This is a genomic window from Micromonospora sp. URMC 103, from assembly GCF_051386435.1.
GTDB lineage: Bacteria > Actinomycetota > Actinomycetes > Mycobacteriales > Micromonosporaceae > Micromonospora.
The window spans coordinates 1-57671 of record NZ_JBPQTR010000005.1 but is presented as its reverse complement, the minus strand read 5'-3'; the positions used below and the strand labels follow the sequence as shown (position 1 = coordinate 57671).

Annotated in this window: 42 protein-coding genes, 1 tRNA gene, 3 rRNA genes, 2 pseudogenes and 1 riboswitch (1 of these 49 running past the window's edge); of the genes and pseudogenes, 14 read left to right on the top strand and 34 right to left on the bottom strand. The window is 72.0% G+C overall.

Annotated elements, in window-relative coordinates; genetic code table 11:
- The 3 genes from hflX to ACSNOA_RS13640 all read right to left on the bottom strand — a co-directional run.
- Window positions 1–559 carry the beginning of a GTPase HflX gene (hflX, locus tag ACSNOA_RS13650; protein WP_436658446.1) on the bottom strand. 590 nt of this gene lie to the left of the window's left edge, so the window shows 559 of its 1149 coding nt (coding positions 1–559); it begins with the start codon at window positions 557–559; its stop codon lies beyond the left edge, outside the window.
- 136 nt (window positions 560–695) lie between these two features.
- Entirely contained in the window at window positions 696–1448 is a 753-nt protein-coding gene (locus ACSNOA_RS13645; protein ID WP_436658445.1) for a dienelactone hydrolase family protein, read from the bottom strand.
- 116 nt (window positions 1449–1564) lie between these two features.
- Window positions 1565–2404, bottom strand: coding sequence for a bifunctional 5,10-methylenetetrahydrofolate dehydrogenase/5,10-methenyltetrahydrofolate cyclohydrolase (locus tag ACSNOA_RS13640; RefSeq protein ID WP_436658444.1), 840 nt, complete (start codon window positions 2402–2404; stop codon window positions 1565–1567).
- A gap of 22 nt (window positions 2405–2426) precedes the next feature.
- A riboswitch (ZMP/ZTP riboswitch) is annotated at window positions 2427–2506 on the bottom strand.
- A 163-nt stretch (window positions 2507–2669) separates the two neighbouring features.
- Between ACSNOA_RS13640 and ACSNOA_RS13635 the strand changes: the two genes are divergently transcribed.
- The 6 genes from ACSNOA_RS13635 (at window position 2670) to ACSNOA_RS13610 (ending at window position 10568) form a co-directional block, all read left to right on the top strand.
- Window positions 2670–3965, top strand: a complete 1296-nt coding sequence (locus ACSNOA_RS13635; protein ID WP_436658443.1) for a glycosyltransferase — start codon at window positions 2670–2672, stop codon at window positions 3963–3965.
- Window positions 3966–4066: 101 nt separating this feature from the next.
- The gene (locus tag ACSNOA_RS13630) at window positions 4067–4861 is read left to right on the top strand and encodes an alpha/beta fold hydrolase (RefSeq protein ID WP_436658442.1); all 795 of its coding nucleotides are present in this window, start codon (window positions 4067–4069) and stop codon (window positions 4859–4861) included.
- Between the two features lie 8 nt (window positions 4862–4869).
- A complete protein-coding gene (locus ACSNOA_RS13625) occupies window positions 4870–7323 on the top strand; it encodes a SpoIIE family protein phosphatase (protein ID WP_436658441.1) in 2454 nt (817 codons plus the stop codon).
- The gene (locus ACSNOA_RS13620) at window positions 7320–7667 is read left to right on the top strand and encodes an STAS domain-containing protein (protein WP_436658440.1); all 348 of its coding nucleotides are present in this window, start codon (window positions 7320–7322) and stop codon (window positions 7665–7667) included. The genes ACSNOA_RS13625 and ACSNOA_RS13620 overlap by 4 nt, the downstream gene beginning before the upstream one ends.
- An 87-nt stretch (window positions 7668–7754) precedes the next feature.
- Window positions 7755–8588 carry an aminopeptidase gene (locus tag ACSNOA_RS13615; protein ID WP_436658439.1) on the top strand — a complete coding sequence of 278 codons (834 nt, stop codon included), beginning with the start codon at window positions 7755–7757 and terminating at the stop codon, window positions 8586–8588.
- A 132-nt stretch (window positions 8589–8720) separates the two neighbouring features.
- The gene (locus ACSNOA_RS13610; RefSeq protein WP_436658438.1) at window positions 8721–10568 is read left to right on the top strand and encodes a glycoside hydrolase family 15 protein; all 1848 of its coding nucleotides are present in this window, start codon (window positions 8721–8723) and stop codon (window positions 10566–10568) included.
- Window positions 10569–10708: 140 nt separating this feature from the next.
- On the opposite strand, the gene ACSNOA_RS13605 is transcribed toward ACSNOA_RS13610, so the two are convergent.
- Window positions 10709–11089: a hypothetical protein gene (locus ACSNOA_RS13605; protein ID WP_436658437.1), complete on the bottom strand. Its 381-nt coding sequence runs from the start codon at window positions 11087–11089 to the stop codon at window positions 10709–10711.
- 11 nt (window positions 11090–11100) lie between these two features.
- On the opposite strand from ACSNOA_RS13605, the gene ACSNOA_RS13600 reads away from it, so the two are divergent.
- The 3 genes and pseudogenes from ACSNOA_RS13600 to ACSNOA_RS13590 form a co-directional block, all read left to right on the top strand.
- Complete coding sequence (locus ACSNOA_RS13600; protein WP_436658436.1) at window positions 11101–11517, top strand: hypothetical protein; 417 nt, start codon at window positions 11101–11103, stop codon at window positions 11515–11517.
- Window positions 11518–11763: 246 nt separating this feature from the next.
- The gene (locus tag ACSNOA_RS13595) at window positions 11764–14265 is read left to right on the top strand and encodes a S8 family serine peptidase (protein WP_436658435.1); all 2502 of its coding nucleotides are present in this window, start codon (window positions 11764–11766) and stop codon (window positions 14263–14265) included.
- A 4-nt stretch (window positions 14266–14269) separates the two neighbouring features.
- Window positions 14270–14793 (top strand): annotated as a pseudogene (locus tag ACSNOA_RS13590) (tyrosine-type recombinase/integrase); the annotation flags it as partial.
- 285 nt (window positions 14794–15078) lie between these two features.
- On the opposite strand, the gene ACSNOA_RS13585 reads toward ACSNOA_RS13590, so the two are convergent.
- Together ACSNOA_RS13585 and ACSNOA_RS13580 are read right to left on the bottom strand one after the other, a co-directional pair.
- The gene (locus ACSNOA_RS13585; protein ID WP_436658434.1) at window positions 15079–15474 is read right to left on the bottom strand and encodes a hypothetical protein; all 396 of its coding nucleotides are present in this window, start codon (window positions 15472–15474) and stop codon (window positions 15079–15081) included.
- A gap of 1332 nt (window positions 15475–16806) precedes the next feature.
- The gene (locus tag ACSNOA_RS13580; RefSeq protein WP_436658433.1) at window positions 16807–17301 is read right to left on the bottom strand and encodes a GNAT family N-acetyltransferase; all 495 of its coding nucleotides are present in this window, start codon (window positions 17299–17301) and stop codon (window positions 16807–16809) included.
- A gap of 874 nt (window positions 17302–18175) precedes the next feature.
- Here ACSNOA_RS13580 and ACSNOA_RS13575 point away from each other — a divergent pair.
- Window positions 18176–18427: pseudogene (locus ACSNOA_RS13575) on the top strand (site-specific integrase); the annotation flags it as partial.
- 75 nt (window positions 18428–18502) lie between these two features.
- On the opposite strand, the gene ACSNOA_RS13570 reads toward ACSNOA_RS13575, so the two are convergent.
- From ACSNOA_RS13570 to ald, 9 genes are all read right to left on the bottom strand, one after another.
- Window positions 18503–18576 (bottom strand) — tRNA-Pro (locus ACSNOA_RS13570).
- Window positions 18577–18855: 279 nt separating this feature from the next.
- Window positions 18856–20259, bottom strand: coding sequence for a ribosome biogenesis GTPase Der (gene der, locus ACSNOA_RS13565; RefSeq protein WP_436658432.1), 1404 nt, complete (start codon window positions 20257–20259; stop codon window positions 18856–18858).
- The gene (gene cmk / locus ACSNOA_RS13560; RefSeq protein WP_436658431.1) at window positions 20256–20936 is read right to left on the bottom strand and encodes a (d)CMP kinase; all 681 of its coding nucleotides are present in this window, start codon (window positions 20934–20936) and stop codon (window positions 20256–20258) included. Before cmk ends, der begins: the two co-directional genes overlap by 4 nt.
- Window positions 20937–21125: 189 nt before the next feature.
- A complete protein-coding gene (locus ACSNOA_RS13555) occupies window positions 21126–21890 on the bottom strand; it encodes a pseudouridine synthase (protein WP_436658430.1) in 765 nt (254 codons plus the stop codon).
- On the bottom strand, window positions 21877–22860 hold the full coding sequence (gene scpB / locus ACSNOA_RS13550) for an SMC-Scp complex subunit ScpB (protein ID WP_436658428.1): 984 nt from the start codon (window positions 22858–22860) through the stop codon (window positions 21877–21879). Before scpB ends, ACSNOA_RS13555 begins: the two co-directional genes overlap by 14 nt.
- A 5-nt stretch (window positions 22861–22865) precedes the next feature.
- Window positions 22866–23873, bottom strand: coding sequence for a segregation and condensation protein A (locus tag ACSNOA_RS13545; protein ID WP_436658427.1), 1008 nt, complete (start codon window positions 23871–23873; stop codon window positions 22866–22868).
- A gap of 41 nt (window positions 23874–23914) precedes the next feature.
- Entirely contained in the window at window positions 23915–24838 is a 924-nt protein-coding gene (locus tag ACSNOA_RS13540) for a ParA family protein (protein ID WP_132352669.1), read from the bottom strand.
- Window positions 24839–25055: 217 nt separating this feature from the next.
- On the bottom strand, window positions 25056–26048 hold the full coding sequence (locus ACSNOA_RS13535; protein ID WP_436662286.1) for a site-specific tyrosine recombinase XerD: 993 nt from the start codon (window positions 26046–26048) through the stop codon (window positions 25056–25058).
- 9 nt (window positions 26049–26057) lie between these two features.
- Window positions 26058–27173, bottom strand: a complete 1116-nt coding sequence (ald, locus tag ACSNOA_RS13530) for an alanine dehydrogenase (protein ID WP_436658426.1) — start codon at window positions 27171–27173, stop codon at window positions 26058–26060.
- 227 nt (window positions 27174–27400) lie between these two features.
- Between ald and ACSNOA_RS13525 the strand changes: the two genes are divergently transcribed.
- The gene (locus tag ACSNOA_RS13525; protein ID WP_436662284.1) at window positions 27401–27733 is read left to right on the top strand and encodes a TM2 domain-containing protein; all 333 of its coding nucleotides are present in this window, start codon (window positions 27401–27403) and stop codon (window positions 27731–27733) included.
- A gap of 66 nt (window positions 27734–27799) precedes the next feature.
- On the opposite strand, the gene ACSNOA_RS13520 is transcribed toward ACSNOA_RS13525, so the two are convergent.
- The 9 genes from ACSNOA_RS13520 to recN form a co-directional block, all read right to left on the bottom strand.
- Entirely contained in the window at window positions 27800–28405 is a 606-nt protein-coding gene (locus tag ACSNOA_RS13520; RefSeq protein ID WP_436658425.1) for an NUDIX domain-containing protein, read from the bottom strand.
- Complete coding sequence (locus tag ACSNOA_RS13515) at window positions 28402–30141, bottom strand: CTP synthase (RefSeq protein WP_436658424.1); 1740 nt, start codon at window positions 30139–30141, stop codon at window positions 28402–28404. The genes ACSNOA_RS13520 and ACSNOA_RS13515 overlap by 4 nt, the downstream gene beginning before the upstream one ends.
- A gap of 160 nt (window positions 30142–30301) precedes the next feature.
- Window positions 30302–32761 (bottom strand): hypothetical protein, encoded by a 2460-nt coding sequence (locus ACSNOA_RS13510; RefSeq protein WP_436658423.1) that lies wholly within the window; start codon window positions 32759–32761, stop codon window positions 30302–30304.
- On the bottom strand, window positions 32761–33930 hold the full coding sequence (locus ACSNOA_RS13505; RefSeq protein WP_436658422.1) for a glycosyltransferase family 4 protein: 1170 nt from the start codon (window positions 33928–33930) through the stop codon (window positions 32761–32763). Before ACSNOA_RS13505 ends, ACSNOA_RS13510 begins: the two co-directional genes overlap by 1 nt.
- Window positions 33927–35621, bottom strand: a complete 1695-nt coding sequence (gene murJ, locus ACSNOA_RS13500) for a murein biosynthesis integral membrane protein MurJ (protein ID WP_436658421.1) — start codon at window positions 35619–35621, stop codon at window positions 33927–33929. The genes ACSNOA_RS13505 and murJ overlap by 4 nt, the downstream gene beginning before the upstream one ends.
- Before the next feature lies 1 nt (window position 35622).
- Window positions 35623–36489: a hypothetical protein gene (locus ACSNOA_RS13495; protein WP_436658420.1), complete on the bottom strand. Its 867-nt coding sequence runs from the start codon at window positions 36487–36489 to the stop codon at window positions 35623–35625.
- Between the two features lie 49 nt (window positions 36490–36538).
- On the bottom strand, window positions 36539–37477 hold the full coding sequence (locus ACSNOA_RS13490) for a copper transporter (protein WP_436658419.1): 939 nt from the start codon (window positions 37475–37477) through the stop codon (window positions 36539–36541).
- Window positions 37478–37504: 27 nt separating this feature from the next.
- A complete protein-coding gene (gene steA / locus ACSNOA_RS13485; protein WP_436658418.1) occupies window positions 37505–38683 on the bottom strand; it encodes a putative cytokinetic ring protein SteA in 1179 nt (392 codons plus the stop codon).
- A 119-nt stretch (window positions 38684–38802) separates the two neighbouring features.
- Window positions 38803–40560 (bottom strand): DNA repair protein RecN, encoded by a 1758-nt coding sequence (gene recN, locus ACSNOA_RS13480; RefSeq protein ID WP_436658417.1) that lies wholly within the window; start codon window positions 40558–40560, stop codon window positions 38803–38805.
- A 91-nt stretch (window positions 40561–40651) separates the two neighbouring features.
- Between recN and ACSNOA_RS13475 the strand changes: the two genes are divergently transcribed.
- Window positions 40652–41638, top strand: a complete 987-nt coding sequence (locus tag ACSNOA_RS13475) for a helix-turn-helix domain-containing protein (protein ID WP_436658416.1) — start codon at window positions 40652–40654, stop codon at window positions 41636–41638.
- A 51-nt stretch (window positions 41639–41689) separates the two neighbouring features.
- Here ACSNOA_RS13475 and ACSNOA_RS13470 read toward each other — a convergent pair whose 3' ends face one another.
- From ACSNOA_RS13470 to ACSNOA_RS13450, 5 genes are all read right to left on the bottom strand, one after another.
- Window positions 41690–45460, bottom strand: coding sequence for a S8 family serine peptidase (locus ACSNOA_RS13470; protein ID WP_436658415.1), 3771 nt, complete (start codon window positions 45458–45460; stop codon window positions 41690–41692).
- A gap of 302 nt (window positions 45461–45762) precedes the next feature.
- On the bottom strand, window positions 45763–46647 hold the full coding sequence (locus ACSNOA_RS13465; protein WP_436658414.1) for an NAD kinase: 885 nt from the start codon (window positions 46645–46647) through the stop codon (window positions 45763–45765).
- Window positions 46648–46738: 91 nt separating this feature from the next.
- Window positions 46739–47593, bottom strand: coding sequence for a TlyA family RNA methyltransferase (locus ACSNOA_RS13460; RefSeq protein WP_436658413.1), 855 nt, complete (start codon window positions 47591–47593; stop codon window positions 46739–46741).
- A gap of 13 nt (window positions 47594–47606) precedes the next feature.
- Window positions 47607–47912, bottom strand: a complete 306-nt coding sequence (locus ACSNOA_RS13455) for a hypothetical protein (protein WP_436658412.1) — start codon at window positions 47910–47912, stop codon at window positions 47607–47609.
- A gap of 52 nt (window positions 47913–47964) precedes the next feature.
- On the bottom strand, window positions 47965–48702 hold the full coding sequence (locus tag ACSNOA_RS13450) for a phasin family protein (protein WP_436658410.1): 738 nt from the start codon (window positions 48700–48702) through the stop codon (window positions 47965–47967).
- Window positions 48703–48816: 114 nt separating this feature from the next.
- On the opposite strand from ACSNOA_RS13450, the gene ACSNOA_RS13445 reads away from it, so the two are divergent.
- Window positions 48817–49155, top strand: coding sequence for an alkyl sulfatase C-terminal domain-containing protein (locus ACSNOA_RS13445; RefSeq protein ID WP_436658409.1), 339 nt, complete (start codon window positions 48817–48819; stop codon window positions 49153–49155).
- Between the two features lie 81 nt (window positions 49156–49236).
- Here ACSNOA_RS13445 and ACSNOA_RS13440 read toward each other — a convergent pair whose 3' ends face one another.
- Together ACSNOA_RS13440 and ACSNOA_RS13435 are read right to left on the bottom strand one after the other, a co-directional pair.
- Window positions 49237–50256 (bottom strand): HAD-IIA family hydrolase, encoded by a 1020-nt coding sequence (locus tag ACSNOA_RS13440; protein ID WP_436658408.1) that lies wholly within the window; start codon window positions 50254–50256, stop codon window positions 49237–49239.
- Window positions 50253–51209 (bottom strand): tetratricopeptide repeat protein, encoded by a 957-nt coding sequence (locus ACSNOA_RS13435; RefSeq protein ID WP_436662283.1) that lies wholly within the window; start codon window positions 51207–51209, stop codon window positions 50253–50255. The genes ACSNOA_RS13440 and ACSNOA_RS13435 overlap by 4 nt, the downstream gene beginning before the upstream one ends.
- On the opposite strand from ACSNOA_RS13435, the gene ACSNOA_RS13430 reads away from it, so the two are divergent.
- Entirely contained in the window at window positions 51114–52847 is a 1734-nt protein-coding gene (locus ACSNOA_RS13430) for a hypothetical protein (protein ID WP_436662460.1), read from the top strand. The genes ACSNOA_RS13435 and ACSNOA_RS13430 overlap by 96 nt on opposite strands.
- A gap of 90 nt (window positions 52848–52937) precedes the next feature.
- On the opposite strand, the gene rrf is transcribed toward ACSNOA_RS13430, so the two are convergent.
- The 3 genes from rrf to ACSNOA_RS13415 form a co-directional block, all read right to left on the bottom strand.
- A 5S ribosomal RNA gene (rrf, locus tag ACSNOA_RS13425) occupies window positions 52938–53054 on the bottom strand.
- Between the two features lie 89 nt (window positions 53055–53143).
- A 23S ribosomal RNA gene (locus ACSNOA_RS13420) occupies window positions 53144–56256 on the bottom strand.
- A gap of 374 nt (window positions 56257–56630) precedes the next feature.
- Window positions 56631–57671 (bottom strand): 16S ribosomal RNA (locus tag ACSNOA_RS13415); the annotation flags it as partial.

Genomic DNA, 57671 nt, shown 5'->3' with positions numbered 1-57671 from the left:
GGCGGCGCTGGGTCTCCAACCGCATCTCACCCGGTCCGCGCACACCCATGCCGGCGCCGCCGGCCGTACGGCCACCACCCACCCGCGACAGCGACCGGCCGTCGCCGCGCAGCCGCGGCAGCTGGTACGCGATCTGCGCCAGCTCCACCTGCAACCGGCCCTCGCCGGTTCGGGCGTGTTCGGCGAAGATGTCCAGGATCAGCGCCGTACGGTCCACGACGCGCACGCCGACCCGTTCCTCCAGGTTGCGGACCTGCCCGGGCGACAGCTCGCCGTCGGCGATCACAAGGTCGGCCCGGGTGCGCTCCGCGAGCGCCGCCAACTCGTCGACCTTGCCGGAGCCGAGGAAGGTGGCGGGATCGGGCTTCGGACGGTTCTGCACGACCTCGTCGGCCACGGCGAGGCCGTCGGTGTCGGCCAGGCGGCGCAGCTCCGCGAGGGACATCGCGGTGCCCGAGGCGGCGTCCCCGCCCTCTTCCTCGTGCACCCCGACCAGCAGCGCCGTGGGCCGCCGCCCCGGCCTGCCCACCTCGCTGCCCAACAACCACGATCCGGCCATTCGCCACCTCACCTCGTGAGCACGCCGACACCGGCGAACTACCCCGGTACGCCGTCCCCATGCCGGGCGGTGTGCCGGTGGCGTGTCGCGGGGCGCCCGCCGTCGGCTGGCGGACGCCCACCGGCCGGCGGCGGAGTCAGCGGCCGAACGTGCGGTCGAGCAGGTCGAACAGGGCCGCCCAGTGCCGCTCGGTGGCCCGCTCGTCGTACTCGGCGGTGTCGGCCATGGTGAAGCCGTGCGTCGCTCCCTCGTACACCTCCGACCGGTAGCGCACCCCGGCGTCGTCGAGGGTCCGCTCCAGCGTGGCGATCTGCTCGGCGGTCATCGACCGGTCCTGGTCGGCGTGGGCGAAGTACAGCTCACCGGTGACCGAGCCGACGCCCCGGTGCGGGCTGTCCGGCGCGTCGGTCACGACGCGGCCCGCGTGGAAGCTCGCCAGGGCGGCGATCCGGTCCGGGTACGCCTCGATGGCCCGCAGCGCGTTCATCCCGCCCATGCAGTAGCCGACGACGGCGACGGGCCCGGGCGCCACGTCGTCGCGGGCGGCCAGGAAGTCCAGGTACGCCATGGCGTCCCGGGCGACCACCTCGCCGGTGAGCGCCGCCACGTACGGGCCGACCTTCTCGAAGATGGCACCACGCTGCTGCGGGTCGGCGAGCAGGGAGAGGTCGATCAGCGGCGACCGGCCGGCCCGGTAGAACAGGTTCGGCACCAGCACCACGTAGCCCCGCTCGGCGATCCGCTCGGCCATCTCGGCCAGCCGGGGCCGCAGCCCGAACGCGTCCATGAACACCAGCACGGCCGGGAACGGCCCGTCCTCGTCCGGCCGGACGAGGTACGCGTCCGCCACCCCGTCGCTGGTCTCGACGTCCACCGTCGTCGTCCGCACCGCAGCCTCCTCGCACGCCATCGGCGATCCGCCGACGACGCTACCCCGCATTCCGTTGCCCAGGACAACGAGTCCGCCCTCCCATGGGCCCGGCGGCCACGGGGGGCCGGGTGGGGTCAGGCGTGGGCTTCGGCGGCGTCGACGGTCTGGGACAGCAGCACGGCGATCGTCATGGGGCCCACCCCACCGGGCACCGGGGTGATGAGGCTCGCCCGCGCGGCCGCCGCCTCGAACTCGACGTCGCCCACGTTGCCCGGGTTGTAACCGGCGTCGACGACCACCGCGCCCGGCTTGATCCACTCGCCGCGGACCAGCTCGGGCCGCCCCACGGCGGCCACCACCACGTCGGCCTCGGCGACGTGCGACGCGAGGTCGATCGTGCGGGAGTGGCAGTACGTGACCGTGGCGTCCCGGGCCAGCAGCAGCATCCCGGCCGGCTTGCCGAGGATGGCGCTACGCCCCACGACGACCGCCCGCCGCCCGCGCAGCGGCACCTCGTAGGCGTCCAGCAGGCGCATGATGCCCGCCGGCGTGCACGAGACGAAGCCCGGCTCGCCGAACGCCATCGCGGCGAACGACCCACCCGTCACCCCGTCGACGTCCTTGTCGACGGCGATCGCCTCGAACGCGGCCCGCTCGTCGATCTGCGCCGGCGTCGGATGCTGCAACAGGATGCCGTCCACCTGCCGGTCGTCGGACAGGTCCCGCAACACCCGTACGAGCTGCTCGGTGGTGGTCTCCGACGGCAGGTCGACGCGGCGCGACTCGATCCCCACCGCCGCGCAGCGGTTGACCTTCATCCGCACGTACGTGTGGGAGGCGGGGTCGTCCCCCACCAGCACCGTCGCCAGGCAGGGCCGGCGCCTGTGGGCACGCGCGAACGCCGCGGCGCGGCCCGCCGTGTCATCGAGCAGCTGACGGGAGAGGGTCTGCCCGTCCATCAACGTCGCGGTCACGTCCGGCTCCTCACCTCGAGGCGAGGAGCACCCAGGCGGACGATGCTCCAGCTGTCAGCGCTCCCCGGTGGTCACCCACCCTCGCCAGTCGCGCAGCTCGCAGGCTACCAATCGGGCCCGGCGCCGGCCAGGCGGCCGTCCCCGCGCCGGCTGGCCGCCGACATGACGCACGTCACGTGAACGGGCACGCCGGAGCGTACGTGTCGACGGTGCCTGGCCGGTCCGCGCCGGGATCGACAGCTTCGAAAGCGCGAAGGAGACCCGGATGGCGAGGGTGGTTGCCGCGGCGATTCCCTTTCAGGGACACGTGAGCCCGGTCCTCACGGTGGCGGCGGACCTGGTCCGGCGTGGTCACGACGTGGTCGTCTACACCGGATCCCGGTTCGCGGGACGCGCGCGGGCGACCGGGGCGCGGTTCCGGGCACTGCCGCCGGAGATCGACCTCGACGACCGCGAGTTGGACACCCACTTCCCGCTGCGGGCCACGCTGCCACCGGGGCCGGCCCAGCTCTCGTTCGACTTCACCAACATCTTCCTCGGCCACCTGCCCGAGCAGGTGCGGGGCCTGCGGGAGCTGCTCGCCGACTTTCCCGCGGACGTGGTGATCGGTGACCTCGGCTTCCTGTCGATCCCGGTGCTCGACCTCTCCGCCGCGCCGCCGGAACGCCCGACGCTTGTGACGCTGGGCGCCATCCCCCTGTTGATCCAGGACGGCCCGACGTCCGGTGCCGGCGACCTCCCGTCGCCCGATGCGGAGACGACCGCCTCCGGCCCGGCGCTGGACGCCGAGGCGCTCACCATCTTCGCCGAGCTGCCGACCTTCGCCGAGGCGACGTTCGCGTCGTTGGGCGTCACGCTGTCCGATCCTCTCTTCGAGGCACCCGTGCGCCGCACGGACCACTATCTGCAGCTCACCGTGCCCGGCTTCGAGTACCCCCGCCGCGCCCTTCCGCCGAACCTCCGGTTCGTCGGTACGCTGCCCCCGGCCGCCGGCGGTGACCACGAGGAGCCGGAATGGTGGCCCGAACTGTCCGCCGGCCGGCCGGTCGTGGTCGTCACCCAGGGGACCGTCGCCAACGGCGACCTCGACGAACTCGTCGTCCCCACGGTGCGTGCGCTCGCCGACCTCGACGTCCTCGTGGTGGCCGCCACCGCCCGGGAGGACGGACCGGACCGGGTACGGCGGGCACTGACCGAGGTGCCGGACAACGTGCGGCTGGCCGGCTTCGTACCCTTCGACCGGCTGCTGCCGCACGCTGACGTGCTGGTGACCAACGGCGGTTACGGCGGCGTGCAGACCGCCCTGTACCACGGAGTCCCGCTGGTGGTCGCCGGCGCCAGCGAGGACAAGCCGGAGGTGGCCGCCCGCGTCGAGTGGAGCGGCACCGGCGTCGACCTGCACACCGGCACGCCCACGGTGGCCGACCTCCGCGCCGCCGTGCGGCGCGTGCTGGAGGATCCCGGCTACCGCTCCCGGGCCGAGGTCCTGGCGAAGGAGATCAGCCAGTACGACCCGTTCCAGGCGATCGCCGACATCGTGGCGGAGGCCGCGCCCAGCTGACGGCGCGACGCGCCCCCGTGGTCGAGGCGCCCGCTCCGGCCCCGACCTCTGACATCGCCCCGCGTGGCCGCGCACCCGGTACGGCGGTAGTGTCAGCGATCGTGAACGCGCTGAAGCGGAACAACGTCGTGGTGACCGGGGCCACCGGCGGCCGCACCCTGGTCTTCGCCCACGGCTTCGGCTGCGACCAGAACATGTGGCGGTTCGTCGCCCCGGAGTTCGCCGCCGAGCACCGGGTGGTGCTCTTCGACCACGTCGGCGCCGGCGGCTCCGACCTGTCGGCCTACCGGCCGCAGCGGTACGCGTCCCTGCACGGCTACGCCGAGGACGTCCTGGAGATCCTGGCGGAGCTGGACGCGTCCGACGTCGTCTTCGTCGGCCACTCGGTCAGCGCGATGATCGGCGTGCTCGCCGCGGTCGCTGAGCCCGACCGCTTCTCCGGCCTGGTGCTGGTGGGCCCGTCCCCCCGCTACGTCGACGACGAGGGCTACCGCGGCGGTTTCAGCCGAGCCGACATCGACGAGCTGCTCGAATCGCTGGACAGCAACTACCTCGGCTGGTCGGCCGCGATGGCGCCGGTCATCATGGGCAACCCGGAGCGCCCGGAGCTCGGGACCGAGCTGACCAACAGCTTCTGCCGGACCGATCCGGCGATCGCCCGGCACTTCGCCCGGGTCACCTTCCTGTCCGACAACCGTTCGGACCTGCCCAAGGTCCCGGTGCCGAGCCTGGTCCTCCAGTGCAGCGACGACGTCATCGCGCCGTACGAGGTCGGCGAGTACGTCCACCGTCAGCTTCCGAACAGCACGTTCGTGCTGCTGAACGCCACCGGGCACTGCCCCAACCTGAGCGCCCCGGAGGAGACCGTCCGGGCTGTTCGGGAATTCCTGAAATAACGTCGAAGGTGGATCAACCGGCCGAGCCCCTGGGTCCGCTGCTGGCCGAGAGCGCCGAGGACCTCTACGAGAACGCGCCCTGCGGCTACCTCTCCGTGCTGCCCGACGGGGTCGTGGCACGGGTGAACCAGACCTTCCTCGACTGGACCGGCCGGCGCCGTGAGGATCTCCTCGGCCGCCGCGTACAGGAGCTCTACGGGGTCGGTAGCCGGATCTTCCACGAGACCCACCTGCGGCCGCTGCTGCACATGCAGGGCGAGGTGCGCGAGGTGGCCATGGAGTTCCGCCGGGCCGACGGCACCCGGTTCGACGCGCTGGTCAACGCCGTCCTGCGACGCAACCCGGAGACCGGCTCGACGGTGCTGCGGATGACCGTCTTCGACGCCACCGACCGGCGTGCCTACGAGCGGGAGCTGCTCGCCGAACGCCGACGCGCGGAGCGCACCACGGCGCGGATCCGGGTGCTGCAGGAGATGGTCGCCCAATGCGCCACCATCGAACGGGCCGCCGAACTCGTCGCCCCCATCGTCGCCGCGGGCACGGCGGCGTTCGAGGCCGTCACGACGACCATCTGGCTGCTGGACGCGGAGAGATCCGCGCTGACCGGCGCCGGAACGGGTCCCGACGACGCGTCCATCGCCCTCGACGGTCCCGCGCCCGAGGCCCGGGCGGCCCGCAGCGGCGACCTGGTCGGGCCCGCTCCCGGAGAGACCGCGGATCGGGTGTCCGCCCCCCTGGTCGCCGACGACCAGGTGCTCGGTGTGGTGTCGTTCGGCTTCGCGGCGGCCCGCCGGTTCGACGCCGACGAGATCGAGTTGATGCGCACCCTCGGCCGGCAGGCCGGGCAGGCGCTGGAACGGGCGCGGCTGTACGAGGAGACGACCCGGCGGGCCTGGCAGTCGGCGTTCCTCGCCCGCCTCGGCCGGGACCTGGACGAGCCGGTGGGTGCCGCGGACCGCGCCCGCCGCCTGGTGACGCTCCTGGTGCCCGAGCTGGCCGAGTACGCCCAGGTCGACCTCGCCCATGACGAGGGATCCGGATGGCGGGCGGGCGCCGCTCCGTACGCCGCCGCGGCCGACCCGGTCAGCGCGGCCGGGCCGGGCGGCCCCTGGCCGCTGACCGGCCCGGTCCGGGACACCCTCGAAGCGGTACGCCGCTCGGGTGAGGCCCGCCCGGTGCCGCTTGCGGCGCCGGACGGACGGGGGGCGGTCGGCCTGCCCCTGCGCGCCCGCGGCGCGGTGATCGGCACCCTGCTGCTCGCCGGCGACCCGGCGACGCCGGGCCGGACCGATCCGGACTTCCTGCTCGACCTCGCCGACCGGGCCGGCCTCGCACTGGACAACGCCCGTCTCGCCGAGCAGGACCGGGAGGTGGCGCGGACGTTGCAGCGCAGCCTCCTGGCCGGCGAGCGGCCGACCGACACCCGCTTCCACGTCGCCACCGTCTACCGTCCCGCGGTGGAGACCCTGGAGGTCGGCGGCGACTGGTACGACACCTTCCTCACCGCGAGCGGGAGCGTCGGGGTCGTCGTCGGCGACGTGGTGGGACGCGGCGTACGGGCGGCCAGCGCGATGGGCCAGCTCCGCAGCGCCGTACGTGCACTGGCCAAGGCGCAGTGCAGCCCGGCCACGGTGCTGCAGCACATGGACGACTTCGTCGCCACGCTGGAGGCCGGCCAGATGACCACCCTCGCCTACGCCGAGCTCGCGCTGGACACCGGCCGGCTGCGCTACGCCTGTGCCGGACACCCGCCGCCGCTGCTGCTGTCGCCGGACACCTCGCCGAGCTACCTGTGGGAGGGCCGTTCCGGCCCGCTCGGCACGCGCGCGGCCAGCCGGGGGCGGCGCGAGGCCGAGCTGACCGTGCCGCGTGGCTCCCGCCTGCTGCTCTACACCGACGGTCTCGTGGAGCGGCGCGGTGAGCGGATCGACCAGGGCCTGAACCGGCTGGCGGAGGCGTTGAGCGGCCGCTGGGCGACTCCGCTGGCGTCGCTGGCCGAGCAGGTCAGCGACGCCATGTTGACCGGTGAGGGCGGCCACGACGACATGTGCCTGCTGGCCCTGGCCTTCGACGGCGCACCCCGGTTCCACTCCGACGTGCCCGCCGAGGTCGCCTCGCTCCGGCCACTGCGTGCCGAGCTGGACGGCTGGCTCGCGAGCTGTGCGGTGCCCGAGGCCGAGCGGTACGGCGTCGTGCTGGCCTGTTCCGAGGCGGTGGCCAACGCGATCGAGCATGCCTACCGCGGTGACCCGGCCCGGCGCGTCCACGTCAGCGCGACGATCGACGGCAGGGCCGTGGAGCTGCGGGTCAGCGACTCGGGCCAGTGGCGGACACCACGAGTCAGCGCTGACCGGGGACGAGGGATGGCCCTGATGGGACGGCTGATGGACGACCTCGTCGTCGATCGCGGCGAGGGGACCACGGTGTTGATGCGACGCCAGTTCGGAAGGACGGCGCGATGACCGCCGGGGACCGGGTCACGGTGAGCGTGGAGCGCGGCTGCGAGGTCGTGCGGCTCCACGGCGACGTCGATCACGTCAACGCCGATCAGATGGAGCGGGAGGTTCTCTCCACCACCCGCGCCGCCGCGGGAGTGGTGGTCGACCTGACCCCGGTGACCTTCCTCGACAGCGCCGGGTTGCGCTGCCTGGACCGGGTGGTGGCCGCCTTCGTCAAACGGCAGGCGCAGGTGATGGTGGTCGCCCCGGACGACGGCGTGGTCCGTTTCACCCTGGACCTGATCGGTTTCCTGCCCGAACTGCTCGCCTCGACGGTGGATGAGGCGCTGGCCGAGCTGGACTGCTGAGCACACCGGCGGCTCCGGCGCCGGTCCCGGCCTGCTGCACATTCTGCAGGCACCCGCGCTTCCGGCTCATGTGTCACGATCTTGGCCATGCGTCTGCCATTCGGCCTGCTCGTCGCGTCCGTCGTGGCGGGTCTGCTCTCGGTCGGGGCGGCGCTGCTCGCCATGCGAGCCGCATCGTTGAAGTTCGGGCTCGTCATGCTGCTCGCACTGCTTGGTTACGTCCTGCTGGATCGGGGTGTCCGCCGCGTGAGGTGGGCCGTCGCCGCCGGTATCGGGCTACTCGCCCTGGTGGCGGCGGTGAGACTGCTCTGGCACCAGGAGCAGGTCGACGAAGTGGGCTGGCTGTCGTACGGAGGGGTAGCAGAGACCGCCGTGCTGGCGCGTGTGCGGGAGATGGTCGACCGGGAGAGGACCGCCGCGCTGGGTCTGGCGCTCGGCGTTCTCTGTCTCGCGGTCGGCGCGTTGGCGCTACCGTCGCGCGGCAGGCGGCGGGGCGTGGCGACCACAGTCCTCGCGCTGCTGCTACTCGCCTGGTTCGGGTCGAGGACCGTGCGGGAGTTCGGCCGTTATCCGCTGCTCGACCTGCTCGCGACGGTGTGGCCGGCGCTGCTCGCCGCCCTCGTGGCCATGGGGTCACTCGCGCTGTCGGGGTGGCGGGCCGACCGGCGTTGGCTGCTCCCGGTGGGGTTGTTCCTGCTGTCACTCGGAGCGGCTCGCGCTTACTTCGATCTCGTTGCGCAGTGGTCAGGTTGGTGGCACATGGCCAAGCCTCCCGGCGACGCCTTCCTGGAGCCAGGAGTGAGCGTGAGCATGCCGACGGACGGCTCCCTTCAGGTGTCGTGGGCCATGGAGTCGGCAATCGCGCTCGCCGGTGCGGGACTGGTCGCCGTCGGCGCGTTGCGCGGTTCCCGGGGTCGATGATCAGTTGAACCGTTCTGGGCCAGTCGAGGCACGCCGGGGCGCGCGAGCGAGTGGCCGGCCGCGAATCAGTCTAAACTCGGCATTTCGTCCCTTAGGTTACTGCGCAGGAGGCTGTCGAGACCGGGAGGCGACGTGGAGAGCTATCCGGCGATCGAGGATCACGGGCTCATCGGTGACCTGCAGACCGCCGCGCTCGTGACGTGCGACGGAACGATCGACTGGTTCTGCGCGCCGCGCTTCGACTCGCCGAGCATCTTCGCCGCCCTGCTGGACCGCGAGCGCGGCGGCTACTTCCGCATCGCCCCGCACGAGGTCCGGTACGTCACCAAGCAGCTCTACCTGCCGGGCACACCGATCCTCATCACCCGGTTCATCAGCGCGGACGGCGTGGCCGAGGTGATGGACTTCATGCCCGTCACCGGCGATCTCGTCACCGACTCGCACCGCCTGGTCCGCATTATCAACATGGTGCGGGGCAGCATGCGGTTCCGGGTGGAGTGCCGACCCCGGTTCGACTACGCCCGCGAGAGCCACGAGCTGGAGCGACACCACAACGGTTACCTGTTCCGCAGCCCGTCGGCGACGCTCACCTTCAACCCGGTCGACCCCGTACGGCAGCTGTGGGCCCATACCGGGGACGTCCGCCTGGAGGACGGCGACCTCATCGCGTACGGCACGCTCAACCAGGGCGACACCGGCGGCGTGGTCCTGGAGACTGCCGGCACGGAGCCACGGATCATCCCGCCGGCAGAGGTCGAGGGGATGTTCGAGTGGACCCGGGACTACTGGCGACGCTGGGTCGAGCGCTCCCGCTACACCGGGCGGTGGCGGGAGATGGTCGAACGCTCGGCCATCACACTGAAGCTCATGACGTACGCGCCGACCGGCGCGATGATCGCCGCCCCGACGGCCGCGCTGCCCGAGCTGGTCGGCGGCACCCGCAACTGGGACTACCGCTACACCTGGGTACGCGACACGTCGTTCTCGGTGCACGCGCTGCTCGGCCTCGGCTTCACCGAGGAGGTCAGCCGGTACATGAACTGGCTGGACGAGCGGATCCGCGAGGCCGGCGACCACCAGGACCCGCTGAAGATCATGTATCGGGTGGACGGCTCGTCCGACCTGCACGAGGAGATTCTCGACCACCTGGAGGGCTACCGCGGCTCCCGACCGGTGCGGATCGGCAACGGCGCCGCCGACCAGCTCCAACTCGACATCCACGGCGAGGCCCTCGACGCCATGCATCTCGCCGACGAGCAGGGCATCCGCGTCTCGCACCAGGTGTGGAAGAGCACCGTCCGGCTCGTCGACTGGCTCTGCCACCACTGGGACCAGGCCGACGCCGGCATCTGGGAGAGCCGCCACCACCCCCGCAACTACACGTTCGGCCGGGTGATGTCCTGGGTCGCGCTGGACCGCGCCATCCGCCTGGCCAGCCGCACCGGCCGCCCTGGCGACACCGTTCAATGGGCGGAGCAACGCAACCGGATCTACAACCAGGTCATGGCCCGCGGGTACAACCGGGAACGCGGCACCTTCGTGCAGGCGTACGACGAGAACATGCTGGACGCGGCGCTGCTCTCCATGCCGGCGGTCGGCTTCGTAACGCCGAGCGACCCCCTCTGGCAGTCCACGTTGAACGCGATCGAGAGCGAGTTGGTCTCCGACAGCCTGGTCCACCGGTACGACCCGGTCCACTCCCCCGACGGCCTTCCCGGGCACGAGGGCACCTTCAACATGTGCACGTTCTGGTACGTCGAGGCGTTGGCCCGCTCCGGTCGCCTGGACGACGCCCGGCTCACCCTCGAGAAGATGTTCACGTTCAGCAACCATCTCGGCCTGTACGCCGAGGAGATCGCCGCGACCGGTGAGCAGATCGGCAACTACCCGCAGGCGTTCAGCCACCTGTCTCTGATCAACTCGGCGCTGGCGCTGAACAACCTGCTCGACGTCGAGGCCGCCGCCCGGCGCCGCCGGTAGAGGGCCTCGGCCCGGCACGCGCTCGTTCGTCATTTCCGCTGCCGGCACGACCCTCGACCGGCACCACGTGCTTCGGGCCTTCTGCCTGGTGGTCGCCGAAGCCGGCGCTGATCAGCGACTGAGGTGTCGCCGATGGGTGATCACCCGGAAATCTTGACCCAGCGGGCGGCTGCCTCGAAGGTGTCCGCCGGGGAGGCGTTGAAGGCGATCGCTGCGCCGGGAGCATGCCGACGTACCAGGTTGACCACGCGTTCGAACAGTTCGATCTGATTGCGCACACCGCCACCGACGACGACGCATTCCCAAGGACGTGCGCACAGGGCCGCAGTGACGACAGCCTCTACGTCGTCGCTCCCGTCGAGACCGAACAAACAGAACTCGGCCCCGACGCCGTGTTCGACGAAGCGGGTTCGTCCGACTTCGATGCCGTCTGCTACCGGCTTGGGATCCCACGGCCCGGGCACTCGATACGGATCCAGTCCGATCACGAGCACGCGGGGTGTCAGGGCCCGTGCGTCCACCGCTGAAGACTATGTCACGGGAGGCCGCCGGGACACTCCTGCTGCTGGCCAGCAGCGGCTGGCTGATCGCCCGTGGTGACATCGGCATCGGCGGTCTCGCCATGGCGTACGGGTACATGGCGCGCCCAGCCAAGGTGCCGTGCGACTGGATGAGCCGGCAACGCGAGGCGGGCGAGGCGACGGAGCGGGTCCGGCGGATCGGCACCCTGCTCGATGAGCCGGAAGAGGTTGCCGCCTCCCAGCGGCCGGGCACATCGACCGTCCAGCTCCCTGACCTCGTGATCGCCTGCACCCGGCGATCGATGTTCGTGATCGTCCGACCGCTGTACACATGGAACCCAGGCTCGACACCGACCCGGTTTCGGCCGGGACCGTCGCTCATCCGGCCCCGCGAGCAGCCCCTGGCCTGGCCCATAACAGTTAGGTAAATCGATGTATACCGTCGCTCAAACCGCTTCTGGCGGATGGCTGTTGCCCTCTTGACGAGGCACTTCCGCCGCAGTCTAATTGATGATCATGTAGGGGGGGCCACGCGTGGGAGAGTTGCAGTTCGCCGTTCCGACGTGGCAGTTTTCCCTATTTTGTCTCGATCAGCGCGTGTAGATCGTGGGGCTGGAACGCGACGGGCCGCCCCGGTCCGTGAGAGATATCGGCCCATCGGGAAGGAGCTGAAGATGAGCATGAGGTCCACGAGTCGGCGGCAGTTCCTGCGGCGGCTGGGAGGCACCCTTGCCGCCGGAGCAGGCATCGTGTTTTTTCCGGCCGGGTTCGCCTCGGCATCGTCCAAAAACGGTTCGACGGGCGGCGGGCCGGCGTACCCGGGAGACCCTGGCTTCGTCGCCAGGAGCCCAGGGGAACTAGATGCCGCCAAAGCCAGTTGGGAAACGCCGGAATATGGTTACTACACCGGCCATAATCCTTCTACTCCCGGCACAGCGGTCAATGCTCCCTGGCAGCTCGTCGCGGTAAACGCGTCCACCGCCTACGCCCTGGGGTACTTCGGGCAGGGCGTCACGCTGGGCATGATGGATTCGGGCTACCGGGCGACCCACGAAGCATTCCAGACCGGGCTGATCGTTCCGGTGAGAGCGGAGGGCGTCTACGGCACGTCCGGCTTCGGTTATCGAAACGCAGCAATCCCGGCGAACCCGTTCACTGCGGGCGAGCCGTTCACTGTGGGCGGCGATCAGGGAAGAGCAAGTGACTACGGGCACGGGACCGGCATGCTTGGGGTTACCTCCGGCATACGCGATGGTAAAGACCAGCACGGCATCGTCTTTGGATCGAAGATGTATGTTGCCAAGACCGGCGGTTCCGATACCCAGTCCCACGGCCCCTTCCACGATTACGTCTACTGGCATACCGCCAACAAGGCTCTGGTCGACGCAGGCGCCCAGGTCATCAACAGCAGTTGGGGCTCTTATGTCCAGACTATTGACAGAACCCGCTTTGACGGCCTGGGAAACGACCTTGGAGTCAACGGCAACCTCGCCAACGCTTACCAACTGCGTGGCAAAGACAGCGCCAGCGCCACGGCAATGGCGACCATCATCCCCAACGAGTACCTGAAGGATCTGGAGTACCAGTTTTTCTTCTTCAAGAAGAGCTACTCGGAAGGCGGCATTCAATACAATCCGAACTACCCCGGACGGTCCTTCATGGACGCCATCTGGGACGTCATCAAGGAAAGCGGTACCGTCAACGTAAGGTCGGCCGGAAACAACGACTGGAGCAACCCGTACTTCCGCCCGGCGTATCCCTTCTTCAATCCCTTGGCGGAGAAGCAGTGGGTAGCCGTCGGCGGGGTGCAACCGCCCACTGCCGCCAATCCCGAATACGTAAAGCAGTCCGGGTACAACGAGGCGGGGCTCGCCAAGTGGTGGACCGTGTCCACCCCTTCGAACAACGTTCGGACCACGAACAGCGGTGGTGACACCAACTACTCGAACTCGAGCGGCACGTCACCGGCAACGCCCGTTGCGACAGCGGTGATGGGTGTTTTGCTCTCCCGCTATCCGAACATGGACGCCAAGCAGGTGCGTGAGCTGATGTTCACCACGGCGAACAACAAGATGTCCGACGGCGTGACCTTCCTCGGCACCGGGCAAACCTCCCCCTCCGGGGCATCGATCGCCTGGACCGCTCCCGACGGCCTTCCGGACGAACGCTGGGGCTGGGGAATTCCCGACCTGGCCAAGGGCATGTACGGCCCCGGCCAGCTCCTGGGCCCCATGACCTACAACATGGATAAGGCGCCCCTGGACGTCTGGTCGAACGACATCAGCCAGATCGCGGTCAAGGAAAGGGAGAGGGAAGATCTGGAGTGGCTGGCGGGCTACAAGAAGCAGGGCATCGCCTACGCCGGTGAATTCAGCCCCAACGTGCTCAACCCGGACGGCACGCTCAGCGAACAGGCCTTCATGCTCCAGGGCATTTTGGCTGATCCATACGTCCAAGCCATCACCAACGGCCACCCCGAGTTGTACGACAAGATCCCCTATGCGGACGCGGTCAAGTGGCGCAAGGAATGGATGGACGAGCGCGCGGCCTACATCCAGAACAACATCGACAACAACCTCTACACGGCTTCGCTGACCAAGCAAGGCCACGGCACGCTGATCATGACGGGCCACGACACGTACGAGGGCGGCACGACGGTTGAAGGCGGAAAGCTTTCGATCACCGGCTCGCACGCAAGCTCGATCAAGGTCAAGGGCGGCACGCTCGGCGGCAGCGGCTTCGTGGCAGGCAGCATCGACGTCGACAGCGGCGTGCTGCAGCCCGGTCTGTCGTCCGAGGAAGCAGCGTCCGCGCTGTCCATCAACCTCACCGAACTCACGCCCGGCGACGTCCTGAAGGTCGGCGGCGACGTGACCGTCAGCCGCGCGGGTCGCCTCGCCATCACCATCTCCGGCGACCACGACTACACGAGCGTGCGAGCCGCGGGTGACCTGGTGCTGCGCGGCGAACTCGCCCTGGACGTCCGCGCCCGCCTCACCCCGGGCACGGTACTGAAGATCATGAGCGGCGACTCGATCCGGGGCAACTTCCACTCCCTGCCGGAACGGCGGGTCCTGAACGCGGGCCGCCACCTGTTCAGGGTGTCCTACAAGGACGGCGATGTGACGCTGACCGTCGTGCGCACGCTGCCCGGGGCAGGGTCCGGCGGCGTCTAGCCGCACATGGCTCGGCCAGCCGGGCTCAGGTTCGCCTGAGGCCGGCTGGCCAGGCCCTCGCCCAGGTTCAGCCGCCGTCGACCCATCCTCGGCGGCCTCATCAACGAATACGAAAACGCCGCGAAGGCCCAGGTCAGACCAGTCGACGGGTTTTGGGACCGCACAGGCTGTGCCGGCCCGGTGCGTCACCGCGCTCACCACTCACTGCGAGCGCCAGGGCCGGCCTATCGCCGACCGTCTCGTCTTCCCCTCCGCTGCCGGCACGGCCCTCGACCGTCGCAACGTGCTGCGGGGCCTTCCGCCCGGTCGTCGCCAGAGCGGGCCATGACCCACGCGACTGGCCTCCCCGCGAGTTACGGCACAGCTTCGTGTCCCTGCTGTCGACAGCGGCATGAACATCGAGCAGATTGCCGATCTTTGCGGCCACTCCGGCACATCGTCACCGAGAGCGTCCAACGGCACGAACTGCGGCCGGTGCTCCTGTCCGGCGCGGTGGCCATGGATCGGATCCTCGGCCCTGACGGATAATCACTGAGTTAGACACCCAGCTACGACGAGAGGGCACATCCATCGATCGGATGTGCCCTCTGAGCTGCGTCGGGACGGCCGGATTTGAACCGACGACCCCTTGACCCCCAGAGATCGGCGAGTGGGTCTCGTTCGGCTCGCGCCGCTGGTCGACGGTGCGATGGCGGTCGCCGCGGTTCCGCTTGGTGCCGTAGGTTGCTGTACTTCGCTGCTGTACCGCTCGACCTCGCCGGTCGGCCGCCTCCGCAGTCTCCAAGGCTGGCACTGCTCTCCCGAGGCAGGCGGCTACTTGAACACGCCAATGATCCCGGTCACGGTACCGACGACGCCGCTGACGGTCGCCAGCTTCGCCGAAGCCCCGGTCCAGATGCCCTTGGACTTCTCGCGCCAGCCAAGAGACCACCAATCACGCCCGAACTTCTGCCACTTGTGCTGTCGAAGGTGGCAGCCCAGGACCAGACCGGTCGAGTTGTTGCGGCAGAACTCGACGACACCGCCCCGCTTCCGGTTGATCGCGCCGCAGTACACCGGCGCTTGGAAGAGTACGAACAGGATGAGGAGGCCGACGAGGACCGCGTAGACGCCGGGGCCAAACGCGTTGCTACCAAGGGACAAGAGGAGCACTGCCAACACGCCGTAGCCCCAATATCGCCAGAGGTTCGGTTTGCCGCGAGACGCCATGAGCGCGAAGGGTACCGACGTGATCGCGAGACGTGAAGGTCTCTGCACGTCGGTGTCCGATGATCGACACACTTACAGCGGTATTGATCGCGGCCGGGGGCGTAGTCGATCAAACCGGACGACTACACCTCTGGCCTGCTGCTACACCTCGCATGGATGGTCAACGATGGTCGCTGCTGGTTTTCCTTCGACGGCCCGGAAACGGCATGATCTTGGACAGCAACAGAGCTGCCCTGATGGCGTGCCATCGGAGGTGCCGGCCGGTCAAGCCTTGTGGAATCCTCCGCGGGTGACGTGTGAGATATGCGGACGTGAGCTGGTCCTGAACGGCGTGACCAACCTTCATGGACATGGGCCAAGCCGGTGGTACTCGTGCTCTCACTGCCCAGCGCAGCTCTACCAGGTCGAGAAGACCGGTGAGTCCTTCTATGGGCCGCACGCCCCGATAGACCAGCAATGGGCGGCCGGTTACCCAGCCACCGCAGACTCGTCGGACCCGAGTGCCACGCTTCACGCCGTGGGCGACGGGACCCTATGCGGTCTCCCACCGCAGCAGGTGACGGTGTACCGGCATCACTTCGATCCATCGCGACCCAATGCATGTACCGCCTGCGTGGCTGCCGCCCAGGAAGTCGACGCCCGCTGGCCGGCAGAGAAGCGGTGACCCCCGGTCGTCGCCAGGTAGTCACCCCGCCGCATCTCCCCCGGCTGCGCCTCCTAGCCATCCCGTCGGCCTTCGTCCGCACACCGTGGAGCGGGTGGGGCCTGCCCGGTCAAGGTGGAGCACCCAGCGGCTGAACGACCTTGACCGGGCAGGCCCTGCCCGCTCGGCTCTGCCCGGACGGAGGTTGTCGGGATGGCGCCAACCATCCCGGAGTGCCCGAGGACCCCGCCGGAGGCACTGCCCTGTCCCGTTCAACATCGAAGCCCCGGATCTGCCTACCCATGGCGGCCCGGGGCTTCGTCGTATGTCGCGCCGCCGGCGGGCTAACACCGACGCGCTGGCGGCCGAAGGCCAGAGGCGCGGCGGCGGGCCATCGGCCTGGCCCAGGTTCGGCGGCGCGAGCGGCCCGCGACGCGGGCCGCCTTGATCTCGTACAGAAAGTTCTCACACTGCTAAACCAACCGAGTTGTCGTACTCCGCTTGATGCGTTACACGGTGACTTCAGTTGATGGGTTACACGGGCCTTGAGCATGCCGAATACGGACCGTGACGCCGACTGTCCACGACGGCTGGTGTGCCAGGCATCCGCTTCTGCCGATGGTCTCCATGTCGCCTTGCGCGGCGTCGGAGACCCATACCCTCCTGCCGTGCAGCGCTCTTTGGCGCGCTCAGTTAGAGCCAAGGATCAATTCGTAGTAGTACAGGCCGCCCTCGCTGCGAAGGCGCCTGAAGCCAGCTCGTTCGAGAGTCCTTTGCGAGGCGATGTTGCCCCGGTCGGTATCGGCGACGACGCGGTCAAGGCCGTGGTCACCTGCCACAGTAAGGAGGGCGATCACGGCCTCGGCGGCGTAGCCGTTGCCGCGGGCTGAGGGGGCGAGGCCGTAGCCGACCTCGACGCTTCCGTCCTTGGGCTGCCCTTTGAAGCCGATACCTCCGATGGCCTGTCCGTCTGCAGTTCGGGTGATGCGGTAGAAGCCGAAGGGACGCTGCTCGCCGTGCTCTGCAGTGGCACGCAGGTAGGCGGTGGCGCCGATGACGTCGCCGTCGAAGGGGAAGTCTGCCGCCCATCGGTCGTCTTCGCCGGGTCGGCGGGCGGTGATGCGTTCGCCCTCCGCGACGTCGACGGGGTGCAGGACCAGCCGCTGTGTGTGGAGATCGGTCACGCGGTCAGCTAAGCGACGCCCGCTTACCGACGCAAGCGACATTGCCGCTTGGCCACTCGCACATGCCGCTGATCGCGCCTCTTGACCGGCGTAGAGGGTCGCATGCCCGAGCGATAGGCGCCACGCCAGTTACGCACCGTGACAGCCGAGCGCAGAGAGTACCGGCCAACTGACACCCTTCAAGTGAAGTCGATGTGTAACGGATCAAGTGAAGCCCGGCACTAAACCAACCGAGTATGGGTCGTACTCCGCTTGATCGTTACAGGGTGACTCCAGTTGACGGGTTACACCGGCCTTGAGCATGCCGAACACGGCCCGTGACGCCAGCCGTCCACACGCTGGCACCCTCGGCATCCGCTTCTGCCGAGAACAGTGCATCAGTGTGTGCAGGATGCGGCGCGTTGGGAAGCTTCGACACTTCGTTGCTCGCTTGTAGGAGGCGGCCGTCCGGCACGCACTCGACGCGGGCAGCGGGTGACGGGGATAAACGGCTTGCACAGGCGCCGGGCTGCGAGTTCGACTGCTCGCCATGCGTTCCCCCTCACCGATCTTCGTCGCGGGTACGGGTCGTTCGGGAACGTCACGGATCGCCGACATCATCGGCGAACATCCGCTGATCCATCGGATTCCCATGGAGACCCGGTTTCTCTTCGACCCGGGTGGCCTGCGGGATCTGGCCGACGCGCTCACCGATCGGTACGACCCCACCGTCGGTGAGGATGCCCTGCACCGGCTGAGCGACTTTCTCACCGTACGAGTGCCCGGCCGGCGCGACGATCGCGGCAAAACCGTTCCCGAGCTGGTCGGCGAGCGGCGCTATAGGGACGCGGTGCAACAGCTCTGGCCGCAGTTGATCGCGTACACGTACGACGAACCTGCGCCCGCGCGGAACTTTAACCGCTCCTACGACAGCCGCATCGCTAGTGCTGGCGTCCCTAAAATCACCGTTCACGACGCCCGGCGGACCTGCGGTTCACTCCTGGTCGACCTGGACGTCCATCCCCGGATCGCGATGGCGATCCTCAGACACGCAGACTTCTCGATCACGATGGAGATCTACAGCCAAGTCTCGTCCAAGGCCACCCGGGAGGCCCTGCGGAAGCTCGGGCGAAGCCTCGATCAATGAGCCGTTGCTGTACTTCGCTGCTGTACAAGATCGGAAAAGGCCACCTGGAAGATTCCAGATGGCCTTTGACCTGCGTCGGGACGGCCGGATTTGAACCGACGACCCCTTGACCCCCAGTCAAGTGCGCTACCAAACTGCGCCACGTCCCGATGCTCCCGCTCAGGTCTTCCCTGCGGCAGCCGGTACAGCTTAGCGCAGCTTCCGTCCGCGGTCCGCACCCGCCCCACCCGCAACACCCCCGGCCGCCTCCCCGCCCGGCCGGGAACACGGACGAGCCGGCGATGATCCACTCCGTTTCGCCGAAGTGGCGGTGTCCGAGGCTCCCGGACACCGCCACTTCGGCGATCTGGTGTTGATCAAGCGAGGCGGCCCGCACACCCCGTACAGCGTCCTAGGAGGGTGGGCCAGGGCCAGGGCCAGGGCAGCCGTCAGCCGTGCGCCTTGCCCCGGCCGCCCGGGCCCAGCTTCTTGCGGGGGCGTACGGAGATCTCGATGGGGCTGCCCTCGAAGCCGAACTCCTCGCGCAGCTTGCGCTCCACGAAGCGCTGGTAGCCGGCGTCGATCGGCCCCGTGGTGAACAGCACGAAGCGCGGCGGCGCCACCCCGGCCTGCGTGGCGAACAGGACCCGCGGGGCCCGACCACCGCGCACCGGGTGGGGCGTGGCCTGCACGAGCGCGGTCAGCCACTGGTTGAGGCGGGCGGTCGGGATCCGGGTCTCCCAGCTCGCGAGGGCCTTGCGCAGCGCGGGGGCGAGCTTGTCGACCGCCCGGCCGGTGGCCGCCGACAGGTTCAGCCGGATCGCCCACGGGATGCGGCGCAGGTCCCGTTCGATCTCCTTGTCCAGGTAGTACCGGCGGTCGGCGTCGACCAGGTCCCACTTGTTGAAGGCGATCACGAGCGCGCGGCCGGCGTCGGTGACCATGGACAGGACCCGCTGGTCCTGCTCGCTGATCGGCTCGCTGGCGTCGAGGAGCACCACGGCCACCTCGGCCGCCTCGATGGCCGAGGCGGTACGCAGGCTCGCGTAGTACTCGGTGCCGCTGGCCCGGCCCACCCGCTTGCGCAGGCCGGCCGTGTCGACGAGGTGCCACGTCTCGCCGCCGATCTGCACGAGGCTGTCCACCGGGTCGACAGTGGTGCCGGCGACCGAGTCGACGACGGCCCGCTCCTCACCGGAGAAGCGGTTGAGCAGGCTGGACTTGCCCACGTTCGGCTTGCCGACGAGCGCCACCCGGCGCGGGCCGCGCGGCCGGTGCTCCAGGATGGGCGGGGCGTCGGGCAGCGCGTCCATGATGGCGTCGAGCAGCTCGCCCGAGCCCCGGCCGTGCAGGGCGGAGACCGGGTACGGCTCGCCGAGGCCGAGCGACCACAGCGAGGTCGCCTCCATCTCGATGGTGGCGTTGTCGGCCTTGTTCGCCACGAGGATCACCGGCTTGGCGCTGCGCCGCAGCATCCGTACGGCGGCCTCGTCCACATCGGTCGAACCGACCACGGCGTCCACCACGAACAGCACCACGTCGGCGGTGGCCACGGCGGCCTCGGCCTGCGCGGCGATCGCCTTCGCCCGGTCCCGCGCGTCCGGCTCCCACCCGCCGGTGTCCACCACGGTGAACGCCCGGCCGGCCCACTGCGCGTCGTACGGCACCCGGTCCCGGGTCACACCGGGGACGTCCTCGACGACCGCCTGCCGGCGGCCGATGATCCGGTTGACAAGCGTCGACTTGCCCACGTTGGGCCGGCCGACCACGGCCACCACGGGCTGCGGGCCGCTCTGCTCCTCGACGTCGAGGTCGGGCTCCCGAAGCTCAATCCAGCCGTCACCCTCGCTCATGCCACTCCCCGCTCGGAGAGCAGGCCGCGCAGTCGCAGGACGACCTCGTCGATGCCCAGCTCGGTGGTGTCCAGCACGACCGCGTCCGGCGCCTGCTGCAACGGCGACGTCTTACGCGTCGAGTCGAGCCGGTCCCGGCGCGCCAGGTCGGCGGCGGTGGCCACCGCGTCGGTGGCGTCCTCGGCGCTGCGCCGGGCCGCCCGGGCCTCCTCGGAGGCGGTCAGGTAGACCTTCAGGTCCGCGTCGGGCGCCACGACGGCGCCGATGTCCCGGCCCTCGACGACGATCCGGCCCGCGTTGGCGATCATCTCCTGCTGGCGTGCGACCAGCAGGGCGCGCACGGCCGGCACGGCGGCCACGGCGGAGACCGCCCCGGTCACCTCGGGTCCGCGGATCTCCTTGTCGACGCTCACGCCGTCGGCCGTCACGCCGTACCCCTGCGGGTCGGTGCCGATGCGCAGGTCCACCTCACCGGCGACCTTGGCCACCGCCGCGACGTCGGTGAGGTCGACGCCGGAGCGCAGCACCGCCCAGGTGATGGCCCGGTACATGGCCCCGGTGTCCAGGTAGCGGGCACCGATGCCGGCGGCGAGCCGCCGGGAGACGGTGGACTTTCCCGAACCGGACGGCCCGTCCACAGCGACCACGCATCGCCCGGCCCGCACGTTTTCCTCCACCGTCGTCCTCCTCAGCCCGTACCCCACGGATCGCCGCCGTTGCGGCGCCGTGAGCGGATGTCCTCGATCCATGATGCCCGCCGCTTCCCGTTCGAGCGCGCGGACGCCGCCGGGCGTGACCCGCGCTCCCGCGCGGCCGCCTCCCGGCCGCCACGGAGCCTACCGGCAGCCGTACCCCGTCCTGCGGGGTCAGTCACCCACCGCCTTGAACAGCGCGGCGACCTCGGCGTTGGTGAGCCGGCGGGTCCGCCCGGCGCGCAGGTCGCCGAGACGGATCGGCCCGATGGAGGTACGCACCAGCCGGGAGACGGGGTGCCCGACCTCGGCCAGGAGGCGCCGGACGATGTGTTTGCGCCCCTCGTGCAGGGTCAGCTCCACCTGGGCGGTCTTTCCCAGGGTGTCCACCACCCGGAACGAGTCGACCTTCGCGGGGCCGTCCTCCAGCTCCACCCCGGCCATCAGGCGCTTGCCGAGGTTGCGCGGGATGGGCCCGGACACCTCGCAGAGGTACGTCTTCGACACCCCGTAAGAGGGGTGCATGAGCCGGTGCGCGAGGGTGCCGTCGTTGGTGAGCAGCAGCAGCCCCTCGCTGTCCGCGTCGAGCCGCCCGACGTGGTAGACGCGCTGCTCCACCCGGTTGCCGAGGAAGTCGGCGAGCGCCGTGCGGCCCTTCTCGTCGGCCATGGTCGAGACCACGCCGCGGGGCTTGTTCATGGCGAGGTAGACGAGCCGGGTGTCGGTGACCACCCGTTCCCCGTCGACGTGGATGACGGCGGTGGCCGGGTCGACCTTGTCGCCGAGCTGCGCGACCCGCCCGTTCACGGTGACCCGCCGGCGGAAGATCAGGTCCTCGCAGGCACGCCGGGACCCCACACCGGCGGCCGCGAGGACCTTCTGGAGGCGCTCGGCGCCCGCCGGGGCGTCCGTGGTGGGGGTGCGGTCATCGCGTGGCATCGGTCAGCTCTTCCACATCGTCGGGCAGGAACGGGGCGAGCGGCGGCAGCTCGCCGACCGTGTCGAGGCCCAGCTTCTCCAGGAACAGGGTGGTGGTGCGGTAGAGGAACGCGCCGCTCTCCGGCTCGGTGCCGCACTCCTCGACGAGGCCGCGGGTGACCAGCGTACGGATCACCCCGTCGCAGTTGACGCCCCGGATCGCGGAGATCCGCGACCGGGTGACCGGCTGCTTGTAAGCGACCACCGCGAGGGTCTCCAGCGCGGCCTGGGTCAGCCGCACCGACTGCCCGTCCAGCACGAACCGTTCGACGTACGCGGCGTATTCCGGCCGCGTGTACAGCCGCCAGCCGCCGGCCGCTCGGCGCAGCTCGAAGCCGTGCCCGGCCGCGCCGTAGCCGGCCGCGATCTCGGCGAGCGCCGACGCGATCCGTCCGGCCGGCTGCTCCAGCACCTCGGCGAGCGTCGCCTCGCTCACCGGCTCGTCCACCACGAGCAGGATCGCCTCCAGGGCGCCGCGCAACTCGGCGTCGTCGAGCTCGGGCGGCGGCGCCGCCGGCTCGGGCGCCCGCCGCCGCCGCGCCGGCACCTTCGGGGGTACGCCGGCGGCCGGCTCCTCCGGCGCGCCGGCTGCCGGCCCGGCCTCGGCGGCGGACCCGGGCTGCGCCGGCACCGTGGCTTCGGCGACCGGGTCCGACTCCTGCCCTGCCCCGGCAACCGCGTCCGGCTCCCCCGGCCCAGCGACCGCGTCCCGCTCCCCCGCTTCGACGACCGCGTCCGACTCCCCCGACGGCCCGGTGGACTCCGGCTCCCGGAGGGGCGCGTCGCCGGGCGTCGCCGGCGGTTCGTCGGGCCGCGTCGCGTCCAGGTCGCCGGGAGACGGCGCAGCGGGTGGCGCCGGGCGCTCCCACGGGGGCACCCAGGCGGCGGCCTGCTCTGCCAGGGAGTCGCGGCGCTCCTCGTCGTTGCTCATCGCGGTCACTCCTCGCTCGTCCCCGCGTCCGGGGTGGCCGCCGGCGCGCTCTCCGACCCGGCGGTCGCGCCCGGCGGGGCGGCGGCCGGCTCGGCCGGGGTGCCGGCGTACTCGTCGATCTGCAGCTCGGGGCCGCCCTCGGCCGGGCCGGTCCAGCGGACGGTCAGCTCCTCCAGCGCCTGGTCCTGGACGAAGGCCACGAGCCCCTCCCGGTACAGCTCCAGCAGGGCCAGGAAGCGGGCCACCACCTCGAGCGTGGCCTCGCAGTCGGCGCAGAGCGTCGAGAAGGTCGCGGTGCCGGCCCGGCGAAGCCGCTCGGTGATGATGGCCGCGTGCTCGCGCACGCTGACCCGGACCATGTGCACGTGGGCGATCGACACCTCGGGCACGGGCTTCGGGGTCAGCGCCCGGATCGCGAGCGTACGCAGCCGCTCCGGGCCGATGCCGAGCACCAGGTCGGGCAGCGCCTCGGCGTAGCGGGGTTCGAGGCTCACGGCCCGGGGGTAGCGCCGGCCGCCCACGGCCTCCAGCTCGGCGATGTGCGCGGCGGCTTCCTTGAACGCCTTGTACTGCAACAGCCGGGCGAAGAGCAGGTCCCGCGCCTCCAGCAGCGCGAGGTCCTCCTCGTCCTCCACCTCGGCGGCGGGCAGCAGTCGGGCCGCCTTCAGGTCGAGCAGGGTGGCCGCGATGAGCAGGAACTCGCTCGCCTCGTCGAGGTCCCACTGGTCGCCCATGGCCCGGATGTAGGCGATGAACTCGTCGGTGACCCGGTGCAGCGCCACCTCGGTGACGTCCAGCTTGTGCTTGCCGATGAGCTGGAGCAGCAGGTCGAACGGCCCGGTGAAGTTGGCGAGCCGGACGGTGAAGCCGCTTGACTCCTCGACGGTGGCCGGCTCGGCGGGCACCGCGCCGTCGACCTCGGCGGCCGCCGCGCCGCCGACCTCGGCGGCCGGACCGGCGGCGGGCGCGGGGTCGCCGCTGCCGGAGGGCGGGTCGAGGGGCGGTGCGGTCACCGGCAAACCGTAGTCCACGGCCCGGACATGCGGCGTTCGGCCTACCGCTCGGCCTGCGCGGCGATCACCTCGCGGGCCAGCTGCCGGTAGTTGCGCGCGCCGGACGAGGCCGGATCGAGCGTGGTGATCGGGGCGCCCGCGACGGTGGACTCGGGGAACTTGACGGTCTTGGTGATGACCGTCTGGTAGACCTTGTCGCCGAACGCCTCCACCACCCGCTGGAGCACCTGCCGGCAGTGGGTGGTGCGGCTGTCGTACATGGTGGCGAGGATGCCCTCGAGCTCCAGGTCGAAGTTGAGCCGCTCGCGCACCTTGTCGATGGTGTCGAGCAGCAGCGCCACACCGCGCAGGCTGAAGAACTCGCACTCCAGCGGGATGAGCACGCCGTGCGCGACGGTCAGCGCGTTGATCGCCAGCAGGCCGAGCGACGGCTGGCAGTCGATGAGGATGTAGTCGTACTCCTTGCGGATCGACCGCAGCACCCGGGCCAGCGCCATCTCCCGGGCGACCTCGTTGACGAGTTGGATCTCGGCGGCGGAGAGGTCGATGTTGGCCGGCAGCAGGTGCAACCCCGCCACGTCGGTCTTGATGAGGACGTCCTCGGCGGTGATGTCGTCCTGCATGAGCAGGTTGTAGACCGACAGGTCGAGGTTGTGCGGGTTGACGCCCAGCCCCACCGAGAGCGCACCCTGCGGGTCGAAGTCCACGAGCAGCACCTTGCGGCCGTACTCGGCCAGCGCGGCGCCCAGGTTGATCGTCGTGGTGGTCTTGCCGACGCCGCCCTTCTGGTTGGCCATCGCGATGATCCGCGCCGGGCCGTGCCGGTCGGTGGGCATCGGCTCGGGGATCGGCTTGCGCATCGTGTAGGCGGCCGGGTCGGCCGGGCCGAGGTCGTTGCCGAGCGCGGCCTGCTGCTCACGGAGCTCCGACGTCCACGTCTCGGCACGGTCCTCGTTGCCAGCCATGTCCTCGTTGCCCCCTCCCGACGACCACCCGGCGTCGGAGCCGTCCGACGTCCTTCGCGGCGCCGCTCGCGCACCCCGGCCCGACAGCTCCCGGGGATCCGCGCCGAAGCCGACTGTACGCCACGGACCAGCAGGCCGTTCAGTAGCCGCTCGGCGTGTCGGGCGGCGCCCGCGCCCCGGCCGCGGCGGTCGGCGGGGCCCGCCGCGCCGGTGACCGTCAGCCGCGGGCGCGCGGGTGCGCGGTGGCGTACACCTCGCGCAGCCTCTCGACGGTGACCAGCGTGTAGACCTGCGTGGTGGTCACCGAGGCGTGGCCGAGGAGTTCCTGCACCACCCGGACGTCGGCGCCGCCGTCGAGCAGGTGGGTGGCGTACGAGTGGCGCAACGTGTGCGGTGAGACGGCGGCCGGCCCGTCGACCGGCAGGCCGGCCCGCTCGGCGGCCCGGCGCAGGATGGTCCAGGCGCCCTGCCGGGACAGCGCCCCGCCGCGGGCGTTGAGGAAGACCGCGGGCGTTCCCCGGCCCGCGGCGGCCAGCGCGGGCCGCGCCCGCACGAGGTAGGCGCGCAGCGCGTCGACGCCGTATCCGCCGATCGGCACGAGCCGGCTGCGACCGCCCTTGCCGTGCAGCAGCACGGTCCCCTCGTCCGGGTCGACGTCGTCCACGGCGGCGCCGACCGCCTCGGAGATCCGCGCCCCGGTGCCGTACAGGAACTCCAGCAGCGCCCGGTCGCGCAGCGCGAGCGGCGCGCCCTCGCCGGTCGCGGTGACCGGGCCCGCCGTCTCCAGCAGACGGACCACGTCGTCGACGGGCAGCGCACGGGGCAGCCGGCGCGGCGGGGTGGGGGGCCGCACGTCGCGGCTGGGGTCGGCGCCGGCCAGCCCCTCCCGGACGGCGAACCGGTGCAGGCCGCGCACGGCGCTCGCGGCGCGGGCCGCCGAGGAGACGGCGAGCGGGGGGTGCGCGTCGTCACCGGAGCGGAGCCGGGCCAGGTGCGACTCGACGACGCCGGCGCCGACCGACGCCAGGTCGGCGACGCCCGCGTCGACCAGCGTCCGCAGGTAGCGTTCGAGGTCCCGGCGGTACGACGCCAGGGTGTTCGCGGAGAGTCCGCGTTCGACGGTGAGGTGGTCCAGGTAGCCGCGCACCGCGCGGCGCAGCGCCGGCGCGGGTTCGGTGCCCGCGCCGGCGCCGTCGGGCGTGCCGGTCAGCCCGCCGCCTCAGCTCAGCACGTCGGCGAGCGGCAGGACGGCCATGCCGTGCGCCTCGGCGACCGGACCGTAGGTGACCTGGCCGTCGTGGGTGTTGAGGCCCAGGGCCAGGGCCGGGTCGCGGCGCAGCGCCTCGCGCCAGCCGTGGTTGGCCAGCTCGAGGGCGTACGGCAGGGTGACGTTGGTCAGCGCGTGGGTGCTGGTGTTCGGGACGGCGCCCGGCATGTTCGCCACGCAGTAGAAGATCGACTCGTGCACCTTGTAGACCGGGTCGGCGTGCGTGGTGGGGCGCGAGTCCTCGAAGCAGCCGCCCTGGTCGATGGCGATGTCGACGAGCACGCTGCCCGGCTTCATCCGCGACACCAGCTCGTTGGAGATGAGCTTCGGCGCCTTCGCGCCGGGCACCAGCACCGCGCCGATGACCAGGTCCGCGTCGAGGACGGCGCGCTCGATCTCGTACGCGTTGGAGGCGACCGTCTGCAGGTGGCCCCGGTAGATGGCGTCGGCCTGGCGCAGGCGGGCCACGTTCTTGTCGAGCAGCAGCACCTCGGACTGCAGGCCGAGCGCGATCGCGGCGGCGTTCATGCCGGACACGCCGGCGCCGATGACCACGGTCTTGGCCGCGTAGACGCCGGAGACGCCGCCGGGCAGGACCCCGCGGCCACCGCCGGTGCGCATCATGTAGAAGGCGCCCACCTGCGGGGCGAGCCGGCCGGCCACCTCGGACATCGGGGCGAGCAGCGGCAGGGAACGGTCGGGCAGCTCGACGGTCTCGTACGCGATGCCGGTCACCTTGCGGTCGAGCAGCGCGTCGGTGCAGTCCTTGGAGGCGGCCAGGTGCAGGTAGGTGAAGAGCACCTGCCCCTCGCGCATCCGGTGGTACTCCTCGGCGATCGGCTCCTTGACCTTGAGTACCAGCTCGGCGGCGTCCCACACCTCGTCGGCCGTGGCCAGGATCTTCGCGCCGGCGGCGGCGAACTCGTCGTCGGTGATGCTCGAACCGAGGCCCGCGCCGGCCTCCACGAACACCTCGTGACCGTGGCGGGTGAACTCGTTGACGCCCGCGGGCGTGATCGCCACGCGGTACTCGTGGTTCTTGACCTCGCGTGGGATTCCGACCTTCACGATGCAGACACCTTCCTTCGGGGCCGCTCTCCCCCGACCGCTCGGTGCGCGACGGCTCCGTTGCCGCCGCGGTCCACCGGTCCCGCCGGCGGCAGTCTAGGCGTGCCGCGAGCTCGCGGGGGCCAGCAGAGTGACATCCGGTGCCGGTCGCCGCTGACGGGTTGTCAGGTGTGTCCGGGCCCGGCCCACGGGGGAAGCCGCCTCAGCCGTCAGGACAGTGTTCGTCCATTATCGTCCCACTTCCGGGGTGCCGCTGCCGACAGGAGACGAGTGGATCTATATGGTGTCGCCTCATGACCACTCCTCCTTACCAGGCGTACCAACCTGGGTACCCCCAGGGCGTTTCTGACAAGAGCAAGATCGTGGCCGGCATCCTCGGCATCCTGCTCGGCGCCTTCGGCGCCGGCCGCTTCTACACCGGCCACATCAAGCTGGGCGTGCTGCAGCTCATCGTCAGCTGGGTGACCTGCGGGTTCGGTTCGCTCTGGGGCCTCATCGACGGCATCCTGATCCTCGTCAACGGGGGCACCGACGCCCAGGGGCGCCCGCTGCGCGACTGACGGCGGACCACGGAGGGGCCGGGTGGCGTCGCCACCCGGCCCCTCTCGCGTTCTCCGGCTTCCGGGTCAGCGCGGCAGCGGCGCGTCCGCCCGGCGCAGCACCGACCAGCCGGCGTCGCGGGCGCGGGCCGCGGCGAGCAGACCCGCCACGCACGAGGCGTTCGTGATCTCGCCGGCCAGCACCATGGCCACGGCCTCGTCCAGGTCGATGCGGAGGATCTGGAGGTCGGCCTCCTCGTCCCGGCGCTCGTGCCGCTGCTCCGCCGGCACGTCCGTCAGGTCCCGGGCCAGGAAGACCCGGACCAGCTCGTCGGTGAACCCGGGCGAGCTGTGCAGGTCGACGAGGACGTCCATCCGGCCGGCGGTCAGGTCCGCCTCCTCGGCCAGCTCCCGCGCCGCCGCGGCGGGCAGGTCCTCCCCCGACACGTCCATGAGCCCGGCCGGCAGCTCCCACAGGTGGCGGCCCACCGGGTGCCGGTACTGGCGGATGAGCACCACCTGGCCGGCGTCGTCCAACGCCACCACGGCGACGGCGCCCACGTGCCGCACGATGTCCCGCCGCCCGGTGCCGCCGCCGGGCATGGTGACCTCCTCGGTCACCACGTCGAAGATCCGGCCCGACCACCGCTGCTCCCGGGAGCGGACCTCGTAGCGGTGCTCGACGGCGCTCACGACGCGGACGACGCCGTCGCCGCGGCGCCGTTGCGGGCGGCCTGCTCCGCGGCCGGCGCGTCGAGGTCCACGGGGAGCTGGTCAGCCTGCGAGTACGTGATCGCGGCCCGGACGAACGACGCGAACAGCGGGTGCGGACGCGTGGGCCGGCTCTTCAGCTCCGGGTGCGCCTGGGTGGCCGCGAAGAACGGGTGCAGGCTCCGGTCCAGCTCCACGAACTCGACGAGCCGCCCGTCCGGCGAGGTGCCGGAGATGTGCAGGCCGGCCTTCGTGAGCGCGTCACGGTAGGCGTTGTTCACCTCGTACCGGTGGCGGTGCCGCTCGCTCACGTCGGTGCTGCCGTACGCCTCGGCGACCAGCGAGCCCTCGGCGAGCCGCGCCGGGTACGCCCCGAGCCGCATGGTGCCGCCCAGATCGCCCCTGCCCGCCACGATGTCCTCCTGGTCGGCCATCGTGGCGATGACCGGGTGCCGGGCCTCCTCGTCGAACTCCAGCGAGTTGGCGCCCTCGAGGCCGGCCAGGTGCCGGGCCACGTCGATGGTCATGCACTGCAGGCCGAGGCAGAGCCCGAGCAGGGGGATGCGGTTCTCCCGCGCGTACCGGGAGGCGCCGATCTTGCCCTCGATGCCGCGCACCCCGAAGCCGCCGGGGATGACGATGCCGTCCACGCCCGCGAGGGCGGCCGCCGCGCCGGCCGGGGTGACGCACTCGTCGCTGGGCACCCAGCGCAGCTGCACCCGGGCCCGGTGGCCGAACCCGGCCGCGCGGATCGCCTCGCTCACCGACAGGTACGCGTCGGGCAGGTCGACGTACTTGCCGACGAGCGCGACGGTCACCGTGTGCCGGGGCTGGTGCACCCGGTCCAGCAGGTCGTCCCAGCTGCTCCAGTCGACGTCCCGGAACGACAGGCCGAGCCGACGCACCACGTACGCGTCGAGCCCCTCGCGGTGCAGCACCTTCGGGATGTCGTAGATGCTCGGCGCGTCCGGCGCGGCGGTGACCGCCTCCCGGTCCACGTCGCAGTAGAGCGACAGCTTCTGCTTGACCTTGTCGGGGATGTCCCGGTCGCAGCGCAGCACGAGCGCGTCGGGCTGGATGCCGATGCTGCGCAGCTGCGCCACCGAGTGCTGGGTGGGCTTCGTCTTCAGCTCGCCGGACGGCGCCAGGTACGGCACCAGCGAGACGTGCAGGTAGAAGCAGTTGTCGCGGCCCAGGTCGTGCCGGACCTGGCGGATCGCCTCCAGGAACGGCAGCGACTCGATGTCGCCGACCGTGCCGCCCACCTCCGTGATCACCACGTCGGGGACCTGGCCGTCGGCGTCCGGGTCGGCCATGCCGAGGATCCGCGACTTGATCTCGTTGGTGATGTGCGGGATCACCTGGACCGTGTCGCCGAGGTACTCGCCGCGCCGCTCCTTGGCGATCACCTCCGAGTAGATCTGGCCGGTGGTGACGTTCGCCTTGCCGGAGAGCGCCCGGTCGAGGAACCGCTCGTAGTGCCCGACGTCGAGGTCGGTCTCGGCGCCGTCCTCGGTGACGAAGACCTCGCCGTGCTGGAACGGGTTCATCGTCCCCGGGTCGACGTTGAGGTACGGGTCGAGCTTCTGCATGACCACGCGGAGTCCCCGCGCGGTGAGGAGGTTGCCGAGGCTGGAGGCGGTGAGCCCCTTACCGAGCGAGGAGGCAACGCCCCCGGTGACGAAGATGTGCCTGGTCGTCCGTGCTGAAGGGGCCAAGGCCTGCTCCCGTGTCGTCCGTCGCGGTCGTGCGAACCGCCGAGCCGATCAGCAAAGTGATCACGCGATCCACGGGATTCCACGGTAACACCTCGACTGAGGCGGGACGCAGGCCGCACCGAGGTCACACCCGGCGCGCCGCGGCGGCGGTGACCGGCCGTCAGCGCCGGGTCACGGGCCGCGACGGACCGGCGGCCGGGCGGGGCGCCGGCACGCCCGAGCGGTCGCCCGGCGAGCCCTCCGCCGCTGCTGTGGCCTCCGGTGCGCCCGGGACCAGCCGTTCCGACGTGCCCTCTGGTACGGGGCAGGCCGATGAGGCGTTGGGGCCCTTCGACGGGTCCCCCAGCGCGGGCCGGGCCGACGGGGCGTCCGGGCCCTCCGGTGCGGGTCGTGCCGACGGGGCGTCCGGCGCGGGCTCCGCCGGCTGGCGGCTCGGCACGGACCCGCCGGCCCCGCCCGTGCCGTCGCCCGGCCCGCCCTCACCGGCCACACCCGCGCCGTCGGCTCGGGACCGGCCGCCGGCGGGCACGGTCCGGTCGGTGGAATGGTCCAGCACCCGCAACGAGGCGAGCGCCGCCATCGGCACCACGAGCGCCGCGGCGGCACCGCCCACGTCCAGCGCCGCGCCGCCCAGCACACCGCCGACCAACGCCGCCACGGTGGTGCCCGCCATCGCGGCGCGGACCGCCGGGTAGATGCCGAACAGCCGCATGAGCCCGCCCCACGGCTGCAGCAGGGCGAACCACACCAGCAGCGCGGCGGCCAGGGCCAGCACGGTGAGCGGGCTGCCCACCAACGTGTCGAAGTTGGCCGTGCTGGAGCGGTGCAGGGTGAGCCCGCCCGTGCCGTCGCCGAGCGCGGCCAGGAAACGGCCCAGGCTGCCCCGCTCGGCCGCCGGGCGGCGCACGTCGAGCACCGCGTAGCCCACGATGACCGCGAGCGCCGCCATCACCGCCCAGGCCAGCCGGCTCGCCGTCAGCCAGCCGCCCGCGCTGATCGCCGCCGCGACGCTGAGACCCGCCGTGAGCGCGACCGCGCCGATCGGGTCCGCACCGAGGTACGGGCTGCCCACGATCACCACGGCCACTCCGCCGACGGCGACCACCGCGGCCGGTCGCCACCCCCGCGGCAGGTGCTGGGCGAGCCACCCGGCGCTCAGCAGCGCCCCGGCCAGGAACACCCCGAGCGCGACGGTGCTGAGGCCCGCATACCGGCCCCCCTCCTGCGCCGAGTAGCCGACGACCCCGTTGAGTTGCAGGCGGGCGCCGGTCAGCACGTCCAGGCCCACGACGAGCGTGGTGAGGCCCGCGACCACGCCGAGCGGCCCGAGGGTGCGGCCGTGCCCGGGCGCGAACCGGACCAGCGCCGTCCCGGCCACGACGAGCAGGGCGGTCACGCCCGCGAACACCCATCCGGGCCGGTCCGCCCGCCACCACGGGACGGCGTCGGTGAGCAGCGCGGCGGGCACCGCGAGAGCCGCGGCGACGAGCAGCAGTTCCACGGCCCCCACGACCCGCCGGGACACCGGCTGCGGGCCGTACGGGCCGGCGTGCCGGCGGGCCCGGCGCAGCAGCGGGAGGACGGCGGCGGCCAGCAGCACCTGGGCGGCGGCCAGCAGGGTGAAGAACCAGCCGGCGACGCCCCGCTGGGCGGCGGCCTCCCGCTCGGCGTCCACCGGCTGCCGGATCGCGTCGGCCAGGTCGTCGGGCCGGTTGTCCACGGCGACGGCCGGGCGGCCGAGGAAGAGCCGGTCCGGCATGGGCCGACCCAGCGCGGCCAGCGCCGTCGGCGCCAGGTCGACCAGTTGCAGGTAGCCGTCCCGGCCGGTGCTCGCCGAGGTGAGCCAGCCGCCCTCCCAGCCCGGCCCGTCGGCGACCGCCACGTGCAGCCGGGCCGGGACCTCGGTGTCCGAGACGCCGGCCACCATCACCAGCGAGCGCGGCGGCCGGGCGGCGAGCACCCGGGCCAGTTCGGTGTCCGCGGCCCGGGCCGCCGCCGCGCGGGCCGCCTTCGTGGTGCCGTCGACCGTGCCGAGGTCGACGATGCTGAGCACGCAGGAGCCGAGCAGCTGCGTCGGGTCGTCGGGCAGCGCCGCCGCGTACCGGTCCACCCGGCCGAACGGCCGGGCCGCCGCCACGGCGGCACCCGGACCGACCGCCACCGAGCAGCGGACCGACTCGGAGAGCGACCCGGGCATCGTGCCCCAGGGCAACTGCTCCTGGTTGTAGTGCACCACGCCTTCCTGGTCGGGCAGGTTCGCCCCGATGCCGTCGGGCTGTTCGACGGTCACCGGGGCCGCCGGGCAGCCGTCGGGCTGCCGGCTGCCGTTCCAGGCCGCGAAACCGCCCGCCCCGAGGGTCAGCCAGCCGTCGACGGGGCAGGTGGGCCGGTGGGCCGAGCGGACCGACAGCGAGCCGATCGAGCCGCGCTCGGCCATCCGCCACAGCGTCGGGGTGGTCTCCGGGTCCACGTCCTCCCAGCGCAGGCCCGCCACGCCGGCCACCACCACGAAGTCGGCGGTGGGCCCCGGCGTGCCACGCTGCGGCCGGGCGGCGAGCGCCGCGATGCCGAGGGCCACCACCACGAGGGTCAGCACGGCGGGAACGAGCCGGCGCAGCATCAGCGCTGCCCCGTCGCGGAGGTGCCGGCGTCCGGCGCGGCGGGACCGGCGGCTCGCGGGGTCAGCTCCGCGTAGAGCGCCCCCAGCGTGGCGACCGTGTCCGCCTCGGTGGGCCAGGTGGCCGCCCGCGCCGCACCGGCCGCGCCCAGCTCGGCGCGGCGTCGCGGGTCGTCGAGCAGCTCGCGTACGGCGGCGTCGACGGCGTCCACGTCGCCGGGGGGCACCAGCACCGCCGCGTCGCCCACCAGGTCCGGCAGGCCGCCGACCGCGGTCGCCACCAGCGGCACACCGGCGCGCAGCGCCTCCTGGGCGAAGAGCTGGCGGGCCTCCCAGTCGCTGGTGACCACGGCGAGGTCGGCGCCCGCGAGCAGGTCGGCCACGTCGGTGCGGTGGCCGAGCAGGGTCACCGGCGCCCGGGCCGCGGAGATCCGCGCGGCCAGCGGCAGGTACGCCGGGCCGCTGCCGGCGATCACGACGACGGGGGGCGGGACACGGGTACGCCACCGCGCGGCGGCGTCGACCAGCACGTCGTACCGCTTCTGCGGGTGCAGCCGCCCGACCGAGACGATCAGCGGCTGCTCGCCCTCGACGCCGAACTCGGCGCGGACGGCGGCCCGGCGGCGGCGCGGGGCCGGCAGGGTCGGCGCGGCGACCGGGGCGAGCCGGGCGTCGTTGGCGCCCAGGGCGGCGGCACGGTCGACGAGGTCGGCGGAGGCGCCGAGGGCGACGCGGGCGCCCCGGGCCACGACGCGCTCGACGACGCGGGAGAGCGCGCCGCGCAGCCCACCGGCGAGCACGGCGTTGTGCCAGGTGACCACGACCGGCGCGGCGGGCCGGGCGAGCACCGCGACGAGGCCGGCCCGCAGCCCGTGCGCGTGCACCACGTCCACCGGGTCGGTGGCCAGGGCCCGGCGCAGCGCGGCGACCGCGCGGGCGTCGGCCGGGGTCGGGCTGGCCGGGATCTCGACCGGCCGGAACCGGGCGCCCACACCGGTGAAGTCGAACTGGTCCTGCGTGGCGGCGGGGCCGCAGACCAGCACCGTCGTGCCGGCCGCCGCGAGCCCGCGGGCCACCGAGCGGACGTGCTGTCCCACCCCGCCGGTGCTGGAGGCGAGGAGCAGCGCCACGCTGCCCGGCCAGCCGGGTGTCGGTTCCGTGGCCGCGCTCACCCGGACACCGTCTCCTTCCCGTCACCGCGTCCCCCCGGGCGCGGGTCCTCGTGCGTGCCGGCGCCGGCCGCCGTGCGCCGCCGACCGAGCCGACGGGTCACCGCCGCGAGCAGCGGCCGGACGTCCCGCGCGTCGGTCAGCCAGGCGACGGCGAGGAACAGGGCGCCGACCACGACACCGGACAGCATGCCCTGAACGAGCGCCCCGGATGTCGTCGGGGTCCCGTCGCCGAGGCCCGCGAGCCCGCGGGCGGTGGCCACACCGCCGAGCCCGGCGACCGCGGCGGCGAGCAGGCCGGCGGCCGCGGCCCGGCCGACGCCCGCCAGCGCCTCCCGGCCGGCGGACCGGAGCACGGCCGCGACCAGCAGACCCCCGAGGAACAGCATGCCCCCGGAGGTGGCCAGCGTCACGGCCGACACCCGGTCGCCCACCGGCAGCACATGCCCGAGCAGCACGGCGAGCACCGGCACGGCGAGCCAGCCGACCGCGGTCACGGCGGTCGCCGACCGGGTCTCGCCGCGCGCGTACAGCGCCCGGGTGAGGACGGCGAAGAGGCCGTACCCGAGCAGTCCGGGAGCGAAGCCGGCGATGGCCGCCGCGGCGGTCGTGGCGAGCGGCGGGGAGTCGAAGAAGAAGTGCGCCACCGGCGCCGCGGTGCCGACCAGCGCCGCCGAGCCGAGCAGGCTGAACAGCACCACCCCGCGTACGGCCGGCGCGAGGGTCTCCCGGTAGGTCCGCTCGTCGCCGGCCGCCCGGGCCGCCACGAGCGTGGGGTACGCGGCCACGGCGAGCGGCACGGCCAGCACGGCCCAGGGCAGGAAGTAGATGGTCTGCGCGATGTTGTAGACGCCCGGGTTGGTGGCCGCCCCGTAGGTGACCTGGTTGAGGGCCACCATGAGGGCGACCTGTTGCGCGGTGACGGTCACCACCCCGGCGACGGCCAGCCCGCCGGCCCGCGCCCGCAGCCCGTGGGGGAACCGGTAGCCCGGCCGCACGCGCAGCCCGAGCCGGCGCAGCGGGACCAGCAGGGAGAGTGAGAGCACCACGACGCCGAGGGTCGTGCCGCCGGCGAGCAGCAGCTCCCCGCCCCGGGTCACGGAGCCGACCGTGGCGAGCCGGCCCTGCCAGGCCGTGAAGCCGAGGTAGATCCCGATGACGGTGACGCTGGACAGCAGCGGGGCGATCACCGGCCACGCGAACCGACGGTGCGCCTGGAGCACCCCGGTGAGCACGATGCCGACGCCGTACAGCGGGAGCTGCGGCGCGAACAGCAGCAGCATGCGGGCGCCGGCCTGCTGCTGCTCGGGCGTGAGGCCGGGCCCGAGCAGGCCGATCAGGGGGTGGGCGAGCAGGGCCAGGACGAGCGCCAGCGGCACCAGCAGGCTGAGGGTCCAGGTCAGCAGCGCCCCGGTGGTGGCGGCGACACTCCGCCGGTCACCCGCCTCGACGGCGCCCGCCAGCAGCGGTACGACGAGACTGGCCAGCGCCCCGCCGGCCACGATCTCGAAGATGAAGTTCGGCAGGTTGTTGGCCACCACGTAGGTGCCGCCGAGGTCGGTGCTCGCCAGCGTCCAGGTGAACACGGCCGTCCGGCCGAAGCCGGCGAGCCGGCTGACCACGGTGAGGACGGCGATGAGCGCGGCAGCTCCGGCCACCCGGCCGGCGCCGGCGAGGGGTGCCGGTCTGGTCACGTCAGTCGGTGTGCCGGCCCAGCGCGTCGAGCTCACGCAACCCCGGGGTCCGCTGGATCACCTGCGTGAAGCTGACCTTCTCGCTGGCGGCCGTGAGGCCGGCCAGCACGGCGAGGATCCCGGCGCGGCCGAGCGGGCCGGTGCGCGCGGCGAGCGCGACGCCGAGCAGCGCGCCGAGAGCGTTCGCGCCGCTGTCGCCGAGCATGACCTGCTCGCGGAGGTCGTCGGGGAGCAGCCCGGCGGCCGCCCCGACGGCCCCCGCCGCGATGCCCCCGTGCGGGCCACCGGCGAGCGGCGCACCGAGCAGCAGACCGGACTTGAGGGCCCGGCCGGGACGCAGGTCGAGCAGGTTGAGCAGGTTCGCGGTGCCGGCCACGACTCCGGCGCCGAGCACCACGTCCACGCCGAGCCCGAGCGTCCCCTGCCGTTGCCGGCGCCGGTGCCCCGCGACGCGGGCGTCGGCGGCGAGCAGCGCGGCCGCGCCGAGCCCGGCGGCGCCCACCCCGACGATCTTGATGAGGCCGGCGGTGACCCGCCCCTCGCGCAGCGCGGCGAGGTGCCCCGCGAAGCCCTTGGCGGTCTTCTGCTCGGGCCGCGCTCCGACCACGTCGTCGTACAGGCCCACGGCGCCCGCGCCGAGGCCGGCGACCAGCGCCGCGGCGCCGGAGGTCCCGCTCGTCGCGCCGAGCGCGGCGGCGCCGCTGGCACCGGCGGCGAGCGCCGGGCCGGCGGCGAGGGTCACCGTACGGCCGCGGAAGTTGGTGCGCTCCAGCGCCGGCCCCGCCGGGGAGGTGCGCACCCCGTCCAGCGCGTAGCGGGCGGCGATCGCCCCGGCGCCGGCGGTCAGCAGCCGGCCCAGCATGCTCACGCGGTCACCTCGATCGGGTCGTCTGCGGACATCCGGATGCGTCGTCGGCTCACTGGGGCAGTTTAGGCAGCAGCGACTCGGCGTTGTCGCCGACGCCGTACTGGCCGGCTTTCTTCTCGGTGAGCTGCTGCACCAGGGCGAGCGTGGTGACCAGCTGCCCCTGGATGGTGTTGGCGTTGTCGACGCTGGAGATCGCCTGCGAGAGCACCGGGTCGCCCCGCACGATCGCCACGAGGTTGTCGCCGGCCGAGCCGTTGCCGCCCACGACGATGGCCCCGGCGCGGTCGAACTGCTCGGCGACCTTGACGACCGACTCGTCCTTCTTCGCCGAGTCCTTGTCGACGTACGGCTGGCCGCTGACCAGCACGACCGCCTCGGCGGGGCCGCTGACCGGGTCCTCGGTGGTGAGGTAGCCGTTGTTGGTGTACGCGGCGAGCACCGCCTTCCGGTCGGCGTCGCTGACCGGGGCGCTGCCCTGCCGGTCGAGCAGCACGCTGGCCAGCAGCGCGCTGGACGTCTCCACGCCGTGGCCGTTGCCGGGCAGCCCGGTGGTCTGCGCGCTGGTCGGCCGGGCGGCCGTGACCGCGAGCTCGAGAAGGTTGCTGTTGTTGTCCGGGTTGATGAACTTGTCCTGCAGGTCGACCCGGCCCGTCACGTTCGCCCCGGCCGCCTGGAGCATCTTGAGCACGCCCTCGGTGTGCTCCCGCCCGGTGGGGAGGCTCACCACCAGCACCCGGCGGCCGGTGAGCTTGCCGGGGAGGACGACCTGCGACATCTCCGCCGCGAAGCCCTCCTCGGACTCCAGCTCCTTCTCCATGTTGTTGACCGTCTGGCGCATCTGCTGGTTGTCCTTGCGCAGCGCGGTCACCTGCTCCTTGAGCGAGTCGGCGACCGGGCCGTTGAGGGCGGCGGTGCCGACCACCAGACCGATCGCCAGCGCCAGGAACACCGCGGTGAGCGACACCACGTGGTAGCGGAAATTGATCACGCTTGCAGCCTCTTGATCGTCGGGGAGCTAGAAGAGCTGGCCGAGTTGGAACACGAAATTGTCCCACCACTCGGAGACCACGCCCAGGTACGCCTTGCCGACCGTGGACACGGCCACCGCGGAGGCCATCGCGGCGACCGCCGAGAGGACGAGGAGCAGCAGGGACGAGCCGGAGATGCTCTGCCGGTAGAGCCGGCTCACCCCCTTGGCGTCGACCAGCTTGCCGCCCACCTTGAGCCGGGTGAGGAACGTCGACGCCATGCCGCCGCGACCCTTGTCGAGGAACTCCACGAGGGTGGCGTGGGTGCCGACGGCGACCAGCAGCGAGGCCCCCTTCTCGTCGGCCAGCAGCATGGCCAGGTCCTCACTCGTGGCGGCGGCCGGAAAGGTCACCGCCGGAACGCCCAGCGCCGTGACCCGGGGTAGGCCGGGCGCCCGCCCGTCCGGGTAGGCGTGCACGATCACCTCGGCCCCGCAGCGCAGCACGTCGTCGGTGACCGAGTCCATGTCACCAATGATCATGTCCGGGGTGTAGCCGGCCTCGACGAGCGCGTCCGCCCCGCCGTCGACGCCGATCAGCACCGGCTTGAACTCCCGGATGTACGGGCGCAGCACGTCCAGGTCGGCCTTGTAGTCGTAGCCCCGCACCACGATGAGGCAGTGCCGCCCCTGGATCTGGGTCTGGATCTCCGGCACCCCGACGCCGTCGAGCAGCAGGTCGCGCTCCTGCTTCAGGTAGTCCATCGTGTTGGCGGCGAACGCCTCCAACTGGACCGAGAGGCCCTCCCGCGCGTCGGCCATCGCCTTGGCCACGGTCTCCGCGTCCTGCAGGCTGCCGTGCGCCACCGGCTCGTCCCGGACGTAGACCGTGTTGCCCTCGATCCGCACCGTGTCGCCCTCGCGGACCTGCTCGAAGATCCCCTCGCCCAGGTCGTCGAGCAGCGGGATGCCCGCGCCGATCAGCACCTCGGGGCCGAGGTTCGGGTAGCGGCCGGACACCGACGGCTTGGCGTTGAGCACCGCCGCGACGCCGACGGCCACCAGCGAGTCGGCGGCCACCCGGTCGAGGTCGACGTGGTCGATCACCGCGATGTCGCCGGGGCGGAGCCGGCCGACCAGCCGCTTCGTACGCCGGTCGAGGCGGGCGGTGCCGCAGACGACGCCCGGGTCCGCGTTCCGGGTCCGGCGCAACGTGGGTAGACGCATCGTGACCATCCTGGCATGTGAGGCAGGCTTTTCTGTCGCGACATGCCTGAGCAGGGCCGCCTACCCAGGGAAGCACACCGGAGCGCAGGCTGGTGTGCTTGCGCTCACAATACCGGCGGTCACGGCCGCCTTTCCTTGGCCGCCACGGCCAACAGCTCCTCGGCGTGCGCGATACCCAGATCCGAGTCCGGCAAACCCGCGAGCATCCGGGCGAGTTCCCGGGCCCGCTCGGTGTCCTCCACCACCCGGACGCCGCTGGTGGTCACGGCGCCGCCGGTGTCCTTCGCGACCACGAGGTGCCGGTCGGCGAACGCGGCGACCTGCGGCAGGTGGGTGACCACGAGCACCTGGTGGCTGCGGGCCAGCCGGGCCAGCCGCCGCCCGATCTCCACCGCCGCCTGGCCGCCCACACCGGCGTCGACCTCGTCGAACACGAGGGTCGGCGGGCCGCCGGAACCGGCGAAGACCACCTCGATGGCGAGCATCACCCGGGACAGCTCGCCGCCGGACGCGCCCCGCTGCAACGGCAGCGACGGCGCGCCGGGGTGGGCGAGCAGCCGCAACTCGACCTCGTCGCCGCCGTCCGGGCCCACGCCGACCTCGACGCCGCCCACGGTGAGCGCCGGCTCGGCCCGCCCGGCCGGCCGCGGCAGCACCGCCACCTCGATCCGGGCGTGCGGCATGGCCAGCCCGGCCAGCTCGACCGTGACCTGCTCGGCGAAGCGCGTCGCCGCCTCCTGCCGGGACGTCGACACCCGACCCACCAGGTCGGCCACCTCGGCGGCGAGCCGCTGCCCCTCCCGCTCCAACTCGTCGAGGAGCTCGTCGGACGTGTCCAGCTCGGACAGTCGGGTGCGGGCCCGCTCGGCCCACGCGACCACCCCGTCGACGTCGTCGGCGTACTTGCGGGTGAGCCCGCGCAGCGCGGCCCGCCGCTCGTAGACGGCCTGCAACCGGGCCGGGTCGGCGTCGAGCGCCGCGAGGTAGGACGACAGCTCGGCCGAGACGTCGGTGACGAGGGTGGCCGCCTCCTCCAGCCGCGCCGCCAGCTCGCCGAGCGCCGGGTCGGTGCCGGCCTGCGCCTCCAGCGTGCGCCGGGCCGTGCCCAGCAGCGCCGTCGCGTCCGGGGTGTCGTCGGCGGCCTCCGCGCCGCCCGCCACGCACTGCTGCGCCACCTGCGCCGCCGTGCGCAGCCCCTCGGCGTGCTCCAGCCGCTGCGCCTCCGCCTTCAGCTCGTCGTCCTCGCCGGGCTGCGGGTCAACCCGGCTGATCTCGTCGAGGCCGAGCCGCAGCAGGTCGGCCTCCTGGTTGCGCTCCCGGGCGTTGCGCCGCCGGTCGGCCAGGTCGTCGACCACCCGCCGCCAGCCCGTGTACGCCTCGCGCAGCGCGTCGAGCAACTTCTCGTGCTCCGCGCCGGCGAACCGGTCCAGCGCGGCGCGCTGCTCGGCCGGGCGCAGCAGGCGCAGCTGGTCGGACTGGCCGTGCACGGCCACCACCTGCTCACCGACCTCGCCGAGCATCGACACCGGCATGCTGCGACCGCCGAGGTGGGCCCGGGAACGGCCCTCGACGGTGACCGTGCGGCTCAGCAGGAGCGTGCCGTCGTCGTCCGGCTCGCCGCCGGCGTCGGTGATGCGGGCGTGCACGGTCTCGGCGACGCGACCGGTCAGGCGCAGCCGCCCCTCCACCACGGCGCGGCCGGGCTCGGCCCGCACGCGCCCCGCGTCGGCCCGGCCGCCGAAGAGCAGGCCGAGGCCGGTCACCACCATCGTCTTGCCCGCACCGGTCTCGCCGGTGATGACGTTCATGCCGCCGGTCAACGGCAGCGTGGTGTCCTCGATGACGCCCAGTCCGGTGATGCGCAGCTCTTCCAGCACAGCAACCGACAGTAGACGCGGGGCACGACAGTTGACCAGCCGGCGACGCCGCGTCGGCGCGGCTCGGGCCGCCGTCGTACAGTTCTGCCCCGTGTTGGAGGTGATCGGCCTGCCCCCCGGCGAGGAGGAGGTCTACCGCTGCCTGGTCCAGCTCAGCGTGGCCCGGGTCGACGAGCTGGTCGACCGGCTGCGCCGGCCGCGCGCGGAGATCGAGACACGGCTGGACGGTCTGCGCCGCCGGGGTCTCGTGCCCCCGGCCGACCCGGACCCGGACGCCCCGCTGCGGCCCCTCGCGCCGGACGTCCCGCTCGGCGCCGCGCTGCTGCGCCGGCAGGAGGCCCTCGAGGCCGCCCGCGCCGCGGTCAACCAGCTCACCGACGAGTACCGCGCCGGGATGCGGCGGCACGACGCCGGCCACCTCGTGGAGGTGATCACCGGCGCGGGCGCGCTCCGGGAGCGCCTGCGCGACGCGCAGAACGGCGCCCGCGACGAGGTGCTGTGGTTCTGCCGGGCCAACCCGCTCGCCATGCCCGGCCAGGACAACGTCGAGGAGTTCGACGCGCTGGCCCGCGGCGTCCGCTACCGGGCCATCTACGAGCGCGAGATGCTCCTCGAGCCCGGCGGGCTGGAGGACGTCGAGCGGGGCGTACGCGCCGGTGAGCAGGCCCGCGTGCTCGACCGCCTGCCGGTCCGGCTGGCCATCGCGGACGGTCGGACGGCGATCTGCCCACTGGTGCCGGACCGCGACAGTGGCCAGCCGAGCGCCGCGGTGATCGGCCGCAGCCAGCTGCTCGACGCGTTGCTGGCTCTCTTCGAGAGTCACTGGCGGATGGCCACGCCGCTGCCCTCGTCCGCCGCGGCGGCGCACGACCGGCCCGCCGACGGCTACCGGCCGGACGCCGACGAGACCCGGCTGCTGTCGCTGTTCGTGGCCGGGGTGCCGGACAAGTCCATCGCCTCCCAGCTCGGCGTGAGCCGTCGCACCGTGCAGCGGCGGCTGGCCGACCTCATGGCCATCGCCGGCGTGGACACCCGGCCCGGTCTGGCCTTCCAGGCCGCCCGGCGGCACTGGATCTGACCGCCGCGGCGCGCGGGGGCGGGACGGCCCGAGCCGTCCCGCCCGTGCGCGTCAGCGCAGCCCGTACGCGTCGACCACGGTCTGGTCGACGCTGTTGCCGGCGCGGTCCGCGGCGTGCACCCGCAGCGACACGGTCCCGTGCCCGGCGGGCACCATCGCCGTGAACCGGGTGCCGGAGCCGTGCACCGGCGCCGGACGCCAACTCTTTCCGCCGTCGAACGAGACCTCGACCCGCACGTCGGTCCCGCGTGGCGCCGGCACGCCCGCCGGCTGGCGCAGGGTCAGCCCGAGCTGGTGCGGCCGGTTGCCCGGCACCTCGCCGCGCAGGTCGGCCGGCACCTGGTAGTCGACCTGGAGCAGCGGCAGCGGCCGGGCCGCGTCCCCGGCCGGTCGGGCCGAGGTGAACTGCCACGCGGTGTCCGTACGGGTGCCCCACCGCCACTCGGCCGAGGAGCGCTGCGTGCTGACGTCGAGCCGGTAGCGGGCGGCGTCCGGCGTGGTCGGCACCGGCGCCCAGGCGCCCGCGAGGTCGGCGATCTGCTTGCCGTCCCGGCTGAGCCGGGCCTGCACGGCGTCCTGCTCCTCGCCGCCGCCGGCGGCGCCCTCGTGGCCGTCGGCGTCGACGAACTCGGCCACCCGCAGGTCGAGGGTGTCCCCCGTGCGGCTGGGCACGGTCGCGGCGCCGGCCGGCACGGCCGGACGCACCACCGGGGCGTACCACGTCTCGGTCTCCCGGTCGTCGGCCGCGTACCGTCGCGGCTCCCCGGCCAGGCCGCCGGTGAGCTGGCCGGCGCCCATGAAGCTGAGCTGGTGCAGCACCCGCTGCTGCCACCACGAGTCCCCGGCGCTCACGAACTCCTGCCGCGTCGTGCCGGTACGCACGATCCGCTGGTCGTCGTTCCAGGAGTACTCCTGCCACGGCCGCCAGCCGAAGCGCTGCTCGCTGGCCCAGTCGAACCCGCCGGTGTCGCCGTACCGCGCGGTGACCTCGGCGGTGTTCTCGGCCGTCACCCGGTGCACGATGCGCTCCGGGACGCGCCCCTTCGACACCTGCCACACGTCGTACAGGTAGGGGCTGTCCACGGTGAGCGTGAGGTTCAGCGACGCGCGTCCGGCTTTCGCGGCCGCGATCAGCCGCTGTCCGTCGTCGTACGCCACGACCATCGACGGGATCGGCAGGCGCTCGCCGGTGGGACGCCAGACCGTCCACGCGCTCCAGTCGGCCGGCCGGACGATGAGCACCGCCGCGGCGCCGGCCGCGGCAGCCGCGGCGATCTGGTCGTTCTCGGCACGCTCCGCGCTGCCCTCGACGAGAACGGCCGCGCCACGGGCCCGGCTCAGCTCGGCCGGCGTCCCGGCGCCGCCCCACACGAACGGCAGCTTCCGCCGCCCGGCGGGGGCCGGCGACTGACCCAGCAGGTTGATGTCCAGCGGCCCGGCCACCTTGCCGACCTGGGCGTCCACCATGGGCGCCACGAGCTGCCAGCGGGAGGAGAACTCGAACTCGCCCTGGCGCACCGGCCGCGTCGGCGTGACGTTCACCTGCTGCACCGTGCTGAACGTCATGACGCCGTGGTCGACCTGCCGGCCGTTGCCGAAGACCCGGTGCTCGTAGAAGCTGATCGCGGCGCGCTGCTCCGTCGGCTTCGGCGTCTCGATGCGGATCGGGGTGCCCTTGCGCGGGTCGAGCACCACGGTCAGGTCCCGGTCCACCACGAGCTCCGGGTCGGTGACCATGGTGACCTGCTCGTCGAGCGGGGCGCCGTGCTCGATGAGGCTCTCCAGGAGGTACGTGCCCTCCTCCACCCGCACCTGCGCCTCGAAGGGAACCCAGCCGAGGTAGTCGGAGTCGGGGTGCTCCCCGAAGAGCGTGAGCACCGACGCCAGGCCCGGCTTGCCGGCCATGTCCAGCGCCCGGACGGTGACGGTGTGGACCGGGCCGCTCAGGGTGACGCCCACGGCGGTGCGTACCGCGACGCCGTCGGGGCCGGTGGCCACCAGCCACCCGCCGTACGTGCCGCGGTCCAGCTTCGCCGGGTCGGCCCGCAGCGGGACGGCCACGCTGCCGCCGGCCGGCACGGTCACCTCGCTGGCGCCGACCGACACCCCGTCGGCCTCCGCGGCGCCGCTGTCCAGGTTCCGCAGCTCCAGCGCGAGGCGCAGGGTCCGCGCCGCGCCGGTGGTGTTCGTGTACGTGACGGTCCGCTCGGCCGGCGCGCCACCGCTGGTCAGACGAGCGAAGTCGGCGGTGGCCGACCCGTACACCCGCTGGCTCAGCGCCCGTGCCACGTCAACCCGACCGCCGCCCTGCTCGAAGACGGTGAGCTCCGGGTTGTTCTTCGCGGTGCTGACCAGGGCGTCCTTGAGGCGGCCGGCCGGCCAGTCGGGGTGCTCCTGCGCGAGGATGGCGGCGGCGCCCGCGACGTGCGGGGTGGCCATCGAGGTGCCCGACGCGGCCGTGTACGCCTCGTCCACGGGCGTACCCATGCTGGTGCCCGCCGCGCGGGCCGCCACGATCCCGACACCCGGCGCGGTGATCTCGGGCTTCAGGCCGTTGTCGCCGACCCGCGGGCCGCGGCTGGAGAACTCGGCGAGGGCGTCGTTCCGGTCGACGGCGCCCACGGTGAGGGCCGCGCTGGCCGCGCCCGGCGACCCGACGGTGCCCGGGGCGCCCTCGTTGCCGGCGGCCACCACGAACAGCGCGCCGGTCTCGGCCGTGAGGTCGTCGACGGCCTGGCTCATGGGGTCGGTGCCGTCGGTCGGAGCGCCGCCGAGGCTCATGCTGACGACCTTCGCGCCGGAGTGGGCGGCCCACTCCATGCCCGCGATGATCGACGAGTCGTAGCCGGAGCCGGAGTCGTCGAGCACCTTGCCGATGAGCAGCTTCGCACCCGGCGCCACGCCCTTGCGCAGCCCGTCGGACGCCGCGCCGCTGCCCGCGATGGTGGCCGCCACGTGGGTGCCGTGGCCCTGCCCGTCCCGGGCGCTGCCGGTGCCGCTGAAGTCCTGCGCCTCGGCGATCCGCCCGGCCAGGTCGGGATGGGTGTCGTCGACGCCGGTGTCGAGCACCGCGACGCGGACACCGCTGCCGTCCCGGCCGGCCGCCCACGCCGCGGGCGCGCCGATCTGCGGCACGCTGTGCTCCAGCGCGGGGTGGACCCGACCGTCCAGCCACACCCGGGCGATGCCGGCGCCGAGCCGGACCGGCCCCGTCGCCGCCGTACGCCCTGCCGGCGTGGCCCGCAGCGAACCCCACAGCTCGTCGAGGTCGCCCTTGCCGACGCGTACGGCGGCGCCGTTGATGCTCTCCAACGGCCGCGCGTTCGTGGTCCCCGCCAGCGGGCGGACGCGGCCGGCGGCCGGCTCCTGGTAGCGCACGATCAGCGGCAGGCTGCCCTGCGCAGCGTCGCCGTACCCCTGCGCGACGAGCTCCTCCACGTCGAACAGGTCGGCGTCGAGCACGCCCGCGCTCACGTACGGCACGACGTCGCTGGGCAGCACCCGCAGCCCGCCGTCGGCCGACACGGTCTGGAAGGTGATCCGCTCGCGGCCCGGCCCGGGGTGGACGGTGGCGGCGGTGCGGCCGGGCGCGGCCGGGACGAGGTCGACCTGGTCACCGGTGATCAGGGTGACGCGGGCGGGCGCGGCGCCCGGGGTGGGCTGGCTCGGGCCGGCAGGCGCGGGTTGGTTCGGTCCGGCGGCGGGCGCTGCCTGGTTCGGGCCGGCGGGCCGGGCGGGCGGGTCGGCGGACGCCGGTGTGGCGAGCCCGACCACCAGCGCCCCGACCGCGCCGGCGGCGAGCCAGCGTGGGGGCCTGTGCATGCGATGCGCTCCTCTACTCCAGGGTCGGCACCACTCGGGGCGACCGATCGGAGTCTGCGACGGAGATCATCGGGTGGTCACTAGGCACGGGCCGCCGCACCGGCGACATGTCGCCAGGTGGACACGCGGCGACGGACACCGGACGGCCGCGTGGCCGGCGGGTGACCGCGGGGGCCGGGGCTCAGTGCTGATTCGCTTGGCTTGGTCGACGCCGTTCCGGCGATGTGGCGGTATCCACCTCGTCGGGATACCGCCACATCGGCGAAACGGAGCAAACCAGCGGACGTCGCGGGAGGGGCTGGTCAGCGGCGGGAGCCGCGCCAGCCCTGCACGGGCAGCCCGAACTTGGCGACCAGCCGGTCGGTGAACGGCCGGTCCCGCAGCCGGACGATCCGCACCGGCAGCGCGCCGCGCCGCACCGTGACGCGGGCGCCCGGCGGCAGGTCGTACACCCGCCGTCCGTCGCAGGCCAGGACGGCGAGGGTGGTGAACGGGTCCACGGTGATCGCGAACGTCGAGGTGGGCGCGGTGACCAGCGGGCGGCTGAACAGCGCGTGCGCGCTGATCGGCACCAGCAGCAGCGCTTCGACCTCGGGCCAGACCACCGGCCCGCCGCCGGAGAACGCGTACGCCGTGGAGCCGGTGGGGGTCGCGCAGACGACCCCGTCGCAGCCGTACCGCGACAGCGGGCGGCCGTCCACGTCGACGAGGAGTTCGAGCATCTGGGCCCGCTCCCCCTTCTCGACGCTGACCTCGTTGAGCGCCCACGACTCGATCGTCGGCCCGCCCTCGAACTCCGCCGTGACGTCGAGGGTGAGGCGTTCGTCGACGGTGTAGTTGCGCCCGACCACGTCGCGTACGGCGCGGTCGAGGTCGCCGATCTCGGCCTCGGCGAGGAAGCCGACCTTGCCGAGGTTGATGCCGAGCAGCGGCGCCTTCGCCGGCCGGGCCAGCTCGGCCGCGCGCAGGAAGGTGCCGTCCCCGCCGAGCGCGAAGACGATCTCGGCACCCTCGGCGGCGTCCGGCCCGCTGACCGGGACGACGCCGGGCAGGTCGAGGTCGTCGGCCTCCTCGGCGACCACGCGTACCTCGAAGCCGGCGGCGATCAGGTCGCCGGCCACCGTCCGGGCGTGTTCGGTGCTGCGCCGCCGGCCGGTGTGGGTAACCAGCAGAGCCGTCCGGCTCACCGCGCCCGCCTCCCGCTCGTACGCCGCTCCACGGCGACCGAGGTGCCGGCGCGGGCCACCCGGCCCGCGACGCCACGCCCGCTGCTCGCAATCACCCTGCGACCTCCTCCGCCGCCGCCCCCGGCACCTCGCCGGGCGTCGTGGGGCCCTGCGGCCCGGCCTCGACCACCGCCCGCACCCGCCGCGGGTCCGCCGGTGGCGCGCCCCGGCGTAACCATACGAAGAACTCCACGTTGCCGCTCGGTCCCGGCAGGGGGCTCGCCGCCACGTCGGCCAGGCCGAGACCGAGCCCGACGGCGGCCTCCGCCACGTCGAGCACCGCCTCGGCGCGCAGCTCCGGGTCGCGCACCACGCCGCCGGCGCCGACCCGCTCCTTGCCGACCTCGAACTGCGGCTTGACCATCAGCGCCAGGTCCCCGTCCGGACGGGTGCAGCCGGCCAGGGCCGGCAGGACCAGCCGCAGCGAGATGAACGACAGGTCCGCCACGGTGAGGTCGACCGGCCCACCGATCGCCTCCGGGGTGAGCGAGCGGACGTTGGTCCGCTCGAAGACGCGCACCCGCTCGTCGGTACGCAGCGGCCAGGCGAGCTGGCCGTAGCCCACGTCCACGGCGACCACCTCGGCGGCGCCGGCGCGCAGCAGCACGTCGGTGAAGCCGCCGGTCGAGGCGCCGGCGTCCAGGCACCGCCGGCCGGCCACCGACAGCCCCGCGAACGCGGCCAGCGCACCGGCCAGCTTGTGACCGCCCCGGGAGACGTACTCCGAGACCGGGTCCTCGCCGGTGACCAGCAGCGCGTCCGCCGGGTCGACCATGGCGGCCGGTTTGCGGGCCGGTACCCCGCGCAGCTGGACCCGGCCGGCCTCCACCAGCGCGGCGGCCTGCTCGCGGGAGCGGGCGAGGCCACGGCGGACCAGTTCGGCGTCCAGCCGGTTGCGTCGTGCCATCGGTTCTCCGGTCTCAGGCCTGGTCGATGCTCGCGAGCGTCTCGCGCAGCGTCTCGTAGGCGGCCTCGTACTGTGCGATCTGGTCGGCCGGGGCGAGCGACGACGCGTTGATCATCGCCTGGACGGCGGCGTCGACCGCCGGGTGCCCGGGACCGTCGAGGTCGTCGTCCACGGTCGGCGCCGGCCGTCCCCCGGGCGGCGGCCCCGGACGCGGGGCGACACCACCGGGCGGCGGACCGGGCCGGGCCCCCGGGGTGCCGCCGGGCGGAGGGCCGGGACGGGCGCCGGGCGGGGGGCCGGGACGGTACGGGCCGGTCACGACCGGCTCGCCGGTTGTGGCGCGGTCACTCGGTGCCGCGGCTGCGGGCGGGTCACTCGGTGCCGCCCGGCTGCTGCCTACGGGCCACCTTCTTCGGCGGATGGGCCGGCTCGGCGTCGCCGCCGGTCGTGCTCAACGTCCCCGGCGACCGGCGTACCACGGCCTTACCGGGCTCGGCCTTCTTGGCGACCGCCTTCTTGGCCACGGCCTTCTTGGCGACCTTCTTCCCGACGGCCTTCTTGGCCGGCGGCGTGGACACCGGCGCCGACAGCGACCCCGTGGACGGAACCTGACCGGGGGCCGGCGGCGCGGGCGGCGCGGCGGCCGGTTCCGGGCGGGACTGGGCCGCGGTGACCGGGGCGGGCGTACGCGGCGGTCCGGACGGCGCCTCCGCGGTGGGCTGCGCCGCCCCCGCGCCCGGCGCCGCGCTGGGCTGCGCCGTTCCCGCGGCGGGCTTTGCCGCGCCCGCGCCCGGCTCCGCGCCGGGCGACCGCGCCTCGCGCAGCTGCCGCTCCAGCTCGTGCACCCGACGGGTCAGCTCCCCGACCTCCTCGGCGGTAGCGAGCCCCACCGCGCCGAGCGCGCGGTCGACCTCGAAGCGGACGAGCTTGGTGAGCGCGTCGCGGTTCGCCATGCCGGTGGAGACGAGTTCCTCGCCGAGCGACTGGAGCTGGGCGGCGGTCGCGCCACCCGAGCCCACGAGCCGGCGCACCACGTCCTGGGCCTTCTTCCGGGGCGCCTCCGTCAGGCCCATGGCCAGTCCGAGGTAGGCGCGCCACGCGTCCTGCATGCCTGAGTCCTTCCGCGGGGCGGGGATGTGCACTTGTCACGCTACCGGGCACCCGAGATCGTCCTGTGCGGTACGGTGCCGGGGACGGCGTGGCGTCAGGTGAGGGGGCGACGGGTGGCCAGCGTGGACGAGTGTCGGCAGGCGTTGCAGGAGCTCGCTGCCCGGCTGGACGCCAACGCCGCGACGGTGCGCGAACGCGTCGACATGGACCGGACGCTCGCCTGCCGCATCACGGACCTGGACACGGCGTTCCACGGCCGGCTGACCGACGGCCGGCTGGTCGACCTGACCGACGGCGACGACCCGAAGGCCAAGATCGCCCTGAGCACCAGCAGCGACGACCTGGTCGCGCTCGTGCGGGGCGACCTCGACATCGCCCGCGCGGTGGCATCCCGCCGGGTGTCGATCAAGGCCAACCCGTTCGACCTCATGAAGCTCCGCAAGCTGCTCTGAGCCCTCCGACAGGCCCATCATCGGCGCCTCGGGGCGACGACGCGGGCCTCTGCGGACGGCGGAGCCGGCGTCGGCGGTGGCTCAGGCCGGGAGGCCGAGCGCGGCCAGCGCGTCGGTGGCATCCGGCGATGCGGCACGGACCACCGGCGCCGCCGGGGCCGACCAGGCCGCGCCGCACAGCACGGCGAGCGCGTCCAGGGGCCTTCCCGCGCCGCTGAGCTCCAGGCCGCCGGCGCGCGCCGCCACCGACCAGCCGCCGGTGTCCGCCGCGGCCGGCACCCGCACCACGGCCGCCGGGTCGAACAACCCGGCCAGGTCCCGCGACACGTACGTGGGCCGGCGCGCCGGTTCGGCGGCCAGCAACTCGGGCACGTCGCTCACGCCGGTCAGGACGAGCAGGCTGTCCAGCCCGGCCCGCCGTGCGCCCTCGATGTCGGTGTCCAGCCGGTCGCCGACCACCAGCGTCCGGCCCCCCTCGACGCGGCGGGCCGCCGTGGCGAAGAGTTCCGGCTCGGGCTTGCCCACCACGACGTCCGGCTCACGACCGAGCGCCGTGCGCAGCACGGCCACCAGGGCACCGTTGCCGGGGAGCGGACCACGCCCACTAGGCAGTGTGCGGTCGGTGTTCGTGGCGATCCAGGTGGCACCGGCACGGACCGCCACGGTGGCCTCGGCCAGGTGGGCCCAGCCGACCTGCGGCCCGTACCCCTGCACCACCGCCCGCGGCGCCTCGTCGGCCCGGTCGACCGGGGTGAGGCCGGCCGCGGCGATCTCCGCGCGCAGCGCCTCCGCGCCCACCACGAGCACGGGCGAACCGGCCGGCAGCCGGTCGCGGAGCATCTCGGCGGCGGCCGCGGCGCTGCTCAGCACCTCCTCCGGCCGCGCCGGGACGCCCATGCCGGTGAGCAGGTCGGCCACCTCGCTCGAGCGGCGGGAGGCGTTGTTCGTGGCGTACGCGACGGCGCGTCCCTCGGCGTGCAGCCGGCCGACCGCCTCCACGGCGCCGGGGATCGGCCGGTCGATCAGGTAGATCACGCCGTCCAGGTCGAAGACGACCTGGGCGTACCCGTCGACCAGCCGTCCCCCGGCGTCCCCGCTCACCGGGCGGCCGGACCGGTCTCGTCGTCGACCGGGGCCTCGGCGCCCGCACGGGCGGCCAGGTCCGGATCGTCCGCTCCGCCGCGGCCTACGACGTCCTCGGCCGTCACCCGGCCGACATCGGTGGGCCCGGCCTGCGCGGGCGCGTCGTCCTCGTCGTCGTCATCATCGTCGGCGTCGGACTCGTCGTCCTCGTCGGACTCGTCGTCGTCATCGTCGGACTCGTCGTCGAACTCGTCCTCGTCGTCTGTGGCGCCGGCGAGGTCGGTGTCGGGCCGGGCCGGCACGCCCCCGGGCGCACCCGGGCCCGTGGCGATGTCCTCGCCCGCCTCCTCGTCCTCGTCGTCTCCCTCGATGACCACACCGTCGAGTTCGAGCAGGCGCTCCGCCGCGTCCGTCTCACCCTCGGCGTCCACCTCGGCGGCGCGGGAGAACCACTCGCGGGCCTCGTCGCGCCGGCCCACCGCCAGCAGCGCGTCGGCGTACGCGTAACGGAGCCGCGCCGCCCACGGCTCGTCCGCGTCGCTGGTCAGCTCGCGGACCTGGAGCATGGCGACGGCCGCGTCCTTCTGGCCGAGGTCGCCACGGGCGCCGGCCGCGACGATCAACAGCTCGATGGCGGTGGTCGAGTCGAGAGTGTCCCGGTTCGCGCCGCGGTACAGGTCGATGGCCCGCTCCGGCCGCCCGAGCGCCCGCTCGCAGTCGGCCAGCACGGCAAGGTGGCTCTGCAGGCCGGTCATCCGGTGGTACGTGCGCAGCTCCGCGATCGCGGTCTGCCACTCCCCCGCGTGGTACGCGGCCAGGCCGACGGCCTCTCGCACCGCGGAGATGCGGGACGCGAGCCGCCGCGCGGCCAGCGCGTGCGCCAGCGCCTCGGCCGGATCCTCGTCGATCAGCTGGCCGGTCGCGACCAGGTGCCGGGCGACCGTCTCGGCGACCGGCTTGGCGAGCGACAGCAGCTCGGCGCGGACGTCCTTGTCCAGGTCCGTCGCGACGATGTCGTCAGCCAGTACGGGCGGCGCGGTCCGCTCGCCCGCGGCGCCCTCCGCACGCGGCTCCCGCTCGGCGCGCCGATCCTCGCCCCGACGGTCGTCCCGCTGCCGTTCGCCGCGGAAACCGCCCTCACGACGGTCGCCACCGCGGGAGCCCTCACGGTCCCCGCGGAAACCACCCTCACGACGGTCTCCGCCACGGAACCCGCCTTCGCGGCGCTCGCCCTGGTCCCGACGGTCCCCGCCGCGGGAGCCCTCACGGTCCCCGCGGAAACCACCCTCACGACGGTCTCCGCCACGGAACCCGCCTTCGCGGCGCTCGCCCTGGTCCCGACGGTCCCCACCACGGAAGCCACCCTCACGACGGTCACCACCGCGGAAGCCCTCACGGTCCCCGCGGAAACCACCCTCACGACGCTCACCGCCACGGAACCCGCCTTCGCGGCGCTCGCCCTGGTCCCGACGGTCCCCACCACGGAAGCCACCCTCACGACGGTCACCACCGCGGAAGCCCTCACGGTCCCCGCGGAAGCCACCCTCACGACGATCACCGCCACGGAAGCCGCCCTCACGACGCTCACCGCCGCGGAAGCCACCCTCACGGTCACCGCCACGGAAACCGCCCTCGCGACGCTCACCGCCACGGAAACCAGCTCGGTCGCCACCGCGGAAATCCGCGTCGCGGTCGGCCGCACGGAAGCCGCCCGGACGATCCCCGCCCCGGAACCCGCCGGCGCGCTCGCCGCCCCGGTAGCCCCGCTCCCGGTCGCCGCCGTCGCGGCGGTCTCCGCCGCGGAAACCTTCCCGGTCGCCGCCCCGGAACCCGCTGTCGCGGTCGCCACCCCGGTAGCCGCCCTCACGGCGGTCACCACCGCGGAAGCCCTGGTCGCGGTCCCCACCGCGGAACCCGCCCTCGCGGCGCTCACCGCCACGGAAGCCACCTTCACGGCGGTCGCCACCACGGAAGCCCTGGTCGCGGTCCCCACCGCGGAAGCCGCCCTCGCGGCGCTCACCGCCACGGAACCCGCCCTCACGGCGCTCGCCGCCACGGAAGCCACCTTCACGGCGGTCGCCACCACGGAAGCCCTGGTCGCGGTCCCCACCGCGGAAGGCGCCCTCACGGCGGTCACCACCACGGAAGCCCTCACGGTCCCCACGGAAGCCACCCTCGCGGCGCTCACCGCCACGGAACCCGCCCTCGCGGCGGTCTCCGCCGCGGAAACCTTCCCGGTCGCCGCGGAACCCGCTGTCGCGGTCGCCACCCCGGTAGCCGCCCTCGCGGCGCTCGCCGCCCCGGAAACCGCCCTCACGGTCGCCACCGCGGAAGCCGCCCTCACGGCGCTCACCGCCCCGGAAACCGCCCTCACGGCGGTCGCCGCCACGGAAGCCTTCACGGTCGCTACCGCGGAAGCCACCACCACGGCGGTCGCCACCGCGGAAGCCGCCCTCGCGGTCACCGCCCGTGTATCCCCGCGAGCCGCCCCGGTCGGCCCGCTGCGGCGCCTCGTCGCGGTCGTCACGCCGCGGTGCGCGGTCGCGCCCGCCCGACCCCTCGGTGCGGTCGTCGTAACGGCGGGGGCGGTCGCCGCCCTGCGGTCCTGAACTCACGGGTACATCCTTCCTGATTGCGCCATCCCTGGCGCTACGCAGTCGAGGGCCGACCCTACTGGGGCGGCCCTCGACTGGAAAATTGTCCGGCGGTGTCCTACTCTCCCACACCCTCGCGAGTGCAGTACCATCGGCGCTGGAGGGCTTAGCTTCCGGGTTCGGAATGTAACCGGGCGTTTCCCCTCCGCCATGACCGCCGTAACTCTATCGACATATCAAACAACACCCACACACACGCGGGGTTTGTTGTTCGTTTGTCGGGAGTTGCACAGTGGACGCGTAGCAGCTTCGTAGTCAAGTCCTCGGCCTATTAGTACCGGTCAACTGAACCCGTTACCGGGCTTACATTTCCGGCCTATCAACCCAGTCGTCTAGCTGGGGGCCTTACCCCACAAAGTGGGTGGGATACCTCATCTTGAAGCGAGCTTCCCGCTTAGATGCTTTCAGCGGTTATCCCTTCCGAACGTAGCTAACCAGCCGTGCCCCTGGCGGGACAACTGGCACACCAGAGGTTCGTCCGTCCCGGTCCTCTCGTACTAGGGACAGCCCTTCTCAAGTATCCTACGCGCGCGGCGGATAGGGACCGAACTGTCTCACGACGTTCTAAACCCAGCTCGCGTACCGCTTTAATGGGCGAACAGCCCAACCCTTGGGACCTGCTACAGCCCCAGGATGCGACGAGCCGACATCGAGGTGCCAAACCATCCCGTCGATATGGACTCTTGGGGAAGATCAGCCTGTTATCCCCGGGGTACCTTTTATCCGTTGAGCGACACCGCTTCCACACGCAAGTGCCGGATCACTAGTCCCGACTTTCGTCCCTGCTCGACCTGTCAGTCTCACAGTCAAGCTCCCTTGTGTACTTGCACTCAACACCTGATTGCCAACCAGGCTGAGGGAACCTTTGGGCGCCTCCGTTACCCTTTAGGAGGCAACCGCCCCAGTTAAACTACCCACCAGACACTGTCCCTGAACCGGATAACGGTCCGAAGTTAGATACCCAAATCAACCAGAGTGGTATTTCAAGATTGCCTCCACCCATACTGGCGTATGGACTTCACCGGCTCCCACCTATCCTACACAAGCTAATTCGGATACCAATGTCAAGCTATAGTAAAGGTCCCGGGGTCTTTCCGTCCTGCCGCGCGTAACGAGCATCTTTACTCGTAGTGCAATTTCGCCGGGCCTGTGGTTGAGACAGTGGGGAAGTCGTTACGCCATTCGTGCAGGTCGGAACTTACCCGACAAGGAATTTCGCTACCTTAGGATGGTTATAGTTACCACCGCCGTTTACTGGCGCTTAAGTTCTCCGCTTCGCCCCCGAAAGAGCTAACAGGTCCCCTTAACGTTCCAGCACCGGGCAGGCGTCAGTCCATATACATCGAATTACTTCTTCGCATGGACCTGTGTTTTTAGTAAACAGTCGCTTCCCCCTGCTCTCTGCGGCCATACAACGCTCCACCCGCGCGGGGCTTCACGTCTCCGGCCCCCCTTCTCCCTAAGTTACGGGGGCAATTTGCCGAGTTCCTTAACCACAGTTCGCCCGATCGCCTCGGTATTCTCTACCTGACCACCTGTGTCGGTTTGGGGTACGGGCCGCTCGGAACTCGCTAGAGGCTTTTCTCGGCAGCATAGGATCACTGACTTCACCTGAATCGGCTCGGCATCACGTCTCAGCCTTCATGCACCGCGGATTTGCCTACGGCACGGCCTACACGCTTACCCCGGCACAACCACCGGCCGGGCTCAGCTACCTTCCTGCGTCACCCCATCGCTTGACTACTACCCGCCAGGTTCCCACGCTCCCCGCGATTGGTCCGAAGACCGCCCACAGTTCGGGTGGTTAGCACAACGAGGTTCGTCAGGGTCGCTCCTTCGCGGGTACGGGAATATCAACCCGTTGTCCATCGACTACGCCTCTCGGCCTCGCCTTAGGTCCCGACTCACCCAGGGCGGATTAGCCTGGCCCTGGAACCCTTGGTCATCCGGCGGAAGGGTTTCTCACCCTTCTTTCGCTACTCATGCCTGCATTCTCACTCGTGCCGCGTCCACAACTCGATCACTCGGCTGCTTCACCCCCGGCACGACGCTCCCCTACCCACCCACACACCTGCACCAACACCCGAAGGCGCCAGCGAAGTTATTGTGTGAGTGCCACAGCTTCGGCGGTGTGCTTGAGCCCCGCTACATTGTCGGCGCGGAACCACTTGACCAGTGAGCTATTACGCACTCTTTAAAGGGTGGCTGCTTCTAAGCCAACCTCCTGGTTGTCTATGCGACCCCACATCCTTTTCCACTTAGCACACGCTTAGGGGCCTTAGCTGGTGATCTGGGCTGTTTCCCTCTCGACTACGAAGCTTATCCCCCGCAGTCTCACTGCCGCGCTCTCACTTACCGGCATTCGGAGTTTGGCTGATTTCGGTAAGCTTGTGGGCCCCCTAGACCATCCAGTGCTCTACCTCCGGCAAGAAACACGCGACGCTGCACCTAAATGCATTTCGGGGAGAACCAGCTATCACGGAGTTTGATTGGCCTTTCACCCCTAACCACAGGTCATCCCCCAACTTTTCAACGTTGGTGGGTTCGGCCCTCCACGCGGTCTTACCCGCGCTTCAGCCTGCCCATGGCTAGATCACCCCGCTTCGGGTCTAGGACACGCGACTGAATCGCCCTATTCAGACTCGCTTTCGCTACGGCTCCCCCACACGGGTTAACCTCGCCACATGCCACTAACTCGCAGGCTCATTCTTCAAAAGGCACGCCGTCACCCCGAAAGGCTCCGACGGATTGTAGGCGAACGGTTTCAGGTACTATTTCACTCCCCTCCCGGGGTACTTTTCACCATTCCCTCACGGTACTCGTCCGCTATCGGTCACCAGGAAGTATTTAGGCTTACCAGGTGGTCCTGGCAGATTCACGGCAGATTTCAGGAGTCCGCCGCTACTCGGGAACACCCACAGAAGACCAGCAGTTTTCACCTACCGGACTCTCACCGTCTACGGTCAGCCTTTCCAGACTATTCGACTAACCACTGGCTTTATAACTCCTCGAGTGCATGTCAGTACACTCAGTGGGGTCCCACAACCCCGACCACGCAACCCCTGACAGGTATCACACGCAGCCGGTTTAGCCTCAATCCGCTTTCGCTCGCCACTACTCACGGAATCACTAAATTGTTTTCTCTTCCTACGGGTACTGAGATGTTTCACTTCCCCGCGTTCCCCCCACACACCCTATGTGTTCAGGTGCGGGTGACTGGACATGACTCCAGCCGGGTTCCCCCATTCGGACACCCTGGGATCACAGCTCGGTTGACAGCTCCCCCAGGCCTATCGCGGCCTCCCACGTCCTTCATCGGCTCCTGGTGCCAAGGCATCCACCGTTCGCCCTTGACAACTTGACCACAAAGATGCTCGCGTCCACTGTGCAATTCTCAACAAACGACCAACCCACAACCCAAAAGCCCCACACCTACGACCCACATCAGGATCACGGTTTGCAGGACCAGGCCATGCCTGGCGCCTCGACGAGTTCACACTCGCCACCAAGGCTCTGAAAGACAACCGTGGTTGTTCTTTCAGGACCCAACAGGGTGCCCATCACCAGATCCCAGCCGCACCAGAGTTCAACCGTTCCCACCATCAAACGATGGCTGTACTAGGTGACCCCGGCCGTTGCCGGCATCCGACTCGCCAGTGTCTCCGCCATTGAGCACCCCGACCCGACATTCGCAGGTCGCGGGCTCCATACCACCTTTCGGTGGATGGTGCTCCTTAGAAAGGAGGTGATCCAGCCGCACCTTCCGGTACGGCTACCTTGTTACGACTTCGTCCCAATCGCCAGCCCCACCTTCGACGGCTCCCTCCACAAGGGTTGGGCCACCGGCTTCGGGTGTTGCCGACTTTCGTGACGTGACGGGCGGTGTGTACAAGGCCCGGGAACGTATTCACCGCAGCGTTGCTGATCTGCGATTACTAGCGACTCCGACTTCACGGGGTCGAGTTGCAGACCCCGATCCGAACTGAGACCGGCTTTTTGGGATTCGCTCCACCTCACGGTATCGAGCAGCCCATTGTACCGGCCATTGTAGCATGCGTGAAGCCCTGGACATAAGGGGCATGATGACTTGACGTCATCCCCACCTTCCTCCGAGTTGACCCCGGCAGTCTTCGATGAGTCCCCGCCATAACGCGCTGGCAACATCGAACGAGGGTTGCGCTCGTTGCGGGACTTAACCCAACATCTCACGACACGAGCTGACGACAGCCATGCACCACCTGTGACCGCCCCCGAAGGACCCGACATCTCTGCCGGTTTTGCGGCCATGTCAAACCCAGGTAAGGTTCTTCGCGTTGCATCGAATTAATCCACTGCTCCGCCGCTTTGTGCGGGCCCCCGTCAATTCCTTTGAGTTTTAGCCTTGCGGCCGTACTCCCCAGAGGCGGGGCGCTTAATGCGTTAGCTGCGGCACAGAGAACCGGAGAGGCTCCCCACACCTAGCGCCCAACGTTTACAGCGTGGACTACCAGGGTATCTAATCCTGTCCGCTCCCCACGCTTTCGCTCCTCAGCGTCAGTATCGGCCCAGAGACCCGCCTTCGCCACCGGTGTTCCTCCTGATATCTGCGCATTTCACCGCTACACCAGGAATTCCAGTCTCCCCTACCGAACTCTAGCCTGCCCGTTCCACTGCAGGCCCGCAGTTGAGCCGCGGGTTTTCACAGTCGACGCGACAAGCCGCCTACGAGCTCTTTACGCCCAATAAATCCGGACAACGCTCGCGCCCTACGTCTTACCGCGGCTGCTGGCACGTAGTTGG

What these genes read in the sequence shown, in the direction of transcription:
- ACSNOA_RS13555 (WP_436658430.1), bottom strand. Translation starts at nt 21,890, where the DNA reads ATGCCACGCGATGACCGCACCCCCACCACGGACGCCCCGGCGGGCGCC.
- der (WP_436658432.1), bottom strand. Translation starts at nt 20,259, where the DNA reads ATGAGCGAGGGTGACGGCTGGATTGAGCTTCGGGAGCCCGACCTCGAC.
- ACSNOA_RS13615 (WP_436658439.1), top strand. Translation starts at nt 7,755, where the DNA reads ATGCGTCTGCCATTCGGCCTGCTCGTCGCGTCCGTCGTGGCGGGTCTG.
- steA (WP_436658418.1), bottom strand. Translation starts at nt 38,683, where the DNA reads ATGCGTCTACCCACGTTGCGCCGGACCCGGAACGCGGACCCGGGCGTC.
- ACSNOA_RS13620 (WP_436658440.1), top strand. Translation starts at nt 7,320, where the DNA reads ATGACCGCCGGGGACCGGGTCACGGTGAGCGTGGAGCGCGGCTGCGAG.
- ACSNOA_RS13460 (WP_436658413.1), bottom strand. Translation starts at nt 47,593, where the DNA reads ATGGCACGACGCAACCGGCTGGACGCCGAACTGGTCCGCCGTGGCCTC.
- ACSNOA_RS13510 (WP_436658423.1), bottom strand. Translation starts at nt 32,761, where the DNA reads ATGCTGCGCCGGCTCGTTCCCGCCGTGCTGACCCTCGTGGTGGTGGCC.
- ACSNOA_RS13585 (WP_436658434.1), bottom strand. Translation starts at nt 15,474, where the DNA reads ATGGCGTCTCGCGGCAAACCGAACCTCTGGCGATATTGGGGCTACGGC.
- ACSNOA_RS13470 (WP_436658415.1), bottom strand. Translation starts at nt 45,460, where the DNA reads ATGCACAGGCCCCCACGCTGGCTCGCCGCCGGCGCGGTCGGGGCGCTG.
- ACSNOA_RS13450 (WP_436658410.1), bottom strand. Translation starts at nt 48,702, where the DNA reads ATGCAGGACGCGTGGCGCGCCTACCTCGGACTGGCCATGGGCCTGACG.
- ACSNOA_RS13635 (WP_436658443.1), top strand. Translation starts at nt 2,670, where the DNA reads ATGGCGAGGGTGGTTGCCGCGGCGATTCCCTTTCAGGGACACGTGAGC.
- ACSNOA_RS13600 (WP_436658436.1), top strand. Translation starts at nt 11,101, where the DNA reads ATGTCACGGGAGGCCGCCGGGACACTCCTGCTGCTGGCCAGCAGCGGC.
- ACSNOA_RS13595 (WP_436658435.1), top strand. Translation starts at nt 11,764, where the DNA reads ATGAGCATGAGGTCCACGAGTCGGCGGCAGTTCCTGCGGCGGCTGGGA.
- ACSNOA_RS13540 (WP_132352669.1), bottom strand. Translation starts at nt 24,838, where the DNA reads ATGGCTGGCAACGAGGACCGTGCCGAGACGTGGACGTCGGAGCTCCGT.
- scpB (WP_436658428.1), bottom strand. Translation starts at nt 22,860, where the DNA reads ATGAGCAACGACGAGGAGCGCCGCGACTCCCTGGCAGAGCAGGCCGCC.